The organism is Methylobacterium sp. 275MFSha3.1 (assembly GCF_900108435.1).
Taxonomy (GTDB): Bacteria; Pseudomonadota; Alphaproteobacteria; order Rhizobiales; family Beijerinckiaceae; genus Methylobacterium.
In genome coordinates this window covers 111,862-167,708 of record NZ_FNWP01000003.1, presented here as the reverse complement: position 1 = coordinate 167,708, position 55,847 = coordinate 111,862, and the positions used below count along the sequence as shown (strand labels likewise).

The window sequence follows — 55,847 nt, the reverse complement described above, 5'->3', positions numbered from 1 at the left end:
ATGTCCGGTCGCCCATCAACGGCGCCGGCGCCGCAGCCCGCGTCAGCGGGCGCGTTGCCAACCGGGTTCTAGGTCGGTAGCCGTCGCCCGTCCGAGCCCGCGGCGCTGCCCGCGGGACCAGGAGCACTGTTCGAAGGCACGGTCCAGGAACACAGCAATGCGCCGCCGCACCCGGACCCTGATCGGCACCCTCGCCATCCTGGTCTTCGTCTGCCTCTACGGGCCGCTGGCGATGACCCTGGCCGATAGCCGCATCTCGGAGACGCCGGCGGCGGTGCAGGCGGTGATCTACTCGATCCTCGGCATCGCGTGGATCTTCCCACTGATGCCGCTGATCCGGTGGATGGAGCGGCCCGATCGCTGAGGCCGACCCTCGATTTTGCCGCACTCGGGGATCACAAGCCTGCCGTCGCCGCTCGAGACCCCCTCCGTGCACCGCCCGACTCTCTGCCTCAAGCCGCTGGCCGCTCTCGTCGTGCTGCTCGCGCCCCTGCCGGCCCTGGCGCAGGGGACACCGCGCTCCATCGGTGAATGCGAGCGTCTCAAGAACGACCTCGCCTACAACCAGTGTCTCGCGATGTTCGGACCGGCGGCCAAGAACGTCGCCGGGGGCTACGCCTCGGCCGATACGGCGGTCGCCATGGCGGCGACGCCCGCGGCGGCCATGGCCGAGCCGATCCCGCAGGTGGAGGAGACGGTCGAGGCCAGCACCAGCCGGCGTCGACGCTACCGGTCCGTGCGCGGCCGTCAATACGCCTCGTTCTCGACCGGCTACCGCCACCGGCGTCGGCGCTAGCGGCCACCGGCCCGCGTCACTGCACTAACGGCGATCCGGAGCTTCGAGCGCCTCGAGGACCCGCGTACCCGGAACCGAACCGTCGCCGGGCCAGACGTTCCAGTCGGCGACCTGATCGAGGGCCTCGGCAAGGCGGCGCTTGTAGACGTGGCGCGGCACTTCCTCGGCACCGAACTGCGACAGGTGGTCGGTGACGAACTGGGTATCGGCGAGCCGGTAGCGCCCGGCGCGCAGGCGGGCCATCAGGTGGACGAGGGCGACCTTCGAGGCGTCGCGGACCTCGTGGAACATGCTCTCGCCGAAGAAGGCCGCCCCCAGCGAGACGCCGTACAGGCCGCCGACGAGCCGGCCGTCCGCGCCCGCGTAGACCTCGACCGTGTGGACGTGGCCGATATCGAACAGGGCGCCGTAGAGCTCGCGGATCCGCCCGTTGATCCAGGTGCGCTCGCTGTCCCGCCGGGGCGCCGCGCAGCCGTCGATCACCCCGTCGAAATCGGTGTCGCAGCGGACCACGAACTGGTCGGACCGGACCGTCCGGGCGAGGCGCCGGGGAACGCGGAACGTGTCGAGGGGCAGAACGCCGCGCGCCTTGGGTTCGACCCAGTAGAGCGTGGGATCGTCGGCATCCTCCGCCATCGGGAAGATGCCCGCCGCGTAGGCCTTCAGCAGGATCTCAGGGGTGATGTCCACGCGGGCGGTGTCGTGCATGCCGTGAATGTCGCGCGCGGACGGCGCGAAGACCAGATCCCGCGCGCGCCGCGCTCGCCGCAGCCCCGCCCAGGTCCGGTCAGGCTTTCATGCCGCCGTCTTCCAGGAAATGCTCCAGCCAGTGAATGTCGTAAAGGCCGTTCTGCACGTCCGGGTTGCGGACCAGCGTCCGGAAAAGCGGCAGCGTCGTGTCGATCCCGTCGATGACGAACTCGTCCAGGGCGCGCCGCAGCCGCATGAGGCACTCGTTGCGGGTCCGGCCGTGGACGATCAGCTTGCCGATCAGCGAATCGTAGTTCGGCGGGATCCGATAGCCCTGGAACGCGGCCGAATCGACGCGGACGCCGAGGCCGCCGGGGGTGTGGTAGTGGGTGATCTCACCGGGCGACGGCCGGAAGGTCTCCGGGTGCTCGGCGTTGATCCGGCACTCGATGGCGTGGCCCTCGACCTTGATGTCCGCCTGGCTCACCGAGAGCGGGCCGCCCGAGGCGACCTGGATCTGCTCGATGACGAGGTCGATCCCGGTTATCATCTCGGTGACCGGATGCTCGACCTGGATGCGGGTGTTCATCTCGATGAAGTAGAAGCGTCCGTCCTCGTAGAGGAACTCGATGGTTCCGGCGCCGAGGTAGCCGAGCTCCTTCATGGCGTTGGCGCAGATGCCGCCGATCTCGGCGCGCATCGACTCGTTGAGGGCCGGCGAACCGCCTTCCTCCCAGACCTTCTGGTGTCGGCGCTGGAGGGAGCAGTCGCGCTCGGCAAGGTGCACGGCGCCGCCGCGGCCGTCGCCGAGCACCTGCACCTCGATGTGCCGGGGCTTCTCCAGATATTTCTCGAGATAGACCGCGTCGTCGCCGAAGGCGGCCTTGGCCTCGGACTTGGCCATGCCGATCGCCTGCTCCAGCTCGGCCTCGGAGCGCGCCACCTTCATGCCGCGGCCGCCGCCGCCGGCCGCCGCCTTGACGAGCACGGGGTAGCCGATCCCGGCAGCCACGCGCTTGGCCGTGTCGATGTCGTCGACGCCGCCCTCGGAACCCGGCACGCAGGGGATGCCGAGCTTCAGCGCCGTGCGCTTGGCCTCGATCTTGTCGCCCATGGTGCGGATGTGCTGCGCCTTGGGTCCGATGAAGCCGATCTGGTGATGGGCCAGAACCTCGGCGAAGCGGGCATTCTCCGACAGGAAGCCGTAGCCGGGATGCACGGCATCGGCCCCGGTGATCTCGCAGGCCGCGATGATCGACGGGATGTTGAGGTAGCTGTCGCGGGCGGCCGGTGGCCCGATGCAGACGCTCTCGTCGGCGAGGCGCACGTGCATCGCGTCCGCGTCGGCGGTGGAGTGGACCGCCACGGTAGCGATCCCGAGCTCCTTCGCCGCCCGCAGGATGCGCAGGGCGATCTCGCCGCGGTTCGCGATCAGGATCTTGTCGAACATCGGACCCGTTAGGGCGTCCTGGCGATCCCGGACCGCGCAGGATGCTCTATCCTCTCGTGTTGCGGCGTCGTCCGGGACTGGGCGGCGGGCGCCCGGCGGACGTCCTAGGTGATGACGAGCAGGGCCTCGCCGAACTCGACCGGCTGACCGTCCTCGACGAAGATGGCGCTGATCGTGCCGGCGCGGGGCGCCACGATCTCGTTGAAGGTCTTCATCGCCTCGATCAGCAACAGCTTGTCGCCGACCGCGACCGTCGAGCCGACATCCACGAAGGCCTTGGCGTCGGGCGAGGGTCGGAGATAGGCGGTTCCGACCATCGGCGAGGGCACGGTGCCGGGCTGCGCGCGGGCCGGCTCGGCCGGGGCGAGGGGAGACGACGCGGCGGGCGCGGAAACCAGAGGCGGGGCGACGGCCGCGAGCGGCGCGGGCGCCGCGACCTGCACGCTCACGGGCTCGAGCCGCCGCGCCACGCGGATGCGCAGGTCGCCCTTCTCGACCTCGATCTCGGACAGGCCGGTCTCGGTCACGAGGTTGGCGAGCTCGCGCACGAGCTCGGGATCGATGGCGTCGTTCTTTGGCATCCGGCCTACTTCGTCTCGCGGCACGTCGGTGCGTCCATCCGGGCTCGGCCCTGGACCCCACCGCGGCCCTGCGGCTGGCGGCTCTTAGACGAAGGCGCCCCGGCGCGACAAGGCTGCGCGGACCGCCTTCGGGGTTCCTCGGCCCGATCCGTCAGCTCAGCAGGAGGCGTGGCCGCACTGGCGCACGTCGGCGATGGTCTTGCGCATCGGCTCGACGCCGACGGCGCCCGGGATCACCTCGTCGCCGATGATGAAAGCCGGCGTGCCCGACAGGCCCAGGCGGTCGCCGAGGCCGCGGTTCTCGCTGAGCGCGGCCTTCACCTCGGGGGAGGCCATGTCCTTCTGCAGCTTGGCCGTGTCGACGCCCATGTCCTTGGCGACCTGGATCGCCCGGGCGCCGTTCACCCGGCCCTTGGTTTCCAGAAGCTTCTGATGAAACTCGAACAGCTTGTCGCCCTTCAGCTGCTGGCGCACCGCGACGGCGACCTGGCTGGCCTCCAGCGATTCCGGGCCGAGGACCGGGAAGTCCTTGATGACCACCCGCAGCTTCGGGTCGGATTTGATCAGCGCCTGGATGTCGCCCAGGGCCTTGCGGCAGTAGCCGCAATTGTAATCGAAGAACTCGACCAGCGTGACGTCGCCCGACGGGTTGCCGGCAACGACGTCGTGGGGACCGTTGTGGAGAGCCTCGCGCGACTCCTTGAGGGCGGCGGCCTGGGCCAGGCGCTGCGTCTCGGCCTGCTGCTTCTCGGCCTCGGCGAGGGCCTCCTGGAGCACCTCGGGATGCTTGATCAGGTAGTCCTTGACGATCGCCTCGATGCCGGCGCGCTGCGCGTCGGTGAACGGCGCGGCGGGGGGCGTCGCGGTCTGCGCGAGGGCCGGGACGGCGACGAGGCCGAGCGCCAGGACCAGCGCGGGCAGGGGGCGGATGAAGGGCATAGATCCTCGCTTGCGCGGCGGGGCGGCCCGCGCGTGGCGCGAGCGGTAGGGGCTGGGTTAGGCGTTTTCGCGGCGTCCGGTCAATTCCCGCGGCGAGGGCGGCGTGCGCCGCCGGCTTGAGGCGGGAAGGGGGAGCGTCTAACCCCCGGAGGCTCCAGCGTCGTCCGGCTCAGAGCAGACCCCATGATCCCGATCTCCCGGCGCGCCGCCGCCGTCCAGCCGTTCCTCGCGATGGATGTCATGGCCGCCGCCGCCGCCAAGGCGCGGGCCGGCAGCGACGTGGTGCGGATGGAGGTCGGCCAGCCGTCGGCGCCGGCGCCCCGGGCGGTCATCGCGGCCGCGCAGGGGGCGCTCGCGACCGGCCGCGTGCCCTACACCGAGGCCCTGGGCCTGCCGTCCCTGCGCGCCCGCATCGCCCGGGACTACGCGGAGCGGCACGGCGTCGCGGTTAGCCCGGAGCGCGTGGTGATCACCACCGGATCCTCGGCCGGCTTCATCCTCGCCTTCATGAGCCTGTTCGACTCCGGCGCCCGGGTCGCCGTCCCGCAGCCCGGCTATCCCGCCTATCGCAGCATCCTGGCCGCCCTCGACCTCGTGCCGGCGCCGATGGTGCTGCGCGCCGAGGACCGCTTCGCGCCGACCGCCGCCCTGCTGCGCGAGACCCACGCCCGCGCGCCAGTCTCCGGGGCACTGGTGATGAGCCCGGCGAACCCCTCCGGCACAGTCATCACGGAGGGCGCCCTGCAGGATCTCTGCGCGGCGGCGCGCGGCCTCGGCCTGCCGCTGATCTCCGACGAGATCTATCACGGCCTCAGCTACGGCGAGCCCACCGTCACGGCCCTGCGCTTCGACCCCGACGCGGTCGTGATCAACTCGTTCTCGAAGTACCACTGCATGACCGGCTGGCGCGTCGGCTGGATGGTCGTGCCGGAGGCGCTGGTCCGCCCGATCGAGCGGCTGGCCCAGAACCTCTACATCTCCGCGCCGTACCTGTCGCAGGTCGGCGCCCTGGCAGCCTTCGACGCGACGGACGAACTCGACGCCGTTCGCGACGGCTACGCACGCAACCGCGCGATCCTCCTGGACGCGCTGCCGGCCCTCGGCCTCGGCCGCGTCCACCCGGCCGACGGCGCCTTCTACCTCTACGCGGACGTCTCGGACCTCACCAACGACGCTTCGGACTTCTGCCGGCGCATGCTCGACGAGGCGCACGTCGCGGCGACGCCGGGCCTCGATTTCGATCCGGACGTGGGCAACCACCACGTCCGCTTCTCCTTCGCGGGCTCGGAGACCGAGTGCCGCGAGGCGGCGCGGCGCCTGAAGGCGTGGCTGCGCTGACAGGTCAGGCCGCCGGCACGAGCGCGCCGACCGCCTCGACCAGCTCCGAGAAGTGCTCGATCACCCAGTCGGGCCCGAGCTCGGCGACCGGGCGGTCGGTGTAGCCGAAGGTGACCGCCACCACCGGGATCCCGGCGGCCTTGGCGGTGTCGATGTCGGTGCGGGAATCGCCCACCATCACCGCGCGGGCCGGATCGCCGTCGGCGCGGGCGATGGTGCCGGTCAGGTGGCGGGGGTCGGGCTTCGACTGCGGGAAGGTGTCCCGACCGCAGATCGCCGCGAAGCGGTGGCCGATGCCGAGGAGGCGCAGCAGCTCGACCGACTGCCCCTCGTACTTGTTGGTGCAGACCGCGAGCCGGAAACCCGCCGCCTCGAGGGCGTCGAGCGCCTCGACGACGCCCGGGAAGAGGTGGGACGTGTCGGCGAGGTGCGCCCCGTAATGGGCAATGAAGGCGTCGAACAGCCGGTCGTGGTCCTCCGGGGAGAGTGGCCGGCCCTCGGCCTCGAAACCCCGCCGGATCAGCGCCCGGGCGCCGGCGCCGATCAGCCCGCGCGCCTGCGAGAGGGGCAGCTCGGCCAATCCCTCGCGCTTCATCAGCACGTTGAGGGTGCCGATAAGGTCGCCCGCGGTCTCAGCGAGCGTCCCGTCCAGGTCGAAAACGGCGATCGGGGGCTTGCGCGTCGATTCGGTAGACATGCCTTGGCGGTTCCGTGCTCGGCGGGATCTCGAACGGCGTCGCTATCGGGGCCGGGCACCCGGGGCAAGCCGACCGGCGCGGCACGGCGGATGCGCGGATCGTCTCACCGGGCGCCCCAGACTCGCCCGAAAGCGCAGCGAAACGCAGCGCGTACCAGCCCCGGGACCCGCGATGAAACTCTTCCTGCCCCTCCTGGCCGCCTGCGCCGCGCTGCAAGCCCTGCCGGCGGCGGCGACCTCCTTCGAGTTCGTGCCCGCCCCGCAGACCGACCTGAACCGGATGTACCGAGTCGACAAGGTGACCGGCGAGGTGACCTCCTGCCAGTACGGCCTCCAGGAATCGGCGGGCGGCATCGGCCAGACGGTCTGCTTCGGATCGGGAGAGGGCGCCGGGCCGCAGACCCCGTCCGAATACGGGCTGGTGGCGAGCCGGCATACCCGCGAGGCCGGCGTCTTCCGGGTGAACTACCGCACCGGCGAGATGAGCATCTGTTTCGTGCTGGTGAAGAAGGAGCAGGTCGTCTGCACCCAGCAGGGCAAGCCGGGCGCCGAGGGCGCGTCCGACGCGCCGCTGACCGGTCCGGCCCCGGGTCGCGCGGGCGCCAGCGCCACCCCGACACAGGGCGGCCGTCCGTGACGCGGCCGTGCGGGCGGGGCGTTCCGGTCGGCCCGGTCCCGTGCTAGGGGCCGCCCGACGCCCACGGAAAGACCGGCTGCCCATGACCCGCGCTCCCTCGCTCCCCCTCGCCGACCGGGCCGTGTCCCGGTGAGTGGGCCGGACCTGAGGCGGGCCGCCGCCGCCCGCGCCCTCGACCTCGTCGAACCGGGCATGCGGCTCGGCCTCGGCACGGGCTCCACGGCGGCGGCCTTCGTGGCGCTCCTCGGCGAGCGCGTCCGCGCCGGCCTCGACATCGTCGGCGTCCCGACCTCCGAGGCCACGCGCGCGCAGGCCGAGGGCCTGGGCATCCGCCTCGCGACCCTGGACGAGCAGCCCGAGCTCGACCTGACCATCGACGGCGCCGACGAGGTCGACGACCGGCTGCGCCTGATCAAGGGCGGCGGCGCGGCACTCCTGCGCGAGAAGATCGTCGCCTGCGCGAGCCATCGCATGGTGGTGATCGCCGACGCGGCCAAGCACGTGGCGCGGCTGGGCGCCTTCCCGCTCCCGATCGAGGTCAATCCCTTCGGCCTCAAGGCCACGCACCGGGCCGTCGAGGCCGCAATCGCCGGGACCGGCTGCTCCGGCGAGGTCCGGCTGCGCGCCCTGACGGATGGCAAGCCCCTGGTCACCGACGGAGGCCATTACATCCTCGACGCGCGCCTCGGAGCGATTCCTGATCCGGAGGCCCTCGGCGCCGCCCTCTGGGCCGTGCCGGGCGTCGTCGAGCACGGTCTGTTCCTCGGCATCGCCGACGCCGCGATCCTGGCGGCGGCGCGGGACGGGCAGGCCGAGGTCACCGTTCTCGGCAGCCTCACCTGAGGCGCCGCCCTCCATCGCCGGCCATCCTCGCAAGAAAGTCCAGCATGTCCCGTCGCCTCACCGCCGTGCCAGGCCTCGCGCTCAGCCTCGCGCTCGGCCTCGCGCTCCCCCACGCGGCGGTCGCGCAGCCGCAGAAGGCCGCGCAGGCCAAGCCGGCGGCGCAGCCGGCCGCCGGCGCCCCCGCGGCCAACAGCCCGGCCGCGGCCACCTACACGCCGGCCCACCTCGCCCTGGCCCGCGAGGTGATGCTCAGCTCCGGCATCGCCCGGTCGTTCGACTCGGTGCTGCCGGCCTTCGCCGACCAGATCCGCAAGCAGGCGGTCACCCGTCCCGAGCTGTCCAAGGACCTCGAGGAGGTCCTGGCCTCGCTGCAGCCGGAGATGGAGCTGCAGAAGCAGCGCATGATCGACATCGCGGCGCGCACCTACGCCTCGAAGTTCTCGGAAACCGAGTTGAAGGAGATCGCGACCTTCTTCCGCTCGCCCGCCGGCAAGCACTACGTCGAGGCGCAGCCGCAGCTCCTCGACGAGATGGTGCAGGAGATGCAGGACTGGACGCAGGACGTCTCCGAATACGTCATGGTCCGCGTCCGCGCCGAGATGGGCAAGCGCGGACACCAGATGCAGTGAGGGCAGCCGCTCCCGGGGGCGGATCGCCGTGAGAGGTCGTCCATGAGAGCGGCCGGCCGCATGTACGCGGCGGGCGGCGCGCTCCTCGCGGCCATGCCGCTCGCCATGGTGCTGGCCAACCGGTCGAGCCCGCTGGTCGTCGGGCTGGCGGCGCTCGCCTTCCTGGCCGGACGATGGGCGGAGGACGCGTCCGCCCTGCGCCGCGCGCTGCTGTCCCCGCTGCGGACGCCGCTCGCCGGGGCGGCGCTCGCCTTCCTGGCCTGGGCGCTGGTCTCGCTGGCCTGGAGCCCGTTCCCGGCGGCCTCCCTGCGGGTGCTGGGCGAGTTCATCCCGACGCTGCTTGCCGCCTACCTGCTGGCCTGCCTCGCGCCCGGCCGGATCCCGGCCTTCGCGCCGCGGCTCGGCGCGATCGCGATCGCGCTGGCGGGACTCCTGATCGCCGTTGATCTCGCCTCGGATCTGGCCCTGGAGCGGGCCCTCGGGCGCCGGGTCGCAGCCTTCGTGCACAACCGGCCGGCCCTGACCCTCGACCTCGTGGCCGGCCCGCTGGCCCTCGTCCTCTGGAAGGACCGCGCCCGCGGCCTCGCCGCCGCGACGCTCGCCTTCGCGAGCCTCGGCGTGGTCCGCTCGATCAGCGGCGCCGCCCAGCTCGGCCTTCTGGCGGGTGCCGCGATGGCGACCCTCGCGCTTTCGCTGCCCAGGCGGGTCGGCATAGGCCTCGCCGGACTCGGTCTCGGCCTCGCGCTGGTCCTCGCCCCGGTCGAGGGCGACCTCCTCGCCCGCGCCATGCCGGAGGCCGCCCACGAGCGCCTCGTCCAGTCCTCGTCCCGGGCCCGGGTCGCGATCGCGCGCAGCTTCGGGGCCGCGGTGGCAGCCGATCCCTGGCGCGGCGCGGGCGTCGGCACCAGCGCGCGCTTCGCCGAGACGGCCGTCGCGCAGACGGTGCCGCCGGAGATGCGCGTCCTCCTCGGGGTCGGGCACCCGCACAACAGCTTCCTGCAGGTCTGGGCCGAACTCGGCCTGCCCGGCGCGATCCTCGCTGCGCTGACCGCGATGCTGATGCTCGCCCGGATCGCGCGGCTGCCGCGGCCGGACCGCGCGGCGGCGCTCGGCCTCGTGGCCTGCGCGGCTTCGATCGCCTTCGTCGAGCACAACGGCTGGGCCGCGTGGTGGACGGCGGGGCTCGGCGCTGCCATCACTTGGATGCGCGCGGCCCCTCAGGGCGGCGCGATCGAGAGATCCGAGCGGGACGGTCCGGCATGAGCGCGTTCGACGTCGACCTCTTCGTCATCGGCGGCGGGTCCGGTGGTGTCCGCGCGGCGCGGATCGCGGCCGGGTACGGCGCGCGGGTGATGCTGGCCGAGGAGTACCGGGTGGGCGGAACCTGCGTGATCCGCGGCTGCGTCCCGAAGAAGCTGATGGTCTATGCCGGCCGCTTCGCCGACGAGTTTGAGGACGCCGCGGGCTTCGGGTGGACGGTGGAGAAGCCCCGCTTCGACTGGGGCACGCTCAAGGCGCGGCGCGACGCGGAGGTGACCCGGCTCGAAGGCATCTACGACACCAACCTGATCCGCGCCGGCGTCGAGATCGTGCCCGAGCGGGCGGTGATCGAGGATCCCCACACGATCCGCCTCGTCGCGTCCGGCCGCACCATCCGGGCCGAGCGGATCCTGGTGGCGGTCGGCGCGCACCCCGTGGAGGAGCCGGCGGTGCCGGGCATCGACCTGGCGATCACCTCCAACGAGGTGTTCGAGCTGGAGCGCCTGCCGGACCGGATCCTGGTGATCGGCGGCGGCTACATCGCGGTGGAGTTCGCGGGCGTCTTCGCGGCGCTCGGCAGCCGCACGACGCTGCTGCACCGGGGCGACAGGTTGCTGCGCGGGTTCGACGACGAGATCCGCGACGCTCTGGCCGAAGCCTACGCCCAGCGCATGGACCTGCGGCTCGGGCGCACGCTGCGGCGCATCGAGCGCCGGGACGGCGGCCTCTGCGCGCAGCTCGACGACGGCGGCGAGATCCTGGTGGACGAGGCGCTCGTCGCCACGGGGCGGCGGCCGAACGTCGAGGGCCTCGGCCTCGACCGGGTCGGCATAGAGACCGACGCCGCCGGCGCGATCCCGGTCGACGCCTACTCGCAGACCAAGGTGCCGTCGATCTACGCGGTGGGCGACGTGACCAACCGCGCCAACCTGACGCCGGTGGCGATCCGCGAGGGTCACGCCTTCGCCGACACGGTCTACGGCGGCAAGCCGGCCTGCGTCGACCATCGCCTGATCCCGACCGCGGTGTTCTCGACCCCCGAGATCGGCGTCGTCGGCCACAACGAGGCGGCCGCCCGGGCGATCTACGGCAAGATCGACGTCTACAAGGCGCGCTTCCGCCCGATGAAGGCGACCCTGTCCGGCCGCGAGGAGCGGATCTTCATGAAGGTGCTGGTCGACTGCGCCAGCGACCGCGTCGTCGGCGTCCACATCTTCGGCCACGATGCCGGGGAGATGATCCAGGCGGTGGGCATCGCCGTGACCATGGGCGCCACGAAGGCCGATTTCGACCGGACCATCGCGGTCCACCCGACAGCCGCCGAGGAGCTGGTGACCATGCGCGTCCCGGAGGTCACCAAGCACCCGGTCGGCGTCGGCTGAGACCTGCGCCGCGGCCGGGGCTCGACGCGGTGCGCGACCGAGCCATATCAGGGTCATGGGCAAGCAGGGCACCGGCAAGGGACGACGCGAGGACGACGCGCACGCGCGGCGGCAGGCGATCATCGACGGCCTGCTGGAGGACGCCCTGCGGCCGGCCTTCCACCGGCCGCCGAGCCACGAGGCCCTCTCCCCGGACATCCGGCATGCGATTGACCGCCTCCTGGCCAAAGCTGAGGCGCAGCGCAGCCGCAACCTGACCTACGACGACCTGGAGGAGGCGCTGCCGCCCCGGGACGTCTCGGCCGAGGATCTGGAGGCGATCTTCTGGATTCTGGCCGAGCACGGGATCGAGGTCGAGGACGGCGAGGCCTGACCCGAGACCTGAATCCGGGACGCGCCTGCCCCCCAGTTCACGGCACTCGCCAGTGTAGAGGAACCTCTCTATAAGCCGCGCTTCGCGCGTAGGCGCGATCGCACGAAGAGGTGCGCGGAGAGAGACCATGGGCGAGCGTTGGACACCGAAGAGCTGGAGACATCTGCCGATCGAGCAGGTCCCCACCTATCCGGACGCCGCCAGCCTCGGTGCCGTCGAGTCGCAGATCGCGAGCTTTCCGCCGCTGGTCTTTGCCGGTGAGGCCCGCAAGCTGAAGGCCGCGCTCGGGCGCGTCGCCGCGGGCCAGGCCTTCCTGCTCCAGGGCGGCGACTGCGCCGAGAGCTTCGACGAGCACTCTGCCGACAACATCCGCGACTTCTTCCGGGTGTTCCTGCAGATGGCGATGGTGCTGACCTTCGCGGGCGGTTCGCCCGTGGTGAAGGTCGGGCGCATCGCCGGGCAGTTCGCCAAGCCGCGCTCGTCGCCGACCGAGACCCTCGAGGGCGTGAGCCTGCCGAGCTACCGGGGCGACATCATCAACGGCATCGGCTTCACCGAGGAGTCGCGGGTGCCGGATCCGCGCCGCCAGCTCGAGGCGTACCGGCAATCGGCCGCGACGCTGAACCTGCTGCGCGCCTTCGCAACCGGCGGTTACGCGAACCTCGAGAATGCGCATCGCTGGATGCTGGGCTTCGTGAAGGATTCGCCGCAATCCTCGCGTTACCAGGACGTGGCCGGCCGCATGACCGACGCGCTCGACTTCATGCGGGCGATCGGCATCAATCCGGAGACCCATCCGGAGGTGCGGACCACCGACTTCTACACCAGTCACGAGGCCCTGCTGCTCGGCTACGAGGAGGCGCTGACCCGCGTCGATTCGACGACCGGCGACTGGTACGCGACCTCCGGCCACATGCTGTGGATCGGCGACCGGACCCGGCAGCCGGACCACGCCCACGTCGAGTACGCCCGCGGCATCAAGAACCCGATCGGCCTCAAGTGCGGCCCGTCCATGAAGGCGGAGGGCCTGATCCGGCTCATCGACCTGCTCAACCCGGAGAACGAGCCGGGGCGCCTCAGCCTGATCTGCCGCTTCGGCGCCGACAAGGTCGGCGACCACCTGCCGGCGCTGATTCGGGCGGTCGAGCGGGAAGGGCGCTCGGTCGTGTGGATCTGCGATCCGATGCACGGCAACACGATCCCGGCCGGCCGCTACAAGACCCGGCCGTTCGAGCGGGTGATGCAGGAGATCGAGGGCTTCTTCGGCGTCCACCGCGCCGAGGGCACCTTCGCGGGCGGCATCCACCTGGAGATGACCGGCAAGGACGTGACCGAGTGCACGGGCGGCGCCCGGGCGCTGACGGCAGACGACCTGCAGGACCGCTACCACACCTACTGCGACCCGCGTCTCAACGCGGAGCAGGCGCTGGAGGTGGCGTTCCGCACGGCCGAGCTGGTCAAGGCCGAGCGCAGCCACATCGAGCGCCCGCGCCTCGACGCGGCCGAGTAGGGCGGATCTCCGACCGGTCATCCGATCGGCCAACGACGCGCGCTGTCCCCTCGCGGGGGCGGCGCGCACCGCCGGACGCCACGATGGTCAGGCGATCGCCCGGAGCGTGCCGTTCCAGCGGCGGATGACCGAGGCGACCTCCGAGACGGGGACGGCGCGGCTGAACAGGTAGCCCTGGACCTCGTCGCAGCCTTCGGCGCGCAGTTGCGCGAGTTGCGCCTCCGTCTCGACGCCCTCGGCGGTCGTCGTCATGCCGAGGCTGGCACCGAGGCCGATCACCGCCCGAACGATGAAATCGGTCCCGTCCTTCACGCACAGGTCGCGCACGAAGGACTGGTCGATCTTGATCTTGTCGAACGGGAAGGAGCGCAGGTAGCTGAGCGACGAGTAGCCGGTGCCGAAATCGTCCATCGCCACGCGCACGCCCAGCGCGCGCAGGCTGTGCAGGATCGCCGTCGTCGCACCGGGATTGGCCACTAGGACCGTCTCGGTGATCTCCAGCTCCAGGCGCCGGCCCGGCAACCCGGTCCGCCGCAACGCCTCGCGCACGGCGGTGACGAGGCTCGCCGAGGTGAACTGCACGGCCGAGACGTTGACGGCGACCTTGAGCTCGTCCGGCCAGCGGGCGGCCTCCTCGCAGGCGCGGCGCAGCACCCACTCGCCGAGCGGCACGATCAGCCCGAGCTCCTCGGCGATCGGGATGAATTCGGCCGGCGAGACGGAGCCGCGGACCGCGTGGTTCCAGCGCAGCAGCGCCTCGAAGCCGCAGATCCGGTCCGTCTCGAGGCTGTAGATCGGCTGGTAGTAGACCTCGAACGCCTCCCGGGCGAGGGCGTCACGCAGGTCGCGCTCCATGATCCGCCGGGCCATGAGGCGGGCATCCATGGCCGGTTCGAAGAAGCGGAACGCTCCGCGCGCCTCGGCCTTGCCCCGGTCGAGGGCGACTTCGGCGTTCTTCAGGAGCTTGTCCGCGTCGGACCCGTCGCTCGGGGCGAGGGTGATGCCGATGGTGAGCCCGACGCAGATCGTGTGGTGGGTGAGGCTGTAGGGCGCGCCGACGACCTCGATGATGCGCCGGGCGAGGATGGCGGCGTCCTCGGGCCGGTCGACGCCGCGCTGGACCACGATGAACTCGTCGGCTCCGAGGCGCGCGACGCAGTCGATCTCGCGCACGCAGGCGGTGAGCCGATTCGCGACCGCGACGAGCAGCTCGTCGCCGATCCCGTGGCCCAGGGTCTCGTTGACCGGCCGGAAGTCGTCGAGGTCGATGGCGAAGACCGCGAAGCCCTGGTCGCGCCCGGCCTGCGCCACGGCCACGTCGATCTGCTGCCCCACCGCCACCCGGTTGGGCAGGCCGGTCAGCATGTCGTGATGCGCCAGGAAGGCGATGCGGGCCTCGGCCCGGCGGCGCTCCGTGACGTCCTCGTAGGTGGCCACGAAGCCGCCATCGGCGGCCTCGCGCCGGTCGATGGCGACGATGCGGCCGTTGCTCAGCTCCTGGAAATGCGTCTGCCAAACGCCGTTGCTGAAGGCGTCGCGCTGCTGGCGCAGCAGCGCTTCGAGATCGCAGCCGGGATGGTTGCCGGCCGCGAGACTGGCGCTCAGGACCTCGAGGGCCGTCATGCCGGGTACGACCGTGCCGGGCGGCAGGCCGTAGATCTCGCCGTAGCGCCGGTTGACCACCATCAACCGATGCTGCGCGTCGTACAGGCAGAGCCCCTGGGACATGGTGTCGAGGGCCGCATCGAGGCGCAGGTTGGTCCGGGTCAGGAAATGCGCCTGCTCCTTGAGCAGGCTGATATCGCTGCACACCGCGATGAAGCCGCCCTGCCGGGTCGCGGTGCGGCTCACCCGCAGCCAGCGGCCGTCGGCCAACCGGACGTCGCCGTCCCGGGCCAGGGCTCCGAAGCGATCCTCCGGGACATCCGAGCGGTAGTCCTGCGGCTCGTGCGCAACCTTCGTCAGCGACAGACCGGCCTCGATGGCAGCGTCGAGCCCGTCGAAGAAGCGCAGGGCCTGCGCGTTGGCCAGGGTGATCCGGCCGTCGGCATCGACCACGACGACGCCTTCCCGTGCTGTCTGCAGCGCGTCCGTCACCTGCGTCTCGGTGCCCCGGCGCTGGCTGCCCTCGCGGAGCGTGAGAGCCCGGATGGTCGACCGCATCGCCGCGACGGCGTTCAGCAGCCGGCTCAACGGGTCGCGGCCGCCGGTGGGGATCCGATCGTCGCGCTGGCCGCCCGCGATCCGTTCGGCCGCCTCGGCCGCCGCGCCGACCGATCCGCCGATGTGGCGGGTGAGCAGCCAGGCGATCGGCCCGCAGGCGATGATCACGAGGGCCGCCGCGATGGCGTGCCACCGGACGACGCCCCGCACGCGCTGACGCGCAGCTTGCCGGAAGGTGAATCCGTCGCCGGCCATGACGTTGATCAGGAGATCGATCTGACCTTCGACGGCGTCGGCCTGCCGTTCGAGAGCCGCCGCCTGATCCGGCCGCACCGTCACGGGATCGAGTACGCGGCGCAGGCTCTCCCAGGACGCCACGCTGGTCTGGACGGCCTCGGCCGTCCGCGCCGCCCGCTCGGACTGGGCCCGCTCGGCCGCGATGGTGAGATCCTCGGCCAGGATCGCCGAGAGGTCGGTGATGTCCGCATCCCGCTTCGCCACCTCGGCAGCGTCGCCGGTCTGCATCCGCCGGACGAGGGCAGCGCGCATCTTCGCGAAGTCGGCCGCCACCGCGCGGGCGAAGCTGATCGAGGTCAGGGATTCGTCGTAGGTCCGTGTGACGAGCGTGCCGACCTGCGTGATCGCCAAGCCAGCCGAGAGCGCGAGCGCGCCCAGGAGAAGACCGACACTGAGGAAGGCGACGCTGACCGCGGCGCGGATCGACGTGATACGGCCCGTCCGCGTGGCGGCCGCGCGGGTGTGCCCGGCTCGGTCCGCGCACGCCGTCGGTGTCTCGGGATCTCGCATCGCACAGGTCGCTGGGTCACACGTCCGGCCAGCGATAAATGTCACTTGTTAAGAGGCAATTAGCTGGCTTGTCTCAGATCACGGATCAGCTGCGCACGACCGTCACGGAGCAATCGGCGGATCGTGCACAGTCGACCGCACGATCGGTGAAATCTTCGGCACCGCGCTTCTGCCGGCGAGCGGATCCCGTCGATTGAACGCAACCTTTCATTACGAGTGGCGCGCATTTGAGCAACGGATCCGACCGGCGCGATGCTCATGTCGCCAGCTCGGCACCGATATACCGACCGGTTTCCGACAGCTCAGAGGCCGTATCCGCACGCCGGCCGCGCCGTCGCGACGCGGTCCGCGGCCGGCGCGCCCGAATGATTCCCGCGGTCGAGTGATTCCCGCGGTCGAGTGTTTCCCGCGTTCACCGCTGCGCCGAGCGGAGCGGCCCGGGCGGAGGCGGTGACTTCAGGGGCTCGACCGACTGGCCGTCCCGCAGATCCGGGGCGGGGCTGTAGATGATCCGGCTGTCGGCGGGCAGCCCCGAGTCGAGCTCCAGCGTGCGCCCGAGATCGCGCCGGACGCGGATCGTTCGCCACGTCACCCGGTCGTCGTCGCTGAGGGTGGCGACCCTGAGGTCGTTGCCGTCGAACACCGTCGCCTCGGCGGGGATCGACACGCCGGGCTCGGCCCGGGGGATCTTGAGGGTGACGTAGGCGTACAGCCCGGCCCGCAGCGCCCGGTCGGCGTTGGGGACGTCCACCTGGGTGGTCAGCGTGCGCGACGCCGCGTTCAGCGCGACGGAGCTGCGCTCCACGTAGCCTTCGAAGCGCCGGCCCGGCATCTGCGGCACGGTGATCTCGGCACGGACGCCGGGCTTGACGCCGACGGCATCCTTCTGCGGCACGTTGACGGTGATGCGCAGCAGGCTGTCCTGATCCATGGTCAGCAGCGGCGTGCCCCCGTTGTCGGCGCGGACGAGGTCGCCGACATCGACGTTGCGCACGGTCACGACCCCGTCGAACGGCGCCACGACACGCTCGAAGGCGGTGAGCGCCTTCAGGCGGTCGACCACAGCCTCCTGCGCCTTGATGTTGGCGGTGGCGACCTTCACGCCGGCCTCGGCGGCGGCGAGCGCGGCGGCCTGGCTCAGCACGCCCGCCTTGGTGTTGTCGGCGTTCTGCCGCGAGGCCCAGCCCTGCACGGCAAGGGTGCTGGTGCGGTTGTTGGTGAGGTTGGCGAGGTTCACGTTCGCGCGGGCCTGCTCGACCTGCGCCTGCGCCTGGAGCAGCTGCGCCTTCAGCTGGCCGACCTGCGCCTCGGCCTGCGCGAGCTGCTGGTCGAGATCCGGTGCGGCGATGCGCAGAAGGAGGTCGCCCGCCTTGACCCGGGATCCGATATCGACCCGGCGCTCCGCGATGTAGCCGGTGGCGCGCGCGGCGATCGCCGCCGTGGTGAAGGCCTGGATCTCGCCGGGAAGCACGAGATCGAGGGGCCCCTCGGCCCGCGCGGCGGCCACGGTGCGCACCTGCGGCACGAGGGTCTTGATCCGCTCCAGCGTCGCGGTCGCCTCCACGTCGCGCTGCCAGTGACCGTAGGCACCCCAGGCGAGCAGGCCGAGTCCGGCGAGGCCGACCAGCAGGAACGGGGCCTTGCCGGGGGGCGGAGGGACGTCCGAGCCCGCGTCGTGCGCCTTCATCGATCGGCTCTCCGCCCCGGACATCCGGCCGGGTCACGGTGAGGGTAGCGGCCGGCGGCCCGGCCCGCCAGCGTGTGCATTGGCCGCATCGGCGCGCCGGCCTAACGCGCAGGCCCGGCCACCAGCAGGCGCCGGCTGAGGCGCTTGTGCAGGTGGACCATCAGGGCGATGCCGAAGAGGGGCGTCAGCAGGTTGAGAACCGGGACGATCATCAGGCCGGCCAGCAGGCAACCGGCGCCGAGCGTCCGGACCGAGAAGGCGCGGCGCATCTCGGCGGCCTCGGGAAGGGGGCGGAACCGGGCCGCCGCCATCTCGAAGTACTCGCGGGACAGCAGGTAGGCGTTGGCGGCGAAGAAGGCCGCGATCCCGATGACAGGGACGAAGAAGATCACCAGGGCCGCGAGGTTCACCAGCAGCGTCACACCGGCGAAGCGCAGGGCGTAGAGCATGGCGGTCCCGAACGGCATGGCGCGTCCGGGCGGCTCGTTCGGGAAATCGGTGCGCTCGACGATCTCGGCCGCGTCGTCGAGGAAGAAGCCCGCCACCAGGATCGAGACCGCCGGCATCAGGTAGGCGAGGGCCACGACCAGACCGAAACCCGCGAGGTAGTAGGCGAGGCTGTCGAGGATCGGGTACTGGGCGGAGATGTGGTGGCTCGCCTGGAAGGCCTGGATCAGCCGGGTCAGGCCGAGCCAGATCAGGAGCAGGAGCCCGACCGTCAGGCCGAGGGACTTCCACAGGATCGCGCGCAGCGGCGGCGAGAAGGTCTGGCGCAAAGCCGCCGCGGCGGACTCGACGAGCATCGGGCGAGAATTCCGGCCTGCGCCGGAAGCGGCGCTGGCGCGTTGTGGAGCGGTGCGGCGACCGGTGCAAGATCGGGCTCCGTCGCAGGGGCGGCAGGGTGCGGGGAGCACGCGTGCAGGACACGACAGGACAGGTCTCGGCGCCGCGGGCGCCCGATCTTCGGTGGAGCGACCCGGTCGTCCGGCCCACCTACAGGCCGCACCTCGCGCCGCTCCCCGAGAAGCCGGAGGTGCTGGTGATCGGCGCGGGCGCCGCCGGCATCGGCGCGGCCCGCACCCTCGTGGCCCGGGGCGTGCCCGTCGCGGTGCTGGAGGCGCGGGAGCGCGTCGGCGGCCGCGCCCTGACGGTGACCCTGCGCGGCCACGCCCTCGATCTCGGGGCCCACTGGCTCCATGCCGGGCCGATCAACCCCCTGGTGGCGCTCGGCCGGGCGCGCGGCGAGCGGCTCCGCCGGGCCGCGCAGGAGAGCCACGTCTGGGTCGGGGGCCGGCCGGGCCGCACCGACGACGTCCGGGCCAACGCGCGCGCCTTCGACCGCGCGGACCGCGCCATGACCCGTGGCGCCGCGCAGCCCGGCCCCGACCGGCCGGCCGCCAGCGCGCTGCCGCCCGGGCTCGGTGCCTGGGGCGACCGGGTCGTGCAGGTCCACGGCCTCGTCTCGGGCCGACCGCTGGAGGCGGTCTCGCTCCACGACTTCCCCAGCATGGAGTACGGCGACAACTACTTCCTGGCCGACGGCTACGGCAGCTACGTCGCCCGCTTGGCTGACGGCCTGCCGGTGGCGCTCGCGACGCCGGTGACGCGGATCGACTGGTCGGGCGGCCGCGTCCGCGCGACCGGCGCCGACGGGACCGTCTACGCCGCCCGCGCGGTCATCGTGACGGTGCCGATGATGGTGCTCCGGGACGGGCCGGCCTTCACGCCGCCGCTGCCGAATGCGGTGCGCGCCGCCATCGACGGCTTCACCACCGGCATCTACGAGCACGCGGTGCTGCACTGGCCGTCGAGCCCGTTCCGCGGCCGCGACCGGCTCGCCGCGATCCACGGCGGGCGGCGCGCACCGCCGGGCCTCCTCACCCGCATCGACGACACGCCGTTCCACTACTACGAACTCGACCTGCACGAGGCCGCGGCGATCGACGCCGCGGGATCCGGCGCGGACGGCGTGCGCCGCCACGTCCGCGCGGTCCTGGGCGAGCATTTCGGCCGGGCGCGGCTGCGCGACCTGACGATCCCCGCGGTGAGCGCGTGGCGCCACGACCGGTGGTCGCGCGGCTCGTGGGCCGTGGTCCCGCCGGGCCACGCGCCGGCGCGACAGGCCCTCCGCGCCGCCGTCGCCGACACCGTCTGGTTCGCCGGCGAGGCGCTGTCCCGGGAGCAGTGGGGCACGGTCGGGGGCGCCTACGCGGAAGGCGTCCGGGCCGCCGAGGCCGTGTCCGCCGTCGTACAGACAGGCGCCGGCGAGCGTATCCGGGCGGGCACAGGCTGAAGCGCGCGCGGCGCGGAACCTGCCGGAACGCTTGCCGCAGCCGGACAAGACAGGCATCCCCCGGCCGAAACGCGACAGGGGGCGGCGATGGATTGGGTCGAGGGCATCGGCTATCTCGGGACGGCGCTGACCATCACGGCGACGGCCATGAGCACGATGATCCCGCTGCGGATCATCTCGCTCTGCGCGAGCTGCGCCGTGATCACCTACGGCATCATGATCGGCAGCATGCCGGTGGTGCTGACCGAATTGATCCAGATGCCGTTCAACGCCTACCGGCTCTGGCAGATGCTGCGCCTCGTCCGGGACGTGGAGACGGCCGCCGAGAACGACCTGTCCCTGGAATGGCTCCGGCCCTTCGGCTCCCGACGCCCGTTCGGCATCGGCGAGGTGGTGTTCCGCAAGGGGGATCTCGCCACCGAGATGTACTACATCGAGAGCGGCGTGTTCCGGATCCCGGAGGTCGACCTCGAGGTGCGCCAGGGCGGGATCGTCGGCGAGCTCGGGCTCCTGTCGCCCGGCAACGCCCGCACCGCCTCGCTGGTCTGCGTCGAGGCGGGACACGCGCTGTGCGTGTCCTACTCGGACGTGAAGCAGCTCTACTACCAGAACCCCGAATTCGGGTTCTACTTCCTCAAGCTGACCAGCGAGCGGCTCTTCCAGGGTGTGCAGGGCATGTCCAAGCCCCAGGCGGTGGCCGGCGACGCCCTGTGAGGCGCCGCCGTCCGCTGCTGAGTGTCCGCCGCTCAGAGCATGCTCGGCAGGATGCGGTCCGGCGGCCGGTGTCCGTCCATGAAGGTCTTGATGTTGATGATGACCTTCTCGCCCATGTCGGTGCGGCTCTCGTAGGTCGCCGAGCCCATGTGGGGCAGGAGGACGACCTTGCCCTGGCGGGCGAGCTTGACGAGGCGCGGGCTGACGGCGGGCTCCTGCTCGAACACGTCGAGGCCGGCCGCCGAGACCTCCCCGCCCTCGATCAGGCGCGCCAGGGCGTTCTCGTCGATCACCTCGCCGCGGGCCGTGTTGACCACGATCGCCTCGGGCTTGAGCAGCTTGAGGCGCCGGGCCGAGAGCAGATGGTAGGTGGCGGGCGTGTGCGGGCAGTTCACCGACACGATGTCGACGCGCGCCAGCATCTGGTCGAGGGATTCCCAGTAGGTCGCGTCCAGCGCGCTCTCGATGGCGGCCGGCACCCGGCGGCGGTTGTGGTAGTGCACCTGCAGTCCGAAGGCGCGGGCGCGCTTGGCCAGCGCCTGGCCGATCCGGCCCATGCCGACGATGCCGAGGCGCTTGCCGGTGATGCGCCGGCCGAGCATCCAGGTCGGCGACCAGCCGGTGGTCCACTCGTCGTCCGGGATGATCCGCGCGCCCTCGGTGACCCGGCGGGCGACCGCGAGGATCAGCGCCATCGTCATGTCGGCGGTGTCCTCGGTCAGCACGCCGGGCGTGTTGGTGACCGTGATGCCGCGCTCCAGTGCCGCCGCCACGTCGATGTGATCGACGCCGTTGCCGAAATTGGCGATCAGGCGGAGGTTCGGGCCGGCCTGGGCGATCAGCCCGGCATCGATCTCGTCGGTCACGGTGGGGACGAGCACGTCGGCCTCGCGCAGGGCCGACGCCATCGCGTCCGGCGCCATCGGCGCGTCCTCGGAATTGAGCCGGACGTCGAACAGCTCGCGCATCCGCGTCTCGACGGCATCCGGCAGGCGCCGCGTCACGACCACCAGCGGCTTGCGCTTCGACACGTCTCTCTCCCCCGTCAGCCCAGCGGCCTTGATTGCGGCTCGCGCCCGGCGGCTCCCGCCCGGACCGCGTCCCGCAAGCGTCCGTTAACCGAACTCGGCCAGACAGGATCGGTCACGGGGCGCCGGTTCCGGAGCCTGTTCCGACCCATCGGCCTCTCTACCAGAGGTGGGCCGGAACACAATCGGATGCGGACCGGTCCGCGTGTCGAACCGGCCCCGCTTTCGACATGTCCGGCGCCCAGCAACGCCACGTCTGGATAGGGAGACGACCATGCGCGTGTCACGCCTCAGCCTCGCCGTCGCGGCGGTGCTGGCCGGCGGCCTCGCGACCGGTGCCCGCGCGGCGCCGCCGACCGGCCCCGAGGCCGGGGTCGGGCCGGTGACCAAGCTGCCGCTGCCGCGCTACGCGAGCCTGAAGACCGATCGGGTCAACCTCCGCGAAGGCCCCTCGAAGGATCACCGGACGCTCTGGGTGTTCCAGCGGGCCGGCCTGCCGGTCGAGATCGTGGGCGAGTTCGAGACCTGGCGCAGGATCCGCGATTCGGAGGGCACCGAGGGCTGGGTGCTGCACTCGCTGCTGTCCGGGCGCCGCACCGCCATCGTGAATGCCGGCCCCGACAAGGGTGTCGAGAAGGCGGCCGTGTCGCTGCGGGCCAAGGCCGACGACGGCGCCGACGACGAGGCCAAGCTCCAGACCGGCGTAATCGGGAGCGTCAAGAGCTGCACCGGCACGTGGTGCCGCATGATCGTCGCGCTGCCCAACAAGCGGGACGTCGACGGCTACATCCGCCAGAATCGCCTGTGGGGCGTCTACCCGAACGAGGTCGTGGAATAGCGGTCCGGGCGCCCCGACGGCGCCCGTCCGTCATTCCGGGCGGCGGCGCGCCAGCTCCCGGCACGCCGGCAACCCGAAAAAGCGAAGGCCCGGACGATGCCGGGCCTCGCGTCGCTCGCGTACTGCGTTGGACCCGGGCCTCAGCCCTGGCGGCGGCCCGCCGGACGGCTGCGGCGCAGGCGCACGATCACCTCGACCCCGGCGATCTCCATGCCCTCGGGCGCCTCGGGCAGCGAATCGACCGTGATGCCGCAATCCGGCATGTCGATCACCTGGCTCTCGTCCTCCAGGTAGAAATGGTGGTGCTCGGTCGGGTTCGTGTCGAAATAGGCCTTCGACCCGTCGAGCGCGAGCTGGCGCAGGAGCCCGGCCTCGGTGAACTGGTGCAGCGTGTTGTAGACGGTCGCCAGCGAGACCGGCACCTTGGCGCGCATCGCCTCGTCGTACAGCATCTCCGCCGTCAGGTGGCGGTCGCCGCGGCCGAAGAGCAGCCAGCCCAGGGACAGGCGCTGCCGCGTCGGGCGCAGGCCGGCCCGACGCAGACGGTCGCGCAGGTCGGACAGCGGACAGCCGCGGCGCGGAGTCCCGTTGGCCTCCAACTGGGGGGCGGGGACCCGGCCGTTGAAGACGGCCTGGAATGGCACCGGTTCGGACATCGCTGGACTGAACGCTCGACGAGGGGCCTGAAGGAACGGATGTCTCCTCAGTATATTGAAGTGGTCGGACAGTCGCAACCCGAGCGTTGCCGCATACCCGCGGCTGCAGGCTTTGAAGGCGCGGCGCCCCGTGCTAACCCGCGCGCCAGCCGATGGGCCGAGTATAGTCGCCCGCGACGTGAAGATCGCGCACATCCGAGGAAACAGCCAACGCAATGCCGCCAGACGCCGAGACACAAGCGCATGGTGCGAACCGCCGGTCGCACTATTCCTACGAGGATCTTCTGGCCTGCGGGCGCGGCGAACTCTTCGGATCCGGCAACGCGCAGTTGCCGCTGCCGCCGATGCTGATGTTCGACCGGATCACGTCCATCGGGACCGAGGGCGGCGCCCACGGCAAGGGGCACGTGACGGCCGAGCTCGACATCCGGCCGGACCTCTGGTTCTTCCCCTGCCATTTCCAGGGCGACCCGGTGATGCCGGGCTGCCTCGGCCTCGACGCCCTCTGGCAGATGCTGGGCTTCCATCTCGGCTGGCTGGGCTCGCCGGGCCGCGGCCGCGCCCTGGGCGTCGGCGAGGTGAAGCTCGCCGGCCAGGTGCTGCCGACGATCAAGAAGGTCGTCTACAATGTCGACGTGAAGCGGGTCCGTCAGGGCAAGCTCGTGCTCGGCATCGGCGACGGCTGGCTCGAGGCCGATGGCGAGCGCGTCTATCAGGTCCAGGACATGCGGGTCGGCCTGTTCCAGAGCTGAGCCGCAGCCGCCGCGCGTCCGGTTCGCGGCTTGGCCGCAACGCCGGACGGTCTCGGCGGTTGAGATTGTGTCCGCGTCACCTTAGCTGACCGTGACGCGGCCCGGGCGACCGGGACCGCGACGGAGGTAGTGTCACCATCATGCGCCGTGTCGTCATCACCGGGATGGGCATCGTCTCGTCCATCGGCAACAACACGCAGGAGGTGCTCGCCTCCCTGCGCGAGGCCCGCTCGGGCATCGCGCGCGACGCCAGCTACGCCGAGCACGGCTTCCGCAGCCAGGTCTCCGGCGCGCCCACCCTCGATCCCGAGGGCGTGGTGGACCGGCGCGCGATGCGCTTCCACGGCGGCGGGACCGCCTGGAATCACGTCGCCATGGATCAGGCGATCCAGGATGCCGGCCTGGATCAGGGCGACATCTCGAACGAGCGCACCGGCATCATCATGGGCTCGGGCGGTCCCTCGACCCGCGTGATCGTGGAGGCCGCCGGCATCGCGCGGGACAAGGGTCCCAAGCGCATCGGCCCGTTCGCCGTGCCGAAGGCGATGTCGTCGACCGCCTCGGCGACGCTCGCGACGTGGTTCAAGATCCGCGGCGTGAACTACTCGATTTCCTCCGCCTGCGCGACCTCGAATCACTGCATCGGCAACGCCGCCGAGATCATCCAGGGCGGCCGGCAGGACATCATCTTCGCGGGCGGCTGCGAGGATCTCGACTGGACGCTCTCGGTGCTGTTCGACGCCATGGGCGCCATGTCGTCGAAGTACAACGACACGCCGTCCCGTGCCTCCCGCGCCTACGACGCCAACCGCGACGGTTTCGTCATCGCGGGCGGCGCCGGCGTGCTGGTCCTGGAGGAGTTGGAGCACGCCAAGGCGCGCGGCGCCCGGATCTACGGCGAGGTCGCGGGCTACGGCGCCACCTCGGACGGCCACGACATGGTCGCGCCGTCGGGCGAGGGCGCCGTGCGCTGCATGCGCCAGGCGCTGGACGGGCTGAAGGGCGCGCGGATCGACTACATCAACCCGCACGCCACCTCGACCCCGGTCGGCGACGACAAGGAGATCGAGGCGATCCGCGAGGTGTTCGGCCGCGGCGAGGATTGCCCGCCGATCTCGGCCACCAAGTCGCTGACTGGCCATTCCCTGGGCGCCACCGGCGTGCAGGAGGCGATCTACAGCCTGCTGATGATGAACAACGGCTTCATCTGCGAGAGCGCGCACATCGACACGCTCGACCCGGCCTTCGCCGACATGCCGATCCTGCAACAGCGCCGGGACGACGTGCAGCTCGGCCACGTGCTGACCAATTCCTTCGGCTTCGGCGGCACCAACGCCACCCTGGTCCTGAAGCACGTCGACGCCTGATCGCCCGGCGCGGAACCGCCGGCCGCAGGCCGGCGTTTACCCGCTGTTGAGATCTGGTGGTGGCGATGGGGACTTTCATCTTCGGAACATTGGGCGGCCTCATGATCGCCGGTGTCGCGGCGATCTACGCGAAGCAGGCCGCGCTGGAAGAAGCCGATTCCCACACGGACGGGCATTTCTGAGCCCGGCCTACGACGCCACAAACGCCCCGCCCGCCGGCGGGGCTTTTTTTTGCCCGCCGTCTGCCGGTGTCGCGTTTGGATCGCGGCGCGAGCCGCGTTAAGGCAGCCTGCCGCGGTTCGCTGGTCGCGACCGCGGTCGGGACCCGCTTCGCGGGTCCGGCGTGGTCGGTCAGGATGTGAGTCGGCATGACGGGTTTGATGGCGGGCAAGCGCGGCCTGATCATGGGCGTCGCGAACGATCACTCGATCGCCTGGGGGATCGCCAAGGCGCTGCATGCCCAGGGCGCGCGACTGGCCTTCACGTACCAGGGCGAGGCCCTGGGCCGCCGGGTGGCGCCCCTCGCCGCCAAGCTCGATTCGGACATCGTCCTGCCCTGCGACGTCGAGGATCTGGCCTCGGTCGACGCGACCTTCGAGGCCCTGGACGCCCGATTCGATGGCGGCCTCGACTTCGTGGTCCACGCCATCGGCTTCTCCGACAAGGCGCAGCTCAAGGGCCGCTACGTCGACGTGACGACGCGCGAGAATTTCGTGCGCACGATGACGATCTCGTGCTTCTCGTTCACCGAGATCGCGCAGCGCGCGGCCAAGCGGATGAGCCAGGGCGGCTCGCTGCTGACCCTGACCTACGGCGGCGCGACCCGGGTCATGCCGAACTACAACGTCATGGGCGTCGCCAAAGCGGCGCTCGAGGCCTCGGTGCGCTACCTGGCGAGCGACCTGGGCCCGGACGGGATCCGGGTCAACGCGCTCTCCGCCGGCCCGATGCGGACGCTGGCCGGGGCCGGGATCGCCGACGCGCGACTGATGTTCAACCACCAGCGGGCGCACGCGCCTCTGCGGCGCACGGTCAGCCTGGAGGATGTCGGCGGTTCGGCCCTCTACCTGCTGTCGCCGCTCTCGGGCGGCGTCACCGGCGAGGTCCACTTCGTCGATGCCGGCTACAACATCATCTCGATGCCGCGCCCGGACGTGCTGCAGGCGCAGGACGAGGCCGGCGTCGTCGGGGACTCCTGAGGCGCCTCACTCCTCCGGGATACGCCCCGGGGGCAGGGGACCGGCCGGCGAACCGCGCTCGCCGCGGACCGAGCGCCGCTCCCGCGCGGCGCGCGCCTCCTCCGCGGTCGGCGGCGCCGAGGGATAGTTCGACGCGAAGGGGTTGGGCGGCGCCCCGCGCCCGGAGCCGCCGAACAGCTTGTCGAGGAAGCCCTCCTCGGCGCTCGCGGGTCGGGCGACCAGGAGAAGGGCAAGGGCGAGGATCGGGCGAAGCTGCATCGTCGTCGTCTGCGTGCCGGGACCGTGCCGGGTTAGGGCCACTTTCCGGCGGATCGGAGGCCGAGGCCCCGTCGCCTGGAACCCCGGCGCGTCCGGCGGGTTCGCGGTCAACGATGAGGGCGCGTACAGGAGGCGTGATGTCCGAGGTAACCTATCGCATCGTCGAGCACGACGGCGGCTTCGCCTACAAGGTCGGCGACGTGTTCTCCGAGACGTTCCCGAGCCGCGAGGAGGCGCTGCAGGCGGCGCAGGCCGCGGCGGCGGAGCAGCAGGTCCCCGGGTCGACCGAGGGGATCCGCTACCAGGATCAGGCCGGCGGCTGGCACGACGAGACGGCGCAGGGCAGCGACCGGCCCCGCGCCCGGGTCGTGGAGTAGCCGCGGCGGACGGGACGGACATGCGCGATCGTCCGCAACGGCGGGAAATCTCGTGGCGCGTGCGCGGCGCGTAACCCCGACGGCGGCGCCGGCCGGCCGCAGGGCGCCCGCCTTGCCGAAGGGCGCGCGGCGGACGACCCCGTCGCCGGAGACGCTGGCGGCGCTCGGCCCGGACCGGCTGATCGCGCTGATCCTCGGCGAGACCGGGCGCAACCCGGCCTTCAAGAAGCTGGTGAGCGCCGCGCTCGCCTCGCTCCAGGGCCCCGAGGCCGTCGCGGCGATCGTCGACCGGCGGCTGACGGCCCTCGAGGGCGCCCAGGGCTACATCGACTGGCAGAAGCGCCGGACCTTCGCGGCCGACCTCAACACGACCGTGACGGTGATCCTCAACGAGCTGCGGCCCCTCGATGCGGGGGCCGCGCTCGACCGGCTCCGCCGCTTCCTCGACGGCGCCGACGCGGTCCTGAACCGCGTCGACGACAGCACCGGCGCCGTGCAGGGCGTGTTCGACCGCGCCGCCGCGGCCTTCGTAGAGATCGCAGGCGCCCTGCCGCCGGAGGACGCTGCCGGGGTGGCCGCGCGCCTCGTCGAGCCGTTCGCGGCGGATCCGTTCGGCCCCCTCGGAACCGTCCTCGGCGAGATGATCCCGGCGCTGCCCGAGCCATCCCTCGCGGAGATCGACGACCGGCTCGCCGCCGCCGAGGCGGCGCTGCCGCAGGGTGGGGATCCCCGCCGCGACGCGACCCATCACCGGCAGGCGGCCCGGATCCAGATCCTGCGCCTGCGCCAGGCCGTCGCCGACCGGCGCGGCGACACCGACACCTTCATCGCCCTGGAGCGGGCGACCTTGCCGGGGCGGGAGAACCGCGTCGCGATTGCCCGGCGGCTCCTCGACGCCGCGCGCGCCACCGAGGCGCTGGACTGGATCCGGCGCATGCAGGACCCGGGCCTGCGCATCGCCACGCGGGCCGACCTGATCGCCGGCTTCGACCTGCGCGGACCCGAGCGGGAACGGCAGGCGCTGGAGATCGAGATCCTCGACGCGCTCGGCCGGGGCGATGAGGCGCAGGCCCTGCGCTGGGGGCGGTTCGAGCGCGAACTCGACGCGCCGATGCTGCGCACCTTCCTCGCCAAGCTTCCGGATTTCGAGGACGAGGAGGCGCTCCGGCGCGCCCTCGACCACGCCGAGGCCTTCCCGCAGCCGCACCGGGCGCTCGCCTTCCTGGCGGCCTGGCCGGATCTGCGCCGTGCGGCCGCGCTGGTCGTCGCGCGGCCTGAGACCTGGCAGGGCGACCAGTACGCGGTGCTGGCGCCGGTCGCCGAGGCGCTGGCGCAGGATCACCCCCGGGCCGCGACGATCCTGTATCGCCGGCTCCTCGACTCGATCCTCGAGACCGGCCGCAGCGCCGCCTACCCGCACGGCGCGCGCTACCTCGCGGAGCTCGACGCCCTGGCGGGGCGCATCGCGACCGGCGACGTCGATCCGGATCCGCAGGCCTACCGCGCTGCTCTGCGGCGGGCGCACGGCCGCAAGCACGGGTTCTGGAGCCTCGTGCGCGACTGAACCGGACGCGCGGCCGGCTCAGTCCTCCAGCACGATGGCGTCGACCCGGTCCGGGTAGAAAGCCACGTGGTCGCGGATTGCCGCGACGGCCGGGTACGGGTCGCCGTAGCTCCAGACCGCGTCGGGGCGCCGATCGCCGTCGACGACGAGGTCGAAATAGTGGGCGTCGCCCTTGTACGGGCAGTGGCTCGTCCGCGCCGAGGCGACGAAACAATCGGCGCGGATGTCGCTTCGCGGCACGTAGAAGACCGGTGGGTACTGAGCCTCCTGCAGCCGCAGGGCGTTCCGGGTCTCGGCGACCGCGGCGCCCGCCACGACGACGCGGACGCGGCGGGACTCGGGCTCGACGGTGATCGGGTGGTCCGGTCCGGGCAGCTTCATGGCGTGTTCCCTCCCTCGGGCTTCAACTCGACGGTCCCGAGCGCGTCGGCGAGGCGCGTCTTCGCGGTCCCGGGCCGCAGGGGCTTCTGCTGGGTCTCGTGCGGCGCCCAGCCCGAGAGCCACAGCACCTCGAAGGTCGCCCGCACGCGACCGTCCGGGTCCGAGAACCGCTCGGCGTAGATCTCGGCCATGCGCAGCAACGTCGCCCGCCGCAGCGGCGTCCGCCGCCGCTCGGTGAGCACGTTGGTCATGCCCATGGCCCGCAGGTCGCGCATCAGGCCGAACGGGTCGGCGTAGCGGACCGTCAGCGTGTCGGTATCGGCCACCGGCAGCGCGAAGCCCGCCCGCTGCAGCAGGCCGCCGGCCTCGCGCACCGCCGCGAAGGGCGCCACGCGGGGGCTGACCCCACCCTCGACCTCGCTCTCGGCCTGGGCGAAGCTCTGGCGCAGCTCCGTCAGCGTCGCGCCGCCGAGCAGGCAGCCGACGAACAGCCCGTCCGGCCGCAGGGCGCGGCGCAGCTGGATCAGCGTGCCGGGGAGGTCGTTCACGGCGTGGAGGGCCAGCAGCGACACCGCGAGGTCCAGGCTCCCGGTCGCCAGCGGCAGCGCTTCGGGATCTCCGACGATCAGGTCGCCGTCCGGCTCCGGCAGGGCCGCGAGGCGGACATGCCGCGCCGCCGGATAGCGGGCGGCGAGCAGCCGGGTCGCCACGGGACGCGGCGTGGTGAGGTCGAGAACAGAGACGAAGCTGCGCAGGACGGCGCCGAGCCGGTCGTCGAGATCCTCGGCGAGGCGGTCGAGGAGGAAGCCCGGGTAGCCGAGGCGCCCGGCACGGGCGAGGCGGCGGCGGGCGAGGCGCGTGTCGAACAGGGCGGCGGGAGCATCCATCGGGGGGCAGATGGCATCTGCGGTCGCGTCGCGCCACCGTCGCCGCGCACGGTCTCGTGAGCTGCGCTAGGATGCTGGAACGACTCGGGAGCGTCGCTGTTCCTGCTGCAACCGGCCCAACGGCCGAGATTCCTCAGGGAGCACACATCATGAAGCGAATGCTCGTCGGGGCCGCCGTGGCCCTCACCACCCTGGCCGCCGCGGGCGGCGCCGAGGCGAAGGGCTGCATCAAGGGCGCCATCGTCGGCGGCATCGCGGGTCACTACGCCGGCCATCACGGCCTCGTCGGCGCCGCGGCCGGCTGCGCCATCGGCCGCCACCGCGCCAACGCTCGCGACCGTCAGGTCGAGCGGCAGCAGATGGCGCCGCAGGCGCGCCCCGTCTCGGCCCAGTAAGCCGGGTCTGCGGGAGCGCGTCGCGCGCATGACGGCCTTCCAGGCCGTCGCCACGGCCCTGCGCGGTCTGCCGCGCGGGGTCGTCTCCCTGATCTACCCGCCCACCTGCGCGGGCTGCGGCGGCGCCACCGCCGACCCGGGCGCCCTCTGTCCGTCCTGCTGGTCGAGCCTGCGCCTGATCGAGGAACCGGTGTGCCAGCGCTACGGTACGCCCTTCGCGGTCGACCTCGGGGTCGGCCCGCTGGTGTCGCCCCGGGCCATCGCGGAACCGCCGGTCTTCGGCCGCGCCCGGGCGGTCGCCCTCTACGATTCCGTGGCGCGGCGGCTCGTCCATCGCCTGAAATACGAGGACCGGCTCGATCTCGCCGGCGTGATGGCCCGGATGATGGCCGCGAGCGGCCGGACCCTGATCGCCGAGGCCGAGTGCCTCGTGCCGGTACCGCTCCATCGCGGACGCCTGTGGCGGCGGCGCTTCAACCAGTCCGCCCTGCTGGCGCGGGCGATCGCGGATGCGGCGGGGCGGCCGTGCGTCGCCACGGCCCTGGTGCGCGTGCGGGCCACGCGATCCCAGGTCGGCCTGAGCCGCGCGGCGCGGGCCGAGAACCTGAGCGGCGCCTTCCGGGTCGCTTCCGCCGAGCAGCACCGCGTCCGCGGGCGCCGGGTCCTCCTCGTGGACGACGTCATGACCACCGGCGCCACCGGCAACGCCGCCGCCCGCGCGCTCCTGCGCGGCGGGGCGACGTCCGTGGATCTCCTGACCTTCGCCCTCGTCGGCGACATCGCCGGCTGAGCCTGCCTTCAGCGCCCGGCCTGCACCCGCTCCGGGAAGCCCGCCGCCAGGGTGAAGTCGAACGCCTCCGCGATCCCCTCGTACCAGAGCGAGAACGGCGTCGGACGCGCGAGGTGCAGGGCGCCCTCGGTCTCGCGCCCCTCGTGCTGGAGGGCCGCCCCGTGCTTGGCCGCGAGCCGCAGCATGGGCCCGTTTCCCGACAGGCAGCGGACGTGGAGATCCTTGACGCCGCGATGCCGCGCCGCGCGGGCGATCCGGGCGAACAGGGCGGCCCCGATCCCCTTGCGGCGGAAGGTCTGCTCGACCGCGAAGGCCGCCTCAGCGTGCGGCCCCAGGGCGTAGCGGGACGCGCCCGGCCCCATCGGCCGCAACTCGGCGAGACCGCGCAGCACGCCGCCCACGAAGGCGCCGTACATCACGCCCTCCGCGGTCAGCGCCTGCGCGGCGTAGGCCCGGACTCCGGCCTCGCTGACATTGCCCATGAAGCGGCTCGCCCGGGTCTCCGGATCCAGCCTCAGGAAATAGTCGAGGACCGCAGCGCGGTCCGCCGGCCAGAGACGCCGGATGGTGTGGGTCGGCCCATCGAGGGCTTGTACCGCCATGATGAAGCTCCGGTTCGTGCGCGCTGCCGCGCGGGGTGATCCGGACGCTCCTCCCAAGAGACCGCCGGGATGTCGCATCCCCGTATTCATTGTGCAATGCAGCAGAGTGCGGGGCCGGCCGGCCGCGGGCCTGCCATGCGTGGGACCGATGGGAGGCTTCGATGGGACGCCTCGATGGGACGCCTCAATGGGACGCTTGCCCGCGGCTGTTCGGCCGCGGGCTTGATTCAGGCCGAGCTTGCGCGGCACTGGAACAGGCCCCGGGTCGTTGACCGCCGACGCGGGTGCAGGGGGTGCCGAACCGGTACCGCGATCAGCAGCGAGGAACCGGCGGCGTGAACGACAGATCCGGCAAGCCCATCGCCCCGTCGCCGGCGGCGCTCGCCGGTGCGGTCTCGCCCGGCCCGGTCCACGAGCGCTACGAGGCGCTGGTCGCCACCGGCGCCATCGAGCGCGATCCCGCCCAGGCGCACCTCGTGCGCGCCCTCGACCGGCTGGTCGTCGACCTCCAGCGCCGCAAGCGGGCCAGCAAGACGAGCGCCCTGGGGTGGCTGTTCCGTCGCAAGGACGAGGCCGAGGCGATCAAGGGCCTGTACATCTGGGGCTCAGTCGGGCGCGGGAAGACCATGCTGATGGACCTCTTCCACGAGGCGGCGCCGGAGCCGAAGCGGCGCGTCCATTTCCACGGCTTCCTGGCCGACGCGCACGAGCGGATCCACGCCTACCGTCAGGCGCTGAAGGCCGGCACCGTCAAGGGCGACGACCCGATCGGACCGGTGGCCGACCAGCTGGCCGACGAGGCGACCCTGCTGTGCTTCGACGAGTTCACTGTCACCGACATCGCCGACGCGATGATCCTGGGTCGCCTGTTCAACCATCTGTTCCGGCGCGGCGTCACCGTCGTCGCGACCTCGAACGTCGAGCCCGACCGACTCTACGAGGGCGGCCTCAACCGGGCGCTGTTCCTGCCCTTCGTGGCGAACCTCCAGGAACGCGTGACCGTCGTCCGCCTCGACTCCCGGACGGATTTCCGGCTCGAGAAGCTCGGCGGCGCGGCGGTCTACCATGTCCCCGCCGACGCGGCGGCGCGCGCGGCCCTCGACGCCGCCTTCAAGGCCCTGACCGGCAAGGCTCGCGGCCTCCCGGCGACGGTCACGGTCCACGGCCGGGCCGTGGCGGTTCCCGAGCAGGCGACCGGCGTGGCCCGGTTCGGCTTCGACGATCTCTGTCGCCAGCCCCTCGGCGCCTCCGACTACATGGCACTCGCCCGCGCCTACCACACGGTGATCCTCGACGGGATCCCGGTGATGGGCGAGGCGGAGCGGAACGAGGCCAAGCGCTTCATCACGCTGGTCGACACGCTCTACGACCGGCACGTGAAGCTCGTGGCCTCCGCGGCCGCCGAAGCGCAGGACCTCTACACCGCCCGGACCGGCCGCGAGGCCTTCGAGTTCGACCGGACCGTCTCGCGCCTCATCGAGATGCGGTCGCGGGAATATCTCGGCCAGCCGCACGGCCGGCCGGATTCCGAGGCGTCGGGCGCCACCACCGGGCTGGTGGAAACGTGAGCGCCCCGTCGCGCGCCGGATCGATCTTCGGCCTGCGCCGGCGCAATTGGCGCGGCGCCGGCCCGCTGGGCTGGCTCCTCGGCTCGCCCGTCGCCTTCATCCTGCTGATCGTCGCCCTGGGCAGCGGCACGGCCAATTACGTGACCGGCGAGACCGACCGGGCCGCGACCGCCCGGGCGAACGCGACGATCGCCGGGATCGAGCGCCTGATCTCCGAGGTCAAGGACCTGGAGACCGGGGAGCGCGGCTTCGTGCTGGTCGGCAGCGAGGATTACCTCCGTCCCTACACGACCGCCCTCACCAAGATCGACACGGAGCTGACCGGCCTCGGCGCCGCCGCGCAGGAGTCGGTCCGAGCCGGCGGCCCGTCGCTCGCCGGGCTGATCGCGCAGAAGCGCGACTTCGCCGCCCGGGTGGTGGAGGCGCGGCGGAACCGGGGCTTCGACGCCGCCATCGACCTCGTCCGCACCGGCGAGGGCAAGCAGCTGATGGACGCGATCCGCGCCGAGTCGGCGGCCCGGCAGGCCGCGACCCTGGAGCAGCTCGCGACCATCCAGGCGCGCGAAGCGTGGCGCGGACTCCTGCTGTTCCTCCTCTCCGCGGCGGCGGCCCTCGGAGCGATCGTGCTGCTGGCGCGCCTCGCCCTGGTGCGACGGCAGGAATCCCTGCGGATGTCCCGCCTCCTCGACGGGGTGCTGGCCAACGCGCCGGTGGGGCTCGGCTTCCTCGACCGTGACCTGAAGATCCGGCACATGAACCGGGCGCTCGCCACCATGAGCGAGCGCGGCTTCGGGGCCGATCTCGGCGCGCCGATCTGGGCCATGCTCCCGACGCTGCGGGAGGAGCTGGCCCCGAAGCTGGCCGCGGCCCTGACGGAAGGCCTGGTCTCGCCGAACGTCCCGGTGGCGGTGCCGACCCCCTCGGCGCCGGGCGGCGTGCGGCATTTCTCGATGAGCTTCTATCCGCTCCGGGGCGAGGAGAGCGCGGCGGCCGACCAGAGCGTCGAGGGCGTCGGCCTCGTGGTGGTCGACGAGACCATCCGCCACCTCGCGGAGGCCCGGCTGCGCCGGAGCGAGGAGCGCTTCCGCTCGCTGATCGAGGCGAGCGCCGCCATCGTCTGGACCGCCAACCCGGAAGGGAGCCTCCATCGCCGCCAGACGGCCTGGACCCGCTTCACCGGCCAGGACGAGGCCGCCTACGCGGGGCTCGGCTTCCTCGACGCGGTCCACCCGGAGGACCGTGCGCATACCCGCGCCGCGTGGACCCGCGCTGTCACCAGCCTGGAACCCTACGCCACCGAGCACCGGATCCGCGCCGCCTCCGGGACCTACCGGCACATGAGCGTGCGCGCCGTCCCGATCCTCGAACCCGACGGCACCCTGCGGGAGTGGGTCGGGACCCACACGGACATCACCGAGCGCAAGGAGGCCGAGGCCGCGATCGAGGCCGCGCGCGCGGCGGCCGAGGCCGCCAACGCGGCCAAGAGCCAGTTCTTGGCCAATATGAGCCACGAGCTGCGCACCCCGCTCTCGGCGGTGATCGGCTATTCCGAGATGGTGCAGGAGGAGCTGGAGGATATCGGCGAGGCCGATCTCGTCACCGACATGAAGAAGATCGAGACCAACGCCCGCCACCTCCTCGGCCTGATCAACGACGTGCTCGACATCTCGAAGATCGAGGCCGACCGGGTCGAGATCTACGCGGAGGATTTCGAGGTCGCCGCCGTGGTGCAGGAGGTCGCGGTCACGGTAGAGGGTCTCGTCGCCAAGAAGGGCAACACCCTGGCGCTGGAGCTGGAGCCGGGCCTGGGCAGCGCGCATACCGACGTGACCAAGCTGCGGCAGTGCCTGATCAATCTCCTGAGCAACGCCGCGAAGTTCACCGAGGATGGCCGGATCACCCTGGCGGTCGCCCGGGCGGACGGTGCGCTGCGCTTCTGCGTGACCGACACCGGCATCGGCATGACGCGGGAGCAGGTCGGCAAGCTGTTCGAGCGGTTCACCCAGGCCGACGCCTCCACGACGCGCCGGTTCGGCGGCACCGGGCTCGGCCTCGCGATCACCCGGGCCTTCGCCGAGATGCTGGGCGGCTCGATCACAGTGGACAGCCGCGAGGGGCAGGGCACCGCCTTCACGCTGACGCTGCCGGACCGTTTCGAGGCCGCCGCGGCCGAGGACGCGGACCCGGCCGCATCGGGAGACGGCGACCGCGGGACGATCCTGGTGGTCGACGACGACGCCGCGACCCGCGATCTGCTGGCGCGCTTCCTGGAGCGCGAGGGCTTCTCGGTGACGGTCGCCGAGGACGGTCGGCGCGGGCTCGATCTCGCCCGCAGCCTGCATCCGCGAGCCGTGCTCCTCGACGTCACCATGCCGCAGATGGACGGATGGGCGGTGCTGCGGGCCATCCGGGCCGATCCCGAGATCGGCGCGACGCCGATCGTGATGGTGACGGTCCTGGACGAGCAGAACCTCGCCTTCTCCCTCGGCGCCACCGACTACCTGCAGAAGCCGATCGACTGGGGAAGCCTGCGCCAGATCGTCGACCGCTTCCGCCTCGCCTCGGGTGACGGCGCGATCCTCGTCGTCGAGGACGAGGCCGACGTCCGCGAGCACGTCTGCGCCTATCTCGCGCGCGAGGGCTTCCCGGTCCGCGAGGCCGAGAACGGCCTGCGCGCTCTGGCAGCCCTGGAGACGGAGCGCCCATCCCTCATCCTGCTCGACCTGATGATGCCCGAGATGGACGGATTCGCGTTCCTGCGGGCGCTGCGGGCCCGGCCTGACAGCCGCGACGTGCCGGTGGTGGTGCTCACCGCCAAGGACATCACGGCCGAGGACCGGCGCCGTCTGGCCGGTCAGGCCGACAGGGTGCTCGCCAAGGGCTCGACCGGGCTCAAGGAGCTGGCCCGCGAGCTGCGTGCCCTGGTCCCCGCGACGGAGGACGCGCCCGCACAGGGACCCGAGCCCGGCTGAGCGCCCGCGGACGACGCGCGGTCCCGGTCCCGGATCGGGGATGGTGCCGCGTCAGAGACCCCGGAACGCCAGCATCAGCGCGCCGACGGCGATGCCCCACAGGGCCAGCGTCGACCAGATCGCGCGGTAGCGTTCGTTGCGGGCGAAGCGCTCCAGCCGGCGGGCATCGCCGGTGCCGGCCTCGTCGAGGCGGACCAGCACGCGCTTCAACCGCATGGCAAGGTCCGGGATGTCGCCGACGACGTCGGAGACGACCTTGAGGGCGTCCAGGCCGCTCTGCGCCCGGCCGACCGGCCCCATGTTGCGGGCGATCCAGGCGCGCACGACCGGCTCGGCCGTGGTCCACATATCGAGGCGCGGGTCGAGGGAGCGGGCGACGCCCTCCACCACCACCATGGTCTTCTGGAGCATCACCAGCTCGGTGCGGGTGCTCATGTCGAACAGGGCCGTGACGTCGAACAGCAGGGTCAGGACCTTGGCCATCGAGATCTCGTCGGCCCGGCGCTGGTGAATCGGCTCGCCGATGGCGCGGATCGCCTGCGCGAAATCCTCCACGGAGTGGTGGGCCGGCACGTAGCCCGCCTCGAAATGGACCTTCGCCACCCGGCGGTAATCGCGCAGGATGAAGCCCAGCAGGATCTCGGCGAGAAACCGGCGCTCGTTCGGGCCGAGGCGGCCCATGATGCCGAAATCGACCGCGACCAGCCGGCCCTCGGCATCGACCAGCAGGTTTCCCTGGTGCATGTCCGCGTGGAAGAAGCCGTCGCGGATCGCGTGCCGCAGGAAGCTCTGGATGACGGTCCGGCCGATTGTCTGCGGATCGTGCCCCCGGGCGGCGAGCTCCGCGGCGCTGTGCAGGCGGGTCCCCTCGATCCACTCGGCCGACAACACCTCGCGGGCGGTCAGCTCCCATTCCGGCCTCGGCACACGGAAGTCCGGATCGTCCTTGGTGTTCTCGGCGAGCTCGGAGGCGGCCGCCGCCTCAAGGCGGAAATCCATCTCCATCAGCACCGAGCGCGCGAGGATCTCCACCACCTCGCGCGGGCGCAGCCGCTCCGCCTGCGGCGACAGGGCGTTCACCACCCGCGCCATGAAGCGCATGACCTCGAGGTCGCGCATGAAGCGCTCGCGGACGCCAGGCCGCATCACCTTCACGGCGAGGGCGCGCTGCGTGCCGTCGGGATCCTGCACGATCGCCTTGTGGACCTGCGCGATCGAGGCGGCGGCGATCGGCTCGCTGAACGACACGAACAGGGCGCTCACGGGCTTGCCGAGGGCGGCCTCGACGGTGCGAAGCGCGACCGCCTGCGGGAAGGGCGGCACCCGGTCCTGCAGTTTCTCCAAGTCGAAGGCCGCGCGCATGCCGACGATGTCGGGCCGCGTCGCCAGGAACTGGCCGAATTTCACGTAGGACGGGCCGAGGCGCGTCATCGCCGCAGAGAGCCGGGCCGCCCCGTCGTCGAGGCCGGGCCGCTCGAGGGAGCGGCCGATCCGCAGGGCGAGGCGCAGGTGCGGGGGCAGCTCAGAGGGGTCGACGAGGGCGAGGGCGCCCTCGCGGGCCAGCACGAAGCCGACCCGCGCGCCGCGAAACAAGTTGACGGCGGCGCTGATCACCGGTGCTGGCTCCCGTCGCGCGCGGCGGCGGTCAAGAGACCTTCCAGCCCGAATGGATCGCCACGATCCCGCCCGTCAGCGCCCGGTCGGTGACGTGCCGGAAGCCCGCGCGCTCGATCATGCCCGCGAAGGCGCCACGGGTCGGGAACTTCCGGATCGACTCCACGAGGTAGCGGTAGGACTCGGCGTCCCCGGCCACCCGGGCGCCGATGCGCGGGATCACGTTGAACGAGTAGGCGTCGTAGATGCGGTCGAGCAGCGGGATGTCGACGGCCGAGAATTCCAGGCAGAGGAAGCGCCCACCGGGCTTCAGCACCCGCCGCGCCTCGGCCAGCGCCGTCTCGATCCGCGGCACGTTCCGGATGCCGAAGGCGATCGTGTAGGCGTCGAAGGACGCGTCCGGCAGCGGCAGCGCCTCGGCGTTGCCGGTCACGAAGGCGATCCGGTCGCCGGCCTCGTCGACCTTGCGCTCCCGCGCCCGCTCAGCGCCGACCCGCAGCATCGACTCATTGATGTCGAGGACGGTGACGCGGGTGCGCGGACCGCCCGCGGCCAGAACCCGGAAGGCCACGTCGCCGGTGCCGCCGGCGACGTCAAGATGCGCGAAGGCGCGGTTCTGCGGCGGCCGCAGCATCGAGACGAGCTGCGCCTTCCAAGCCCGATGCAGGCCCGCCGACATCAGGTCGTTCATGATGTCGTAGCGGCGGGCGACCGAGTGGAAGACGCTGTCGACGCGCCCCTGCTTCTCGTCGAGCGCCACGCGCTCGAAGCCGAAATCCGCGCTCGCGCGCTCAGACGCCCCGTCTCCGGCCTTCATGACGCTCCCAATCCTCGATGGGCGCGTCATAGCGAAGGTCGCGCCCGACCGCCATGCGTCGAAACACGCGGCTGGGGACCGACCCCGGTGCTGCGACACGCCGAAGTTGTGTCTCAGCCGACCCGGGTGCGGAGCGCGTCCGCCACCGCGCTGGCCATGGCGCGCGTACCCATCGGGTTCGTGCCCTCTCCGGCGATGTCGGCGGTGCGCGCGCCGCCCGCGAGGGCGTCCGTGATGGCGCCGTCGAGGGCGTCGGCCGCGTCGCCGAGGCCGAAGGAGTAGCGCAGGCACATGGCGAGCGAGCCGATCATGGCGATCGGGTTGGCCTTGTCCTGGCCGGCGATGTCGGGCGCCGAGCCGTGGACCGGCTCGTAGAGCGCGCGGCGCAGGCCGCTGGCGTCGACCGCCCCGAGGGAGGCCGAGGGCAGCATGCCGAGGGAGCCGGTGAGCATGGCGGCGATGTCGGAGAGCACGTCGCCGAACAGGTTGTCGGTCACCAGCACGTCGAACTGCTTCGGCCGGCGCACGAGCTGCATGGCGCAGTTGTCGGCCAGGATGTGCTCCAGCTGCAGGTCGGCGTAGTGCTCGGCGTGCACCTTGGTGACGACCTCCTTCCACAGGACGCCCGACTTCATCACGTTGTGCTTCTCGGCCGAGGCGACCCGGCCCGAGCGCTTGCCCGCGAGGTCGAAGGCCACGTGGGCGATCCGCTCGATCTCAGCCGTCGTGTAGACCTGGGTGTCGACCGCCCGCTTGGAGCCGTCCTCCAGCGTGGTGATCTCCTTCGGCTCGCCGAAATAGACGCCGCCGGTGAGCTCCCGCACGATCATGATGTCCAGTCCCTCGACCAGCTCGCGCTTCAGCGCCGAGGCCTCGGCCAGTGCCGGGTAGCAGATCGCCGGGCGCAGGTTGGCGAAGAGGTCGAGTTCCTTGCGCAGGCGCAGCAGGCCGGCCTCGGGGCGGTTCTCGTAGGCGACACCGGCCCATTTCGGTCCGCCGACCGCGCCGAGCAGGATGGCGTCCGCGTCCCTCGCGCGCTGCAACGTCGCGTCCGCGAGCGGGACGCCGTGCGCGTCGAGGGCGCTGCCGCCGACGAGGTCGGTCTCGGTCTCGAAGGTCGCGAGACCGGTCTCCTTGAGGGTGTCGAGCACCACCTGCATACCGCCGGCGACCTCCGGGCCGATCCCGTCGCCGGGGAGGAGCAGGAGCTTGTAGCTGGCCATGACGGTCTCGCGGGTTCGGTCTCGACGTGCCGGCGGGCTTTATCGAGGCTGCACCGTCATTGGCAAGCATCGGCAAAGCGCCGGCCTGCAGGCCGGGACGGATCGGGCACCGCGGTCAGAGGATCACGACCCGGCCGGTGCCGATGTCGTAGAAGCCGCCCACGACCTTCACCCGCTCGGCGGCGACGGCCTCCGCGATGATGGGGCCGGCCTGCTCGAGGCGCCGGACGCTGTGCCGGACATTCTGGGCCACGGCCTCGGCGAGGGGATCCTGCGCACGCGCCTTTTCGGCCAGATCCACCGCCGGGCGAATCGCCTCGATCAGCACGGGGAGATGACCGGGGAGCGACGCGTTGGTCTTCATGACGTCGATCGTCGCCTTCACGGCCCCGCAATCGGAATGGCCGAGGACGAGGATCAGCGGCGCGCCCAGAACCGACACGCCGTATTCGAGGCTGGCGAGACCGTCGGTGGTGACGAAGTTGCCGGCGACGCGGACGACGAACAGATCGCCCGGTCCCTGGTCGAAGATGAAATCCGGGGCGACCCGGGCATCGGCGCAGCCGACGATACACGCGATCGGATACTGCGCCGCGGCCCGCGCGGCGCGACCGGCCGAAAAGTCCCGGTTCGTCGACGTGTTGGCGACGTAGCGGCCGTTGCCGTCGCGCAGCCGCGCGAGGGCCGCCTCGGGCGTGATGGCGTTCGATCGCGCGCCGTCGGGGGCCGCCTCGGCCCGCCGGATCCCGGCGGAAGTCCCCATCACGGTACCGGCCGCGGCCGCGGCCAGCAGGCCGCGCCGGGAGAGAGAGGGTCGATGCAGATCGCACACGGTGGACGGTCCCCTTCGCATCTGACGCCGGCCAGGCCCGGCGGACCGCTCGCTCCGGCAGCGCTGAGACAAGCACTGCGAGTCGTATCCCGGCGCGTTCTTCACCACCGAGTCCAAACTTTGCAGGAAATCCTGGACCGAAGGCCGGGCGCGCGGCATCCCTTCGGTCGGGATCCGGCTGAGTCGGGGCGCGGATGTTGGACGATCATTTCCGGGCGCGGATCACTCTGCTTCGATCCGAGCGCGATTTCCGCCCGGCGGTCGCCGGTTACTGCCAGGGCATGATCGAACCGGCGCAGATTGTTTGGCCGAGCCACAAGCTGCTCAATCAGATCGGGCGCTACGTGGTCTCGTTCATGCTGATCCACAACGACTACGCGTGGCGCCATCACGGGGGCCCGCGTCCCACCCTGACGGTCCTCCAGGCGATGGTGGGATCGAGCCCGAGGCAGACGGCCGGCTTCGTGTCGGCCCTGAAGGCCGGGCGATTTGTCACCGCGGTGGCGGATCGGGGCGACGGGCGCGTGAAATGCCTGCAGGCGGCGCCGGCCCTGGTGACCGAGATCGCGCGGAGCGGGCGCCTGTTCATCGCCGCCATGGACGCGGTGACCCGTCGCGACCCGGGCCACGCCGGGATACTCGACGGCCCCGACCGGCTCGGGGAGTTGGTGCGCCTTTCGGCCGCCCACGTGCTGCGGCACGGCACGCTCATCGCGCCGTTCCCGCGGGTGCTCCATTTCGCCGGACGGGACTGCGGCTACCCGCTGCTCACGGCCCTGGTCGGGGCCCACTATGCCGCCACGGTGCCCGGCGCGCCGGCGGCGGTGTCGCTCAGCCTGCGCAGCCTCGCCGAGCGGCTGGACGTGTCGCGGGCGCATGTCGGCAACCTGCTCGGCGAGGCCGAGACCGCGGGATGGATCCGGATCGCCGGCGGCCACCTGACCGCCTTCGACCCGACGCTGCTGGCGGAGTTCGAGGTCTGGGCCGCGGGGCAGATGCTGTTCTACGACGATCTCGCGGCAGCGATCCTCGCGGAGGCGCCGGCCGCGCCCGTCCCGGTCCGCGCCTCCGAACGCGCCGGTCTCGCTTGTGTTCCGGTCGATCCGGGGATACCTACGGGCGGCACCGCGCCGTGAGAACGTCCCGCGCGGGTCGCCGACAGGAGAGACGAGCCTTGGCCAGAGCCGGCTCAGCGATCGAGACCGCCCGCGCCGCCTCTACGGCGCTTCGGTCCCGTGCGCGCCGCTCCGGGCTCCTTCTTCCGCTTCTGCTTACCCGCCCCTGAGGGCCGTCCGGGCGCGCGCCTGGGCCTTCAGGGGAGTTCTTTCATTCGCGAATCCGCCCGCGAGGGCACCACGCCGCGCCGCGCCATCACGTGCCGGGCGGCCCGCGACAGGGTAATGCCATGACTACGACCAGCACCGCTTCCGCCCGCGACCGGATCCTGATCTTCGACACGACGCTCCGCGACGGCGAGCAGTGCCCCGGCGCCACCATGACCTTCGACGAGAAGCTCGCGGTCGCCGAGTTGCTCGACACGATGGGCGTCGACATCATCGAGGCCGGGTTCCCCATCGCGTCGAACGGCGATTTCGAGGCGGTCTCGGAGATCGCCCGGAGGACCAAGCGCGCGACCATCGCGGGCCTCGCCCGCGCGATCCCCGCCGACATCGCCCGGGCCGGCGAGGCCGTGCGCCACGCCAAGCGCGCGCGGATCCACACCTTCGTGTCGACCTCGCCGATCCATCTCGCGCACCAGATGCGCAAGAGCCAGGACGAGGTCGTCGAGATCATCCTGAAGACCGTAGCCCAGGCCCGCGACCTCGTCGAGGACGTGGAATGGTCGGCCATGGACGCGACCCGCACGCCGCTCGACTACCTGTGCCGCTGCGTCGAGGCGGCGATCAAGGCCGGCGCCACGACCATCAATCTCCCCGATACGGTCGGCTACGCCACGCCCTCGGAGTACCGCGACATGTTCGCGAACGTCCGCGCGCGCGTGCCGAATGCCGACAGGGCCGTGTTCTCGGTTCACTGCCACAACGATCTGGGCCTCGCGATAGCCAATTCCCTGGCGGGCATCGAGGGTGGCGCCCGGCAGGTCGAGTGCACGATCAACGGCATCGGCGAGCGGGCCGGCAACGCGGCGCTCGAGGAGATCGTGATGGCGCTGCGCACCCGCGCCGACGTGCTGCCCTACGAGACCGGCGTCGAGTCGACGATGCTGACCCGCGCCTCCAAGCTCGTGAGCCACGCCACGAACTTCCCGGTGCAGTTCAACAAGGCGATCGTCGGCCGCAACGCCTTCGCGCACGAGAGCGGCATCCACCAGGACGGGATGCTGAAGAACGCAGAGACCTACGAGATCATGACGCCGGCCTCGGTGGGGCTGACCAAGACCTCCCTGGTGATGGGCAAGCACTCGGGCCGGGCGGCGTTCCGCTCCAAGCTGGAGGATCTCGGCCTGCACCTGTCGGACAACCAGTTCCAGGACGCGTTCGACCGGTTCAAGGCCTTGGCCGACCGGAAGAAGCACGTCTACGACGAGGACATCGAGGCGCTCGTCGACGAGAACCTCGCCACGGCCCACGACCGGATCCGGCTGGTCTCCCTGTCGGTGATCGCCGGCACCCGCGGGCCGCAGCGCGCCACGCTGCGGATCGCCGACGAGACCGGCACGCGGATCGAGGAGGCGGACGGCAACGGGCCGGTGGACGCGGTGTTCAACGCGATCTCGGCGCTGGTCCCGCATCAGGCGCAGCTGGAGCTCTATCAGGTCCATGCCGTGACCGGCGGGACGGACGCGCAGGCGGAGGTCTCGGTGCGGCTGCGTGACGGCGAGCGCAGCGTCACCGCGCGCGGCGCCGATCCGGACACGCTCGTGGCGTCGGCGAAGGCGTATCTGTCGGCGCTGAACAAGCTGTCGGCCCATTCCGTGCGCGTGCATGCACAGCATGCGGCGGCGGAATGAGAAAAAGCGGCGGCCGGGGGTGGACAGGCCCCGGCCGCGTTGGTATCAGCCCGCCACCCCGGACGGACTTGGTGGCCACCGGGCGGTCGCAGAAGCGATCGGGCGCATAGCTCAGTTGGTAGAGCAGCTGACTCTTAATCAGCGGGTCCTAGGTTCGAACCCTAGTGCGCCCACCAAGACTTAGCCTACTGCGGGCTCATAGGATCTCAATCCCGTAGAGCGCGCGGTGACAAGGCAGACCGGCCGACAATCTTCATCGCAGCGTTGAAGCGCTCTCTGTCCGCCAAACCTCGACGGGCGAGCTAGGTCCGCGGAAGCTCGCTTCACGGCCGAGGGCTTCGGCTCACCATGCCATCGCAACGCTTCGAGCATTGAATTCTGACGGTCGACTTCGAAGATGAGCGCGCAAATAGAGGGGACTGGTTCACGATCGTGACCGTCGCACGATGCGCCTCGCCCACATCCACTCGGTCGCGGGCAAGCCGCCGAAAAAGCCCCGCGCGGCGGTGCCGGCGGGGCTGAGAGTCGGCGCTGGATGTCCCGATCAACGCTACGCTGCCAACAGCGCAATCCAAGACCCTGCCGCATCCATCCGCTTGGCGCACATCAAGAGGCCATCGGCCGAGCGACGCACTTCGACACGATGATGCACGTGCGGAGCGAAGCGTACATGCACACCGAGGTCGAAGCCGCATCGCCCGTCGCCGTAGCCGGCCGCAGCAAGGTCCGACCGGAACTCGGCCGCCACCGCGAACGCGACGACGGCACCGTCCACCAACACGTCCAGGCACAGCGGGGTGTCCGGATGCGCCTCGTCGCGCGCCCAGCCCCCGACGTGCAGCAGGCCATCGCCCGTCACGCCGCATCGGTCCAGCCACGCTCGCACCGGGCCCGGCTCTGCAACACCGTCCAACGAGACAGCGCGGAGGGCTAAGCGCCCGCGCAGCGCGGCCAAGTCGGGGCCGAGTTCGGCGCGCGGAGCGTAGGGCATGCGCCCGGTGCCGACGTCGAGGGCCTGCACGCCATCGAAGCCCCCGCGCACGCCGGGCGCCGCCAGGAAGCTCTCCGCCGGAGCATTCTCCGCGAGCAGCAGGTCGTGGGTGTCCAACTCGACGTGCCAGTATGTGAGATCCGCCACCGCCTCGCCACGCGTGATGCTCGAGCCGTTGACCAGATGTCCCGCGGCCGCGAGCAGCCCGTCCAGCCACAGGCAGTGATCTGGAGAGACAAGCAGGTCGCGGGCGGGCACGCCCTCGCTCAGTGCGTCGGCCCGGATGCGGACGGGGCGCTCGGCCGGGGGAACCATCGATCCCCGGTACGCGCGGGTGCCGATCCAACGGATCGGGCGCGGCGTACCGGCAACCGTGATGGCGAGATCGCCCACCGCGAGCTGCTCCACCGGCACGTCCGAGATGACCCGATCGCGCAGGACACGGATCCGCGTCCCGGTCACGTAGCAGGGTGCAGGGTTGGCCGGCTGAGATGGGTTCGTGGGATTCGTGGGGTTCGGGGCCGTAGCGGCGCGCACGATCGTGCCGCCCTGGCCGTCCGACACCGCCGCGAAGCTGGTCGTGCGGGGGGCCGACAGCACGAAGTTCTCGCTCACCTGGCCGCCACCGGAGCGGGTGCCGGTGATGGTGATCGAGCTGTTCGCACTGTTGTAGCTGACGCTGGAGTTGGTCAGCCCGGCGAGCGCGATCTCGTTGCCCGAACCGAAATTGGAGATGGTGTTGGCGAAGGTGCCACCATTGGTCGGCTGAGCGGCCACGTTGAGCCCGAGGCGCGCTGTCGCCGTCCCCGACATCGTGCCGAAGGTGATCGTCCCCGTGCCGGCCGAGGTCGGACCGCCGAGCTGAAGGGTGCTCGACACCGCGCCGCCGTTCGAACCGATCGCGGTGCCGCCGGAGTAGGTGCTGACCCCTGTCAGCGTCTGCGTGCCACCGGTGACCGCCACGCCGCCGGTACCGGAGATCGCGCCGCTGTAGCTGGTCGAACCGTTGGTGATGGTCAGGGCCTGCGCACCGAGCGTCGTCCCGCCGGTGCCCGAGAGCGTGGTGATCGAGGCACCGGCCGTCGTCCCCGAGATGTCGAACGTGCCGGCGTTGGCTACGGGTCCGAGATTGTTGGGAGCGTTGCCGAGGACGCGCAATGTCGTGGCGCCGCCGGCGATCCCGAGGCCGCCGTTCAGCGTTCCCGTGCTGGGGGTCAGGCTGTTGGTGCCGCCCGTGACGTTGATAGCGACGGCCCGGACGGTTGTGCTGCCGCCGGTGAAGCCGCCCGAGATCGTGCCGGTGTTGGTGATGGCGATATTCGCGCCGGACAGACCGGCTCCCCCCTGGCCCGCGACGCCCGCCGTGCCACCGTTCGCGGCCCCGCCCAGGCCACCGTTTCCGCCCGTGATCTGGCCGGTGTTGGTGCCCGTGCTCCCGTAGAGGAAAAGTCCGATGCCGCCCTCACCGCCGGAACCGCCGGAAGCGCCGGGACCGCCGGCGGCACCGCCGGCACCGCCGTTCCCGCCGGTGATCTGAGCGCTGGCGATGAAGGATCCGGGGCCGGGCTCAACGAAGCCGTAACCACCGCTGCCGCCGCGCCACCTCCGCCCGTCCCGTTGCCGGCACCGCCCGTTCCACCGGTGCCGCCGGTCCGGGAAAAGGTGAAGCCTACGCCATTCCCCGTGTTGGAGAGGTACTGGCCGTGGCTGCCGCCGCCGCCGCCGCCGCCGCCGTCGCCGGGATTCGGACCGGCGAGGCCAGCCCCGCCAGCCCCCCCGAAAAAGCTGGAGCCCGTGTTGGTCGAGTAGGCGCCACCCGTTCCCGACGTGTTGGTGACAGTTCCACCAGCCGCCGCGCCCCCGTTGCCGCCGGCGCCTCCGACCGAGCCTGCGGCACCGCCCGCACCTCCGCCGCTCCCCTGGGCAGAAGCGCCGCCGTTTCCACCGGCCGCGCCGGTGCCGTTCGCCACCTCGTCCGCCCCGGGCTGACCGCCGGTGCCGTTGACCGGATCTGCGCCGCTCCCGCCCTGACCGCCCGACATCGCCGCGTTCCCAACCATCCGCATCGACCCGTCATCCGCAATCTTGCGCGGGCGGGTGCTTGCCGTCAGCGTGGCGCCTGTAGGCCCTCGGAGTCGAGGATGCAGCGTCGCCTAATCGGTGATCGCCGGGCTCGAGACAGCGCTTTTTGATCCGTTGTGCTCTCTCCGCGACAGGAGGTCAGACTGATCTGACACGGAAACTAATTTGATGGCCTTTCATGCTCCTCTGCTGGGAAGACATGCTCCTCTGCTGGGAAGAATAGTTATCAACAAGTCGACGGGTTGGTTCGCACGCCACTCATGCGCCCCAGCGCAGGGGTCAATCCGGATGTGGTCCGTCCGCAGTGCGACATATCTCAGAACGGATTCGGCGAAGTCCCGCGCGACGAATGCCGGCGGGGCTGAGGTCGGCTCAGGGATGAGAGCATAGTCTGCGCGCGGGCGGCGCGGCTCCTGTCAGCCGGGGGGCGCGGGCGGATCCTTCGGCGCGGTGCGACTGCCGATGATAATCCTGACCATCGGCGTCAAGAGCGCCTGTGCCGGGAGTCAGGCTTGAGCGCGGCCGGATCGGCCGGGCAGGCAATGCGCCGCCGCCGCGACAGCTCAGTGTGCGCTGGTCCGGCATCCGCCGCGGCAACCTTGACGCCTGGGTTGCGACGTCGAAGACCCATGCACAGCCGATATCGACAGGACGCTCGAAGGCCGAAACCTTAGCTCAGTTTCACTCATGGAGAGCCTTGCGCCCCGGCCTGATGATGGCGCCACGGGCGTAACTGAGGATAGATTTTGCGGTTCTGGCGAGCAGCGTTCTACCATTCAACCTGACACGAAGTATCAGTTTTGATACACGATTAGGTAAGAAGATCATGGAGATCGCCGCGCTCAAGGTCATCAATCTCCTCGCCCAGCCGTACCATTTCGGAAAATATTCCGCCAGCTCGACTACCTGTTTCAACGTGAGCTTCTCCCCAGAGACAATATTGATGTATATCTGGTCTCTCAAGTATATATAATTTCTGCGACTCCCAATAATGTCATGGTCAATTTTTCTGACGGAAAGTATATGCTTCAAATGTTCCAAACGATTGTAAAATCGTTCTTGACTGTATTGAAGCCGCTCGACTGAAGGCAACCGCCCGGTCGAGGACATATTTTTGTCGTGAACCCTATAGTAGCCAAGCGCCTCATTGAACGTATAGATTTCGCCCATGAACGGAGCCGCGATAAGGATTACACCATCCACCGTATCATAGGATGCCTCCCGAAGAAGATCGCACACGTCTCTTCGAAAAATATTCCCCGAGGTCGGAGGCGAAACATATGCTCCTGTTTCAGATATGTCCTGGATGTAGGAATTCTTGGTTTTTTGAGCGCTCAGATCGGGGAAAATTCTACCTTGTTCATCCCCTTTTCCATCGATTATTGACAACGGAAACTGGAGCTTAGAGTATTTTTCATCTAATGCCCCGACAATTTTTCGCAAAGCCCCTGAAGAAATCTTATCATCAGCATCCAAGAACAGAACGTGCCTCGCCGTCGTATTATCTAAGCCGAGTACGCAGGCGCTTACAGGACCGCCGTTTTCCTTACGTAGACATTTTACCCCAGTGCCCCGAATCAAAGTCCACGAATTATCTGTCGATCCATCGTCCACGACGACCAGTTCACAGTCACCAGGGAGTTGTAAACTCACACTTTCGATCGCTTCGACTATATATCTCTCGTAATTATAACAGTTGACAATGATCGCGAGCTTCTTAGTACCCATCTGTCGGCTCCCAGTTCAGCCACTGAAACCCCGGGGGCCCAGCCGCGAATCATTCGCATCTGAATCTATCTTCGACTGCAAATACGGCAAATATAACCCATACGGATACGGGGAATTTCAATGAATATTTGTTGGCGGTCAATTTAGATCAAGCAAAGTATTTTTCGGCCCAAGCTCTCCGTTTTCGCCTCAATCCAACATCGTAGCGTGGAAAAATTATTTCATTATTTCCCAATTGCGATCGAATGTTTTGCCCTACATGATAAAAGATCTAATTCGAGCCATAATAACTTCCAGCTTCGGAAATAATGCTATGCTCATGTGACAATGGAGCTTCGAAATACCCGACTGAGCGGTCCGCGACGATTGTGTGGCCGAGAAAAATTCGACTCCTGATCGAGCGCCACCCTCCTCTCAACGTTGTAGAGGGTGTGGTTGTAGACATCGACCACATCTCGGGATCCCGAGATGTGGTCGAGCAAAGCATCGACACTGTGAGGCAGCACGCCCCGCTCGTTCATGCCGGTGGACACCGTCCGCCGCAGATCGTTCAACCGCCACTCCGTGACGCCAGACCGCTTGTTTGTCGCGGCCTTCGCGTTCAAGAATCCCGAGAATCTGGCGGCGCCCCCACCGAACAGGAGCGGCCAGCCAGCACTGGGCTGGACCTTTGCGAGCAGGTCGAGGCGCGGGACAGTGGCACGTCGAGCAGCAGACTAATCTTGGTCCGCTGGCCCGGTAGTCGCCAGATGCCGCTCGCCAGATCGAGCTCGGCCCGCGTCATGCCCGCCACCTCCTCGCGGCGCTGACCGGTCCGCGTTCGCGAGCGGACGATGCGGCCGAAGTCGTCATCCCGACAAGCCTTCAACGCAGCCTTGATCTCGTCGGGCGAGAGCAACCCGGCAGCGCTTCTCCTCTGAGCCGTCTCGATCGTGCCGACTACGGGGTTGGGCTCGGCCCTGCCGTTCCCGATCAGCCACGCATAGATGGCCGAGAGCGTGGCCCGCGCCCTTTTCGCCGCGTCCGGCTCGTTCCTCTTCAAGATCACCCCGAGGCGCTCGGCGACTGTCGCCCGGCTCACAGCGTGAAGCGGCTCGCGCAGCTTCCAGATGGCTGCTCAGTGTTCGACCCGGACGTCACGACGGCCCACGCCTTGGCGCGTCGCTCCTCGGCGCGCGGATCCAACCTGACTTGGCCAGCACCGGCCGCTCGCTCGCCGCTCGCCGGGCATCGGTCGACGAGAGCAGCAAGACCCGGCCGAGGGTGTCCCGCTCGGTCTGACCGATCGCGTTGCGGCATTGGACGATCCGCTGCCGCGAGCCGCCCGCGCCGACGCGCAGGCCGAAGCCAGGGAAGTCGTAGAACACGACCAGGCGTTCTTTCCCGGCCGAGAGTTCGAGGCGGCAGCGGTCTGTTCGGCGAGGCGACTTCCGGCAAGCACGCAGAGCGACTTCAGCGGTGCCCCGCGTTGGACAATCGGCGGGTCCATCGATTTCGGGAGCGCGCTCAAGCTGTCGGCGACGCCGGCAAGCAGAACATGCGCGTCTCGGCGCCCGAAGCGTCGTCCTCTTACGCAGCGGGTCCGAGGTTCGAACCCCAGCGCGCCCACCGAGCCTTCGAGGATCATGGCCGAACGGCTCGGCAGCGTACTCCGCCAACCTTTCTTGCCTTCGGCGCGTCCTACGAAGGTGCGGCGCGTTTTCCGATCTCGACGTGGGGGCGCCGTCCCGGTTAGCTGGTGTGGCACGGATCGGAGGGTCAGGAGGGAGCTGTGACAGGAGTTCGGCTGCGCGTGTCCGCCCCAAGGTGTCGTGCCCGCGCCGGTCGCGCCGGCGTAACGCCCTGCATGTCCGGCGGAGAGCGGGATCGGGAAGGCACATGACGTCCACCGCTCTCGCCGTGATGATGGCCGGCGTGCTGGGGGCCTTCTGCACGATCGTGTTCGCGGTCGACTGGGTACCGGGCTCCGTCGTTGGATTGCCGAACCTGCCGAGCCGGCGGGTGATTGGCCTGTGGGTCTACAACGGCGTTCTCTGCCTCGCCCTGGCCGCTTGGTTGGTGTGCACGTATTTCTGCACCGTCGACGGCTACGACGACATTCCCGCGGTGCGCGACAGCTACTGCAGGCCGCACGCGACCGTGGGCGCGTGACCGGCGCTACTCCGGGCTCGGCGGGGTGCCGCGGCCCGCACGGGGGCCACCCTGAAAGTCGGGTCCGCGGCGGCGCGGTACGGGTCAGGGCGTGACCAACCGTCCGCCGCGCGGCACGCCGACGGCGCTGGATCGGCCGGTGACGTCCGGCCGGAATGCCCGGCGCGGATCTGTTAGCTGAGCTTGTCGTCGGGCTCCGTGGGCTCCACGCTCGTGCCCAGCGCCCCCCCCGCGGGCGGATCGGTCCGACCGCGCTGGTCCCGGCCCGAGACTCCGTCCGTCTCGCCCGCCCGCTGCCCATGCGGGTGCAGCGCGTGACGGTTGGCGCGAGCCATCTCCTTGTGGGTGGGGATGGACCGCCACGGCGCGGAAGCGGTCCCCAGGCGAAGCGTTGAAGGGGACCGCGTGAGGAACACCGCGAGCAGGACCCACGGAATGACGAACACGGCGAACGCGGTGAGGCCCATGGCGATCCTCCGGAGAATTCAGCAGTAACGGTTGAAACTCCGGCGGCTCAGTACTGATCCCGCAAACCTCACTTTAATCGATACTGCACCGCACCGCGTTCTCCGGCGCGCAAGACGCGGAACACGATCGACCCGCCAGACTGTCGGACCAGTGCCGGCAACCCGGCGCGTGACGCGTGCGCGCGGCACGCCTTCATCCTGAGCCCTGTGCCGGCCGCGGTGGGTGACCTCAGCCCGGCGGCCGCGTGCGGACCGTCGCGAGTTCCTCGCGCAGATAGGGCGACGTGCGGCCGGCCGCGGCCGCGGCGACGATCTCGGGCCGGCCGGCGGCCACGACGGTGCCGCCCTGGTCGCCGCCGCCGGGGCCCATGTCGATCACGTGGTCGGCCCGGGCGACGACGCGCATGTCGTGCTCGACCATGACGACGGTGTTGCCCGCGTCGACCAGACCGTTGAGCTGAACCATGAGGCGGTCGACGTCGGTCGGGTGCAGGCCGGTCGTCGGCTCGTCGAGGACGTAGAGCGTGCCGCCGCGCTGCCCGCGCTGCAGCTCCGTGGCGAGCTTGATGCGCTGGGCCTCTCCACCGGAGAGTTCGGTCGCCGGCTGGCCGAGCCGCAGGTAGCCGAGGCCGAGATCGCGCAGCACGGTGAGCGGCCGCAGCACGGACGGCTCGTCCGCGAAGGCCGCGCAGGCCCGGTCGACGGTCAGCGCGAGCACGTCCGCGATGCTCAGCCCGTTCCACCTCACCGCCAGCGTCTCCGGCGCGTAGCGCGTGCCGTGGCAGGTCGGGCAGGGGGCGTAGACGCTCGGCATGAACAGCAGCTCGACGCTGACGAAGCCCTCGCCCTCGCAGGCCGGGCAGCGCCCCTTGGCCACGTTGAAGGAGAAGCGGCCCGCATCGTAGCGGCGCCGCCGAGCCTCCGGGGTCGCGGCGAACAGCTTGCGGACGGCGTCGAACAGGCCCGTGTAGGTGGCGAGGTTCGAGCGCGGCGTGCGCCCGATGGGCTTCTGGTCCACCTGCACCAGGCGCCCGATCCCGTCCATGCCGCCGGCGATGCGGCCCTCCGACGGGCCCGGCACCTCGTCCAGGGGATCGTCCGGCTCGTCCTCAATCTTCACCGGCCGGCCGAGACGCTCGCCGACCAGCTCGAGCAGGGCCTGACTGACCAAGCTCGACTTCCCGGAGCCCGAGACGCCGGTCACGGCGGTGAGACACCCGATCGGGAAGGGGACCGAGACGCCCTTCAGGTTGTTGCGAACGATGCCTTCGAGGCGCAGCCACGCCGCGGGCTCCCGCGACGGCCGCGGGGGCGCCTCCACCAGCCCGAACAGGTAGAGCCGCGTCCGGGACGCCGCGACGTCACGCAGGCCCTCCGGCGGCCCGCTGTAGAGGATCGTGCCGCCGTTCTCGCCCGCTTCCGGCCCGACGTCGACCAGCCAGTCGGCGCGGCGCATGGTGCCGATGTCGTGCTCGACGACGAAGAGCGAATTGCCCGCGGCGAGCAGCCCGGCCAGCGCGTCGTGCATGGCGTCCCCGTCGGCGGGGTGCAGACCGGCCGTGGGCTCGTCGAGCACGTAGACAACGCCGAACAGCTGCGAGCGCAGCTGGGTCGCGAGGCGGAGGCGCTGCAGCTCACCTGACGACAGGGTCGTGGTGACACGGTCCAGCGAGAGGTAGCCCAGGCCCAGATCCGCGAGCGTCCCGATGCGCGCGATGAGGTCCGAGGCCAGGCGCTGGGCGGCGAGGCGCTTCTCGATCGACAGGTTCGGCGTGACGCGCACGTCCGGCGCGCCCGCATGGGCCGAGCCACCGGACGCGGCACGCTCGGCGCGGTCCTTCCGGCCCACCGCGCGGTCGAGGGTGGCGGGTGCGGCGTCGGCCTCGGGCTGCCGGTCCTCGGCCGCCGGCCTCAGGGCCTCGGCGAGCGCCGAGAGCGGCATGCGCGAGAGCGCGCCGATATCCAGCCCGGCGAACGTGACCGAAAGCGCCTCGGGCTTCAGCCGCTTGCCGTGGCAGGCCGCGCAATCCTCGCTCACGAGGTAGCGCGCGGCGCGGCGGCGCATCAGCGCGCTCTGCGAGTTGGTGAAGGTGCCGAGCACGTGGCGGCGGGCGCTTGTGAAGGTGCCCATGTAACTCGGCTCCAGGCCGCGGCGGCGGGCGAGCCGCGTCTGCTCCGGGGTGAGGCCGGCATAGACCGGCTCCTGCGGCTGCTCGTCCGTGAAAAGGATCCAGTCCCGGAGCCTCCGGGGCAGCGCTTTCCAGGGCGTGTCGACGTCGACGCCCCGGCTGACAAGGATGTCCCGCAGGTTCTGGCCGCCCCAGGCCTGCGGCCAGGCCGCGACGGCCCGCTCGCGGATCGTCAGGGACGGGTCCGGCACCATCGAGGCTTCCGTGGCCTGGTAGACCCGCCCGAGGCCGCCGCAGGACGGGCAGGCGCCCTGCGGCGTGTTGGGCGAGAAATCCTCGGCGTAGAGCATCGGCTGGCCGGGCGGGTAGGTGCCGGCGCGCGAGTACATCAGGCGCACGAGGCTCGACAGGGTCGTGACGCTGCCGACCGACGAGCGCGCGCTCGGGGTGCCGCGCTGCTGCTGGAGCGCGACAGCGGGCGGGAGGCCCTCGATCGCGTCGACGTCGGGGACGCCGACCTGGTCGATCATCCGCCGCGCGTAGGGCGCGACCGATTCGAAGTAGCGGCGCTGCGCCTCCGCGTAGAGGGTGCCGAAGGCCAGCGAGGACTTGCCGGATCCGGAGACGCCCGTGAACACAACGAGCGCGTCGCGCGGCATCTCCACGTCGATGTCGCGCAGGTTGTGCTCCCGCGCGCCGCGGACCGTGACGTAGCCCGTCCGCCCCGCACCCGCCCGCGCGATCGTCGTGTCGCGCCGGGGTTTCGCTTGGTCCATGAGCAGCCTTCTCGGAGGAGGCCGGCGCCCCCGCGGATCGTGAAATCGGGAGACCGGAGACCGGCGCGGGCGACGGGGCCGTCACCGCGCGGGCCGCCGTGGCGACCCGTATACCGTCCGGCCCATAAACCGAAACCGGACCGCGCCGGGAACGCGTCAGACAGCTGGCTTCGCGGCGGAGCGACCGGGATAGCTCGGTCGCAGGCGAGGACCGTCGCCGCAGCACCACCGGACCGGATCAGGTCACGGGCCTTCTCCTCGCTCATGGCGACCGGCGGCCCGAGACGTGGGGTGCGGTCGACGGCCTGGCGATTTTTCGAAGGCGGGCGCAGAACGTGTGGGCGCCCCGTCGAGGAACCGAGCATGGTCAACGAGCACGTCGCAATCCGGACCGAGGACGGCGTATGCGGGACGCACGTCGTCGCGCCGGACGGCGCGGGGCCCTGGCCGGCCGTGATCCTGTACATGGATGCCGGCGGTATCCGACCGGCCCTCGTCGACATGGCGGGACGGCTCGCGACCGGCGGCTATCTCGTTCTGTTACCGGACCTCTTCTACCGCTACGGGCCCTATGGCCCCTTCGTCCCCGCGGACGTGTTCAAAGGCGATTTCCGAGCGATACTCGGCCCGCTGATGGCGACGACGGACAATCTCAAGGCCGCGACCGATACAGCGGCGCTCCTCGCCTATCTCGACACGCGCGACGACGTCGCGGGGCGCGCGGTCGGGGCGGTAGGCTTCTGCATGGGCGGCCGCATGGCCATCACGGCGGCCGGCACGTATCCGGACCGGTTCGCCGCCGTCGCCAGCTTCCACGGCGGCAATCTCGCGACCGAGGAACCCGCGAGCCCGCATCATCTGGCACCCGCGCTGAGGGCCGAGATGTATATCGCGGCCGCCGAGAACGACGGAAGCTACCCGTCCGCGATGGCCGAGAGGCTGGAGACGGCGCTGTCGCGAGCCGGTGTTCGGTATGCGGCGGAGACCTATCCCGCCGCGCACGGCTGGATGATGCCGGACTTCCCCGTCCACGATCGCGCGGCCGCGGAGCGCGGCTGGGCAGCGATGGGCGCCCTGTTCGACCGCGCCCTGCGCAGCACGGGCTGAGCGCGGCCGCGTCGCTAAGCGGCCACCGGCAGCCGCAGCACGTCGTCCATCGTGATCGGCCGGCCGGCCTCGCAGCAGAGATGGAGCAGTGTGGACTGGCGGAACCGCAGGTCGCCGGTCACCTCCTCGCCGAGCCAAGCGGGCTTGCTGAAGGACTGATCGGCCCGCGCGAGCTCGACCTCGGCCAGGACCATCCCGGCCAGCGAACCCTGGAAGACGTCGACCTCCCAGGTCAGCCCGTCGTGCGGCACGCAGTAGCGGATCTTCTCGATCACGTTGCCGGTGCACACCTGATCGACCATGGCGGCGCCGTCGGCATGCGGGATCTCGTACTCGAACTCCGCGCGGGCGATGCCTTCGCGGGCGCCCTTGACCGTCAGCCAGGCACGCTCGCCGTCGAGCCGCACCCGGACCTTCCCGCGCGCGAAATGACCGACCAGGCCGTCCTTCAGGTGCCGAATGGATGTGGCCGCGTCGCGCCAGCCCGCGCCTGCCACGAGGAACTTCCGCTCGATCTCTAACCGCATCCACGCGTC

General features: G+C 71.0%; 53 protein-coding genes and 1 tRNA gene. 28 read left to right on the top strand and 26 right to left on the bottom strand.

Annotated elements, in window-relative coordinates:
- The first annotated feature begins 157 nt into the window (after nt 1-157).
- On the top strand, nt 158-364 hold the full coding sequence (locus tag BLW78_RS03715; protein ID WP_012319661.1) for a DUF2842 domain-containing protein: 207 nt from the start codon (nt 158-160) through the stop codon (nt 362-364).
- 66 nt (nt 365-430) lie between these two features.
- Nucleotides 431-796 carry a hypothetical protein gene (locus BLW78_RS03710; RefSeq protein WP_020092097.1) on the top strand — a complete coding sequence of 122 codons (366 nt, stop codon included), beginning with the start codon at nt 431-433 and terminating at the stop codon, nt 794-796.
- Nucleotides 797-820: 24 nt separating this feature from the next.
- On the opposite strand, the gene aat is transcribed toward BLW78_RS03710, so the two are convergent.
- From aat to BLW78_RS03690, 4 genes are all read right to left on the bottom strand, one after another.
- Nucleotides 821-1,504 (bottom strand): leucyl/phenylalanyl-tRNA--protein transferase, encoded by a 684-nt coding sequence (aat, locus tag BLW78_RS03705; protein WP_020092098.1) that lies wholly within the window; start codon nt 1,502-1,504, stop codon nt 821-823.
- A gap of 79 nt (nt 1,505-1,583) precedes the next feature.
- The gene (accC, locus tag BLW78_RS03700; RefSeq protein WP_091676759.1) at nt 1,584-2,936 is read right to left on the bottom strand and encodes an acetyl-CoA carboxylase biotin carboxylase subunit; all 1,353 of its coding nucleotides are present in this window, start codon (nt 2,934-2,936) and stop codon (nt 1,584-1,586) included.
- 104 nt (nt 2,937-3,040) lie between these two features.
- Entirely contained in the window at nt 3,041-3,517 is a 477-nt protein-coding gene (accB, locus tag BLW78_RS03695) for an acetyl-CoA carboxylase biotin carboxyl carrier protein (RefSeq protein WP_091676757.1), read from the bottom strand.
- A 156-nt stretch (nt 3,518-3,673) separates the two neighbouring features.
- Nucleotides 3,674-4,456 (bottom strand): DsbA family protein, encoded by a 783-nt coding sequence (locus BLW78_RS03690; protein WP_020092101.1) that lies wholly within the window; start codon nt 4,454-4,456, stop codon nt 3,674-3,676.
- A gap of 183 nt (nt 4,457-4,639) precedes the next feature.
- Between BLW78_RS03690 and BLW78_RS03685 the strand changes: the two genes are divergently transcribed.
- Complete coding sequence (locus tag BLW78_RS03685; protein ID WP_091676754.1) at nt 4,640-5,794, top strand: pyridoxal phosphate-dependent aminotransferase; 1,155 nt, start codon at nt 4,640-4,642, stop codon at nt 5,792-5,794.
- Nucleotides 5,795-5,798: 4 nt separating this feature from the next.
- On the opposite strand, the gene gph is transcribed toward BLW78_RS03685, so the two are convergent.
- Nucleotides 5,799-6,491: a phosphoglycolate phosphatase gene (gph, locus tag BLW78_RS03680; RefSeq protein WP_091676751.1), complete on the bottom strand. Its 693-nt coding sequence runs from the start codon at nt 6,489-6,491 to the stop codon at nt 5,799-5,801.
- A 172-nt stretch (nt 6,492-6,663) separates the two neighbouring features.
- Between gph and BLW78_RS03675 the strand changes: the two genes are divergently transcribed.
- From BLW78_RS03675 to BLW78_RS03645, 7 genes are all read left to right on the top strand, one after another.
- Nucleotides 6,664-7,128: a hypothetical protein gene (locus BLW78_RS03675; RefSeq protein WP_020092104.1), complete on the top strand. Its 465-nt coding sequence runs from the start codon at nt 6,664-6,666 to the stop codon at nt 7,126-7,128.
- 129 nt (nt 7,129-7,257) lie between these two features.
- A complete protein-coding gene (rpiA, locus tag BLW78_RS03670) occupies nt 7,258-7,971 on the top strand; it encodes a ribose-5-phosphate isomerase RpiA (RefSeq protein ID WP_020092105.1) in 714 nt (237 codons plus the stop codon).
- A gap of 44 nt (nt 7,972-8,015) precedes the next feature.
- Nucleotides 8,016-8,600 carry a DUF2059 domain-containing protein gene (locus tag BLW78_RS03665; RefSeq protein ID WP_091676749.1) on the top strand — a complete coding sequence of 195 codons (585 nt, stop codon included), beginning with the start codon at nt 8,016-8,018 and terminating at the stop codon, nt 8,598-8,600.
- A 42-nt stretch (nt 8,601-8,642) separates the two neighbouring features.
- A complete protein-coding gene (locus BLW78_RS03660; protein WP_244526761.1) occupies nt 8,643-9,863 on the top strand; it encodes an O-antigen ligase family protein in 1,221 nt (406 codons plus the stop codon).
- Nucleotides 9,860-11,242: a glutathione-disulfide reductase gene (gene gor, locus BLW78_RS03655; RefSeq protein WP_091676743.1), complete on the top strand. Its 1,383-nt coding sequence runs from the start codon at nt 9,860-9,862 to the stop codon at nt 11,240-11,242. The genes BLW78_RS03660 and gor overlap by 4 nt, the downstream gene beginning before the upstream one ends.
- A 55-nt stretch (nt 11,243-11,297) precedes the next feature.
- Nucleotides 11,298-11,615 carry an RNA polymerase sigma factor region1.1 domain-containing protein gene (locus tag BLW78_RS03650; RefSeq protein ID WP_020092109.1) on the top strand — a complete coding sequence of 106 codons (318 nt, stop codon included), beginning with the start codon at nt 11,298-11,300 and terminating at the stop codon, nt 11,613-11,615.
- Between the two features lie 127 nt (nt 11,616-11,742).
- Nucleotides 11,743-13,125, top strand: coding sequence for a class II 3-deoxy-7-phosphoheptulonate synthase (locus BLW78_RS03645; protein WP_020092110.1), 1,383 nt, complete (start codon nt 11,743-11,745; stop codon nt 13,123-13,125).
- An 87-nt stretch (nt 13,126-13,212) separates the two neighbouring features.
- Here BLW78_RS03645 and BLW78_RS03640 read toward each other — a convergent pair whose 3' ends face one another.
- The 3 genes from BLW78_RS03640 to BLW78_RS03630 form a co-directional block, all read right to left on the bottom strand.
- A complete protein-coding gene (locus tag BLW78_RS03640) occupies nt 13,213-16,095 on the bottom strand; it encodes an EAL domain-containing protein (protein ID WP_091676741.1) in 2,883 nt (960 codons plus the stop codon).
- Between the two features lie 412 nt (nt 16,096-16,507).
- Entirely contained in the window at nt 16,508-17,782 is a 1,275-nt protein-coding gene (locus tag BLW78_RS03635) for an efflux RND transporter periplasmic adaptor subunit (protein WP_091676738.1), read from the bottom strand.
- A gap of 101 nt (nt 17,783-17,883) precedes the next feature.
- Nucleotides 17,884-18,585, bottom strand: a complete 702-nt coding sequence (locus BLW78_RS03630) for a sulfate transporter family protein (RefSeq protein ID WP_091676735.1) — start codon at nt 18,583-18,585, stop codon at nt 17,884-17,886.
- 230 nt (nt 18,586-18,815) lie between these two features.
- Between BLW78_RS03630 and BLW78_RS03625 the strand changes: the two genes are divergently transcribed.
- Both BLW78_RS03625 and BLW78_RS03620 read left to right on the top strand, forming a co-directional pair.
- On the top strand, nt 18,816-20,075 hold the full coding sequence (locus BLW78_RS03625; RefSeq protein ID WP_244526773.1) for a flavin monoamine oxidase family protein: 1,260 nt from the start codon (nt 18,816-18,818) through the stop codon (nt 20,073-20,075).
- Between the two features lie 87 nt (nt 20,076-20,162).
- Nucleotides 20,163-20,789 carry a Crp/Fnr family transcriptional regulator gene (locus BLW78_RS03620; protein ID WP_056528908.1) on the top strand — a complete coding sequence of 209 codons (627 nt, stop codon included), beginning with the start codon at nt 20,163-20,165 and terminating at the stop codon, nt 20,787-20,789.
- A 32-nt stretch (nt 20,790-20,821) separates the two neighbouring features.
- Here BLW78_RS03620 and BLW78_RS03615 read toward each other — a convergent pair whose 3' ends face one another.
- Nucleotides 20,822-21,820 carry a 2-hydroxyacid dehydrogenase gene (locus tag BLW78_RS03615; RefSeq protein WP_020092116.1) on the bottom strand — a complete coding sequence of 333 codons (999 nt, stop codon included), beginning with the start codon at nt 21,818-21,820 and terminating at the stop codon, nt 20,822-20,824.
- A gap of 271 nt (nt 21,821-22,091) precedes the next feature.
- Here BLW78_RS03615 and BLW78_RS03610 point away from each other — a divergent pair, with 271 nt between their 5' ends.
- Complete coding sequence (locus BLW78_RS03610; protein ID WP_091676730.1) at nt 22,092-22,655, top strand: SH3 domain-containing protein; 564 nt, start codon at nt 22,092-22,094, stop codon at nt 22,653-22,655.
- 140 nt (nt 22,656-22,795) lie between these two features.
- On the opposite strand, the gene irr is transcribed toward BLW78_RS03610, so the two are convergent.
- On the bottom strand, nt 22,796-23,311 hold the full coding sequence (gene irr / locus BLW78_RS03605; protein ID WP_012319639.1) for a Fur family transcriptional regulator Irr: 516 nt from the start codon (nt 23,309-23,311) through the stop codon (nt 22,796-22,798).
- Between the two features lie 215 nt (nt 23,312-23,526).
- Between irr and fabA the strand changes: the two genes are divergently transcribed.
- From fabA to fabI, 4 genes are all read left to right on the top strand, one after another.
- On the top strand, nt 23,527-24,063 hold the full coding sequence (gene fabA / locus BLW78_RS03600; RefSeq protein WP_091676726.1) for a 3-hydroxyacyl-[acyl-carrier-protein] dehydratase FabA: 537 nt from the start codon (nt 23,527-23,529) through the stop codon (nt 24,061-24,063).
- A 140-nt stretch (nt 24,064-24,203) separates the two neighbouring features.
- Entirely contained in the window at nt 24,204-25,430 is a 1,227-nt protein-coding gene (gene fabB / locus BLW78_RS03595) for a beta-ketoacyl-ACP synthase I (RefSeq protein ID WP_091676723.1), read from the top strand.
- A 56-nt stretch (nt 25,431-25,486) separates the two neighbouring features.
- Nucleotides 25,487-25,612, top strand: a complete 126-nt coding sequence (locus BLW78_RS31975; protein ID WP_272481342.1) for a hypothetical protein — start codon at nt 25,487-25,489, stop codon at nt 25,610-25,612.
- Nucleotides 25,613-25,798: 186 nt separating this feature from the next.
- Nucleotides 25,799-26,629 carry an enoyl-ACP reductase FabI gene (gene fabI / locus BLW78_RS03590; protein ID WP_091676721.1) on the top strand — a complete coding sequence of 277 codons (831 nt, stop codon included), beginning with the start codon at nt 25,799-25,801 and terminating at the stop codon, nt 26,627-26,629.
- A 6-nt stretch (nt 26,630-26,635) separates the two neighbouring features.
- Here fabI and BLW78_RS03585 read toward each other — a convergent pair whose 3' ends face one another.
- Complete coding sequence (locus tag BLW78_RS03585) at nt 26,636-26,887, bottom strand: hypothetical protein (RefSeq protein ID WP_042672450.1); 252 nt, start codon at nt 26,885-26,887, stop codon at nt 26,636-26,638.
- A 137-nt stretch (nt 26,888-27,024) separates the two neighbouring features.
- Here BLW78_RS03585 and BLW78_RS03580 point away from each other — a divergent pair, with 137 nt between their 5' ends.
- Nucleotides 27,025-27,264: a hypothetical protein gene (locus BLW78_RS03580; RefSeq protein ID WP_020092122.1), complete on the top strand. Its 240-nt coding sequence runs from the start codon at nt 27,025-27,027 to the stop codon at nt 27,262-27,264.
- Nucleotides 27,265-27,316: 52 nt separating this feature from the next.
- Entirely contained in the window at nt 27,317-28,828 is a 1,512-nt protein-coding gene (locus tag BLW78_RS03575) for a DUF6880 family protein (RefSeq protein ID WP_091676718.1), read from the top strand.
- An 18-nt stretch (nt 28,829-28,846) separates the two neighbouring features.
- Here BLW78_RS03575 and BLW78_RS03570 read toward each other — a convergent pair whose 3' ends face one another.
- Nucleotides 28,847-29,209, bottom strand: a complete 363-nt coding sequence (locus tag BLW78_RS03570) for a DUF427 domain-containing protein (RefSeq protein ID WP_056528925.1) — start codon at nt 29,207-29,209, stop codon at nt 28,847-28,849.
- Nucleotides 29,206-30,096: a methyltransferase domain-containing protein gene (locus BLW78_RS03565; protein WP_091676715.1), complete on the bottom strand. Its 891-nt coding sequence runs from the start codon at nt 30,094-30,096 to the stop codon at nt 29,206-29,208. Before BLW78_RS03565 ends, BLW78_RS03570 begins: the two co-directional genes overlap by 4 nt.
- 149 nt (nt 30,097-30,245) lie before the next feature.
- Between BLW78_RS03565 and BLW78_RS03560 the strand changes: the two genes are divergently transcribed.
- Both BLW78_RS03560 and BLW78_RS03555 read left to right on the top strand, forming a co-directional pair.
- Nucleotides 30,246-30,491 (top strand): hypothetical protein, encoded by a 246-nt coding sequence (locus BLW78_RS03560; RefSeq protein WP_020092126.1) that lies wholly within the window; start codon nt 30,246-30,248, stop codon nt 30,489-30,491.
- Between the two features lie 28 nt (nt 30,492-30,519).
- Entirely contained in the window at nt 30,520-31,281 is a 762-nt protein-coding gene (locus BLW78_RS03555) for a ComF family protein (RefSeq protein WP_020092127.1), read from the top strand.
- 8 nt (nt 31,282-31,289) lie between these two features.
- Here BLW78_RS03555 and BLW78_RS03550 read toward each other — a convergent pair whose 3' ends face one another.
- A complete protein-coding gene (locus BLW78_RS03550) occupies nt 31,290-31,883 on the bottom strand; it encodes a GNAT family N-acetyltransferase (protein WP_020092128.1) in 594 nt (197 codons plus the stop codon).
- A 335-nt stretch (nt 31,884-32,218) separates the two neighbouring features.
- Between BLW78_RS03550 and zapE the strand changes: the two genes are divergently transcribed.
- Complete coding sequence (zapE, locus tag BLW78_RS03545) at nt 32,219-33,451, top strand: cell division protein ZapE (protein WP_056529318.1); 1,233 nt, start codon at nt 32,219-32,221, stop codon at nt 33,449-33,451.
- Nucleotides 33,448-36,423, top strand: coding sequence for a response regulator (locus BLW78_RS03540; RefSeq protein WP_091676712.1), 2,976 nt, complete (start codon nt 33,448-33,450; stop codon nt 36,421-36,423). Before zapE ends, BLW78_RS03540 begins: the two co-directional genes overlap by 4 nt.
- A 51-nt stretch (nt 36,424-36,474) precedes the next feature.
- On the opposite strand, the gene ubiB is transcribed toward BLW78_RS03540, so the two are convergent.
- The 4 genes from ubiB to BLW78_RS03520 all read right to left on the bottom strand — a co-directional run bounded on the left by ubiB (nt 36,475) and on the right by BLW78_RS03520 (nt 40,909).
- The gene (gene ubiB / locus BLW78_RS03535) at nt 36,475-38,037 is read right to left on the bottom strand and encodes a 2-polyprenylphenol 6-hydroxylase (protein WP_056528937.1); all 1,563 of its coding nucleotides are present in this window, start codon (nt 38,035-38,037) and stop codon (nt 36,475-36,477) included.
- Between the two features lie 31 nt (nt 38,038-38,068).
- Complete coding sequence (ubiE, locus tag BLW78_RS03530) at nt 38,069-38,854, bottom strand: bifunctional demethylmenaquinone methyltransferase/2-methoxy-6-polyprenyl-1,4-benzoquinol methylase UbiE (RefSeq protein ID WP_020092132.1); 786 nt, start codon at nt 38,852-38,854, stop codon at nt 38,069-38,071.
- A 113-nt stretch (nt 38,855-38,967) separates the two neighbouring features.
- The gene (gene leuB, locus BLW78_RS03525; RefSeq protein ID WP_091676710.1) at nt 38,968-40,077 is read right to left on the bottom strand and encodes a 3-isopropylmalate dehydrogenase; all 1,110 of its coding nucleotides are present in this window, start codon (nt 40,075-40,077) and stop codon (nt 38,968-38,970) included.
- Nucleotides 40,078-40,192: 115 nt separating this feature from the next.
- The gene (locus tag BLW78_RS03520; protein WP_091676707.1) at nt 40,193-40,909 is read right to left on the bottom strand and encodes a carbonic anhydrase; all 717 of its coding nucleotides are present in this window, start codon (nt 40,907-40,909) and stop codon (nt 40,193-40,195) included.
- A 194-nt stretch (nt 40,910-41,103) separates the two neighbouring features.
- On the opposite strand from BLW78_RS03520, the gene BLW78_RS03515 reads away from it, so the two are divergent.
- The 3 genes from BLW78_RS03515 to BLW78_RS03505 all read left to right on the top strand — a co-directional run bounded on the left by BLW78_RS03515 (nt 41,104) and on the right by BLW78_RS03505 (nt 44,056).
- Nucleotides 41,104-42,045 carry a hypothetical protein gene (locus BLW78_RS03515; protein ID WP_091676706.1) on the top strand — a complete coding sequence of 314 codons (942 nt, stop codon included), beginning with the start codon at nt 41,104-41,106 and terminating at the stop codon, nt 42,043-42,045.
- A 269-nt stretch (nt 42,046-42,314) separates the two neighbouring features.
- Nucleotides 42,315-43,880 carry a 2-isopropylmalate synthase gene (locus tag BLW78_RS03510; RefSeq protein WP_091676703.1) on the top strand — a complete coding sequence of 522 codons (1,566 nt, stop codon included), beginning with the start codon at nt 42,315-42,317 and terminating at the stop codon, nt 43,878-43,880.
- Nucleotides 43,881-43,980: 100 nt separating this feature from the next.
- A tRNA-Lys gene (locus tag BLW78_RS03505) sits at nt 43,981-44,056 on the top strand.
- A gap of 374 nt (nt 44,057-44,430) precedes the next feature.
- Here the strand turns inward: BLW78_RS03505 and BLW78_RS03500 are convergent.
- From BLW78_RS03500 to BLW78_RS03475, 5 genes are all read right to left on the bottom strand, one after another.
- Nucleotides 44,431-46,029: a Hint domain-containing protein gene (locus tag BLW78_RS03500; RefSeq protein WP_244526757.1), complete on the bottom strand. Its 1,599-nt coding sequence runs from the start codon at nt 46,027-46,029 to the stop codon at nt 44,431-44,433.
- A 1,605-nt stretch (nt 46,030-47,634) separates the two neighbouring features.
- Nucleotides 47,635-48,681 (bottom strand): glycosyltransferase family 2 protein, encoded by a 1,047-nt coding sequence (locus tag BLW78_RS03485; RefSeq protein ID WP_091676698.1) that lies wholly within the window; start codon nt 48,679-48,681, stop codon nt 47,635-47,637.
- A gap of 317 nt (nt 48,682-48,998) precedes the next feature.
- On the bottom strand, nt 48,999-49,235 hold the full coding sequence (locus BLW78_RS30895; protein ID WP_139307671.1) for a site-specific integrase: 237 nt from the start codon (nt 49,233-49,235) through the stop codon (nt 48,999-49,001).
- 47 nt (nt 49,236-49,282) lie between these two features.
- Entirely contained in the window at nt 49,283-49,729 is a 447-nt protein-coding gene (locus tag BLW78_RS03480; RefSeq protein ID WP_139307670.1) for a site-specific integrase, read from the bottom strand.
- An 88-nt stretch (nt 49,730-49,817) separates the two neighbouring features.
- Nucleotides 49,818-50,048, bottom strand: a complete 231-nt coding sequence (locus tag BLW78_RS03475) for a hypothetical protein (RefSeq protein WP_091676695.1) — start codon at nt 50,046-50,048, stop codon at nt 49,818-49,820.
- 511 nt (nt 50,049-50,559) lie between these two features.
- Between BLW78_RS03475 and BLW78_RS03470 the strand changes: the two genes are divergently transcribed.
- Nucleotides 50,560-50,832: a hypothetical protein gene (locus BLW78_RS03470; protein ID WP_020092139.1), complete on the top strand. Its 273-nt coding sequence runs from the start codon at nt 50,560-50,562 to the stop codon at nt 50,830-50,832.
- 173 nt (nt 50,833-51,005) lie between these two features.
- Here the strand turns inward: BLW78_RS03470 and BLW78_RS03465 are convergent, their stop codons facing one another.
- Together BLW78_RS03465 and BLW78_RS03460 are read right to left on the bottom strand one after the other, a co-directional pair.
- Nucleotides 51,006-51,299 (bottom strand): hypothetical protein, encoded by a 294-nt coding sequence (locus BLW78_RS03465; RefSeq protein ID WP_020092140.1) that lies wholly within the window; start codon nt 51,297-51,299, stop codon nt 51,006-51,008.
- A 229-nt stretch (nt 51,300-51,528) separates the two neighbouring features.
- Nucleotides 51,529-54,204 carry an excinuclease ABC subunit UvrA gene (locus tag BLW78_RS03460; RefSeq protein WP_091676693.1) on the bottom strand — a complete coding sequence of 892 codons (2,676 nt, stop codon included), beginning with the start codon at nt 54,202-54,204 and terminating at the stop codon, nt 51,529-51,531.
- A 363-nt stretch (nt 54,205-54,567) separates the two neighbouring features.
- Here BLW78_RS03460 and BLW78_RS03455 point away from each other — a divergent pair, with 363 nt between their 5' ends.
- Entirely contained in the window at nt 54,568-55,311 is a 744-nt protein-coding gene (locus tag BLW78_RS03455; RefSeq protein ID WP_091676691.1) for a dienelactone hydrolase family protein, read from the top strand.
- Between the two features lie 14 nt (nt 55,312-55,325).
- Here the strand turns inward: BLW78_RS03455 and BLW78_RS03450 are convergent, their stop codons facing one another.
- A complete protein-coding gene (locus BLW78_RS03450; protein ID WP_091677196.1) occupies nt 55,326-55,838 on the bottom strand; it encodes a CYTH domain-containing protein in 513 nt (170 codons plus the stop codon).
- Between the last annotated feature and the right edge of the window lie 9 nt (nt 55,839-55,847).

What these genes read in the sequence shown, in the direction of transcription:
- BLW78_RS03715 (WP_012319661.1), top strand. Translation starts at nt 158, where the DNA reads ATGCGCCGCCGCACCCGGACCCTGATCGGCACCCTCGCCATCCTGGTC.
- aat (WP_020092098.1), bottom strand. Translation starts at nt 1,504, where the DNA reads ATGCACGACACCGCCCGCGTGGACATCACCCCTGAGATCCTGCTGAAG.
- accC (WP_091676759.1), bottom strand. Translation starts at nt 2,936, where the DNA reads ATGTTCGACAAGATCCTGATCGCGAACCGCGGCGAGATCGCCCTGCGC.
- accB (WP_091676757.1), bottom strand. Translation starts at nt 3,517, where the DNA reads ATGCCAAAGAACGACGCCATCGATCCCGAGCTCGTGCGCGAGCTCGCC.
- BLW78_RS03690 (WP_020092101.1), bottom strand. Translation starts at nt 4,456, where the DNA reads ATGCCCTTCATCCGCCCCCTGCCCGCGCTGGTCCTGGCGCTCGGCCTC.
- BLW78_RS03685 (WP_091676754.1), top strand. Translation starts at nt 4,640, where the DNA reads ATGATCCCGATCTCCCGGCGCGCCGCCGCCGTCCAGCCGTTCCTCGCG.
- gph (WP_091676751.1), bottom strand. Translation starts at nt 6,491, where the DNA reads ATGTCTACCGAATCGACGCGCAAGCCCCCGATCGCCGTTTTCGACCTG.
- BLW78_RS03675 (WP_020092104.1), top strand. Translation starts at nt 6,664, where the DNA reads ATGAAACTCTTCCTGCCCCTCCTGGCCGCCTGCGCCGCGCTGCAAGCC.
- BLW78_RS03665 (WP_091676749.1), top strand. Translation starts at nt 8,016, where the DNA reads ATGTCCCGTCGCCTCACCGCCGTGCCAGGCCTCGCGCTCAGCCTCGCG.
- BLW78_RS03660 (WP_244526761.1), top strand. Translation starts at nt 8,643, where the DNA reads ATGAGAGCGGCCGGCCGCATGTACGCGGCGGGCGGCGCGCTCCTCGCG.
- gor (WP_091676743.1), top strand. Translation starts at nt 9,860, where the DNA reads ATGAGCGCGTTCGACGTCGACCTCTTCGTCATCGGCGGCGGGTCCGGT.
- BLW78_RS03650 (WP_020092109.1), top strand. Translation starts at nt 11,298, where the DNA reads ATGGGCAAGCAGGGCACCGGCAAGGGACGACGCGAGGACGACGCGCAC.
- BLW78_RS03645 (WP_020092110.1), top strand. Translation starts at nt 11,743, where the DNA reads ATGGGCGAGCGTTGGACACCGAAGAGCTGGAGACATCTGCCGATCGAG.
- BLW78_RS03640 (WP_091676741.1), bottom strand. Translation starts at nt 16,095, where the DNA reads ATGCGAGATCCCGAGACACCGACGGCGTGCGCGGACCGAGCCGGGCAC.
- BLW78_RS03635 (WP_091676738.1), bottom strand. Translation starts at nt 17,782, where the DNA reads ATGAAGGCGCACGACGCGGGCTCGGACGTCCCTCCGCCCCCCGGCAAG.
- BLW78_RS03630 (WP_091676735.1), bottom strand. Translation starts at nt 18,585, where the DNA reads ATGCTCGTCGAGTCCGCCGCGGCGGCTTTGCGCCAGACCTTCTCGCCG.
- BLW78_RS03620 (WP_056528908.1), top strand. Translation starts at nt 20,163, where the DNA reads ATGGATTGGGTCGAGGGCATCGGCTATCTCGGGACGGCGCTGACCATC.
- BLW78_RS03610 (WP_091676730.1), top strand. Translation starts at nt 22,092, where the DNA reads ATGCGCGTGTCACGCCTCAGCCTCGCCGTCGCGGCGGTGCTGGCCGGC.
- irr (WP_012319639.1), bottom strand. Translation starts at nt 23,311, where the DNA reads ATGTCCGAACCGGTGCCATTCCAGGCCGTCTTCAACGGCCGGGTCCCC.
- fabA (WP_091676726.1), top strand. Translation starts at nt 23,527, where the DNA reads ATGCCGCCAGACGCCGAGACACAAGCGCATGGTGCGAACCGCCGGTCG.
- fabB (WP_091676723.1), top strand. Translation starts at nt 24,204, where the DNA reads ATGCGCCGTGTCGTCATCACCGGGATGGGCATCGTCTCGTCCATCGGC.
- fabI (WP_091676721.1), top strand. Translation starts at nt 25,799, where the DNA reads ATGACGGGTTTGATGGCGGGCAAGCGCGGCCTGATCATGGGCGTCGCG.
- BLW78_RS03585 (WP_042672450.1), bottom strand. Translation starts at nt 26,887, where the DNA reads ATGCAGCTTCGCCCGATCCTCGCCCTTGCCCTTCTCCTGGTCGCCCGA.
- BLW78_RS03580 (WP_020092122.1), top strand. Translation starts at nt 27,025, where the DNA reads ATGTCCGAGGTAACCTATCGCATCGTCGAGCACGACGGCGGCTTCGCC.
- BLW78_RS03570 (WP_056528925.1), bottom strand. Translation starts at nt 29,209, where the DNA reads ATGAAGCTGCCCGGACCGGACCACCCGATCACCGTCGAGCCCGAGTCC.
- BLW78_RS03565 (WP_091676715.1), bottom strand. Translation starts at nt 30,096, where the DNA reads ATGGATGCTCCCGCCGCCCTGTTCGACACGCGCCTCGCCCGCCGCCGC.
- BLW78_RS03560 (WP_020092126.1), top strand. Translation starts at nt 30,246, where the DNA reads ATGAAGCGAATGCTCGTCGGGGCCGCCGTGGCCCTCACCACCCTGGCC.
- BLW78_RS03555 (WP_020092127.1), top strand. Translation starts at nt 30,520, where the DNA reads ATGACGGCCTTCCAGGCCGTCGCCACGGCCCTGCGCGGTCTGCCGCGC.
- BLW78_RS03550 (WP_020092128.1), bottom strand. Translation starts at nt 31,883, where the DNA reads ATGGCGGTACAAGCCCTCGATGGGCCGACCCACACCATCCGGCGTCTC.
- ubiE (WP_020092132.1), bottom strand. Translation starts at nt 38,854, where the DNA reads ATGAAGGCCGGAGACGGGGCGTCTGAGCGCGCGAGCGCGGATTTCGGC.
- leuB (WP_091676710.1), bottom strand. Translation starts at nt 40,077, where the DNA reads ATGGCCAGCTACAAGCTCCTGCTCCTCCCCGGCGACGGGATCGGCCCG.
- BLW78_RS03515 (WP_091676706.1), top strand. Translation starts at nt 41,104, where the DNA reads ATGTTGGACGATCATTTCCGGGCGCGGATCACTCTGCTTCGATCCGAG.
- BLW78_RS03510 (WP_091676703.1), top strand. Translation starts at nt 42,315, where the DNA reads ATGACTACGACCAGCACCGCTTCCGCCCGCGACCGGATCCTGATCTTC.
- BLW78_RS03485 (WP_091676698.1), bottom strand. Translation starts at nt 48,681, where the DNA reads ATGGGTACTAAGAAGCTCGCGATCATTGTCAACTGTTATAATTACGAG.
- BLW78_RS03470 (WP_020092139.1), top strand. Translation starts at nt 50,560, where the DNA reads ATGACGTCCACCGCTCTCGCCGTGATGATGGCCGGCGTGCTGGGGGCC.
- BLW78_RS03465 (WP_020092140.1), bottom strand. Translation starts at nt 51,299, where the DNA reads ATGGGCCTCACCGCGTTCGCCGTGTTCGTCATTCCGTGGGTCCTGCTC.
- BLW78_RS03460 (WP_091676693.1), bottom strand. Translation starts at nt 54,204, where the DNA reads ATGGACCAAGCGAAACCCCGGCGCGACACGACGATCGCGCGGGCGGGT.
- BLW78_RS03455 (WP_091676691.1), top strand. Translation starts at nt 54,568, where the DNA reads ATGGTCAACGAGCACGTCGCAATCCGGACCGAGGACGGCGTATGCGGG.
- BLW78_RS03450 (WP_091677196.1), bottom strand. Translation starts at nt 55,838, where the DNA reads ATGCGGTTAGAGATCGAGCGGAAGTTCCTCGTGGCAGGCGCGGGCTGG.